Source organism: Pseudomonas sp. AL10 (assembly GCF_029960685.1).
Classification (GTDB): Bacteria; Pseudomonadota; Gammaproteobacteria; order Pseudomonadales; family Pseudomonadaceae; genus Aquipseudomonas; species Aquipseudomonas lactis.
Map to the genome: position 1 here is coordinate 110,631 of NZ_JASBQZ010000004.1, position 56,882 is coordinate 167,512.

The window sequence follows — 56,882 nt, forward strand, 5'->3', positions numbered from 1 at the left end:
CTTGGTCATGTCCAGCGGCAGGAAGCGCGCCAGCAGGCCAACATCCTGATCGAACGAGGTCAGGCCCTTCATATAGTAGGCGTAGTCCACGTTCGGGTGCTGCGGGTGCAGGCGGATGAAACGCTCGGCAGCGGACTTGGCAGCTTCCGGCTCGGCGTTCTTGTAGTTGGCGTAGATCAGCTCAAGCTGGGCCTGGTCGGCATAGCGGCCGAACGGGTAACGCGACTCCAATGCCTTCAGCTTCGCTGTGGCGCTGGTGAAGCTATTATTGTCCAAGTCTGTCTGAGCTTGCTGGTACAGCTCGACTTCGCTCAGGTTTTCGTCGACGACGTCCTTTGTTGACGAGCAAGCAGCAGTCATGGCGAGGATGGCGATCAGCAGCAGGTGTTTCACTTGCATGGCGGCTTGCGTCCCTATGACGGCCGCTGTCTTGGGCGGGGCCGTCCTGTTATGATGAGCGCCCCGTTGAAAGCCTCGGGGCAAAAGACGCCGTATTTAACCACAAGCGCGCAGCCGAAACCAAAGGCTACGCCACGCCTAGTCTGAGCATGTCCGATAAAATTGAACTTCGCGCAGAGGTGCCGTCCGAATTGGGCGGCCAACGCCTCGATCAAGTCGCCGCACAATTATTCGCTGAGCACTCGCGCTCGCGCCTTTCCGCCTGGATAAAAGACGGCCGCCTGACTGTGGATGGAGCGGTTATCCGCCCGCGAGACATAGTCCATGGCGGTGCGATTCTTGAGCTGACTGCCGAGCAGGAAGCCCAGGGAGAATGGGTCGCCCAGGACATCGAGCTGGATATCGTCTATGAAGACGACGACATCCTGGTCATCAACAAACCCGCAGGCCTGGTGGTTCACCCGGCCGCCGGGCACGCTGATGGCACCTTGCTCAATGCCCTGTTGCACCACGTGCCGGACATCATCAATGTGCCGCGCTGCGGCATCGTGCACCGTCTGGACAAGGACACCACCGGCCTTATGGTGGTAGCCAAGACCATTCAGGCGCAGACGCAACTGGTTACGCAATTGCAGAGCCGTAGCGTCAGCCGCATCTATGAGTGCATTGTGATCGGCGTTGTTGTGGCCGGTGGCAAGATCAACGCACCCATTGGTCGTCACGGCCAGCAGCGCCAGCGTATGGCGGTGATGGAGGGCGGCAAGCAAGCCGTCAGCCACTACCGTGTGCTGGAGCGTTTCCGTTCCCACACCCATGTGCGGGTCAAGCTGGAAACCGGGCGTACCCACCAGATTCGCGTGCACATGGCGCACATCAACTTCCCGTTGGTCGGCGACCCGGCCTACGGTGGCCGCTTCCGTATTCCGCCGGCGGCCAGCCAGACCATGGTTGAGTCGCTCAAGACGTTCCCGCGCCAGGCACTGCATGCACGTTTCCTGGAACTGGATCATCCGACGAGCGGTAAGCGCATGAGCTGGGAATCGCCACTGCCAGACGATCTGGTCTGGCTGTTGTCGCTGCTCAAGCAGGATCGCGAGGCGTTTGTCGGATGAGTGACTGGCTGATACCTGACTGGCCCGCGCCGGCTCGGGTAAAAGCCTGCGTCACCACCCGCGCGGGCGGCGTCAGTCTGGCGCCGTTCGACAGCCTCAACCTGGGCGATCATGTCGAGGACAGCCTTGAGGCCGTCCTTGAAAATCGCCGTCGCCTGAGTGACGCCCTCGATATCCAGCCTGCCTGGTTGCGCCAAGTCCACGGTACTCAGGTGGTTGAGGCCGATCCGGGCCGTACTGTCGAGGCTGACGGCAGTTGGACCAGTACCCCTGGTATCGCCTGCACGTCCATGACCGCCGATTGCCTGCCTGCGCTGTTCTGTAATCGGGCGGGCACCCGGGTTGCCGCAGCCCATGCCGGTTGGCGTGGCTTGGCAGCTGGGGTGCTGGAGGCCGCTTTCGAGAGCCTGGATAGCGCACCCGAAGACGTTATGGTCTGGCTCGGCCCTGCCATTGGCCCACAAGCCTTTGAGGTCGGCCCGGAAGTGCGTGAAGTGTTCATGCAGCAACTGCCGGTCACCGCTGAAGCCTTTGTTCCCAGCCGCAACCCTGGCAAGTACATGGCTGACATCTACCAGCTGGCGCGTCTGCGTCTGGCCGCTCGCGGTGTTAGCGCTGTGTATGGTGGCGGTTTGTGCACTGTGACCGACCCGCGTTTCTTTTCTTATCGCCGCAGCCCGCGCACGGGCCGATTCGCCTCCCTTATCTGGCTTGAACGCTAGACTGTCCTGACCTGTATCAACCGTCCGCCGCTTGAAACGCCCAGAATCCACCCCATCTATAAGGGTATCTGGCAGGTTTCTTCATTCAGGATGTGTTTGTTCATAGCTCCGGCCTGCTCAAAAGGAAGGTGACTAATGCGTATTGATCGTTTAACCAGCAAATTACAGTTGGCATTGTCCGACTCTCAATCTTTGGCAGTGGGCCTCGACCACCCGGCCATCGAACCTGCGCACTTGATGCAGGCACTCCTGGAACAGCAAGGTGGTTCTATCAAGCCCTTGCTGATGCAGGTGGGCTTTGACGTTAACAGCCTGCGCAAGGAGTTGAGTAAAGAGCTCGACCAGCTGCCGAAAATCCAGAATCCCACCGGCGACGTAAACATGTCCCAGGACTTGGCGCGCCTGCTCAACCAGGCCGACCGTCTGGCCCAGCAGAAAGGTGACCAGTTCATCTCCAGTGAATTGGTGTTGCTCGCCGCCATGGACGACAACAGCAAGCTCGGCAAGTTGTTGCTGGGCCAGGGCGTGAGCAAAAAGGCCCTGGAAAACGCCATCAACAACCTGCGTGGCGGCGAAGCGGTGAACGACCCCAACCACGAGGAGTCGCGCCAGGCCCTGGACAAATACACCGTCGACCTGACCAAGCGTGCCGAAGAGGGCAAGCTGGACCCGGTGATCGGCCGCGACGATGAAATTCGTCGCACCATTCAGGTGTTGCAACGTCGCACCAAGAATAACCCGGTGTTGATCGGTGAACCTGGCGTGGGTAAAACCGCGATTGCCGAGGGCCTGGCCCAGCGCATCATTAATGGCGAGGTACCAGACGGCCTCAAAGGCAAGCGCCTGCTGTCTCTGGACATGGGCTCGTTGATCGCCGGTGCCAAGTTCCGGGGTGAATTCGAAGAGCGCCTCAAATCCTTGCTTAACGAATTGTCGAAGCAGGAAGGGCAGATCATTCTGTTTATCGACGAATTGCACACCATGGTCGGCGCCGGTAAGGGCGAAGGCTCCATGGACGCCGGCAACATGCTCAAGCCCGCCTTGGCACGGGGTGAGTTGCATTGCGTCGGTGCGACCACGCTCAACGAATACCGTCAGTACATCGAAAAGGACGCAGCGCTTGAGCGTCGCTTCCAGAAAGTCCTGGTGGAAGAGCCGAGCGAAGAAGACACCATCGCGATCCTGCGTGGCCTGAAAGAGCGCTATGAGGTCCACCATAAAGTGGCGATCACCGACGGTGCGATCATTGCGGCGGCCAAATTGAGCCATCGCTATATCACCGATCGTCAGTTGCCGGACAAGGCGATCGACCTGATCGACGAAGCGGCCAGCCGTATCCGTATGGAGATCGACTCCAAGCCCGAAGTGCTGGATCGTCTGGATCGGCGCCTGATTCAACTGAAAGTCGAATCCCAGGCGCTGAAGAAAGAAGAAGACGAAGCGGCCAAGAAACGCCTGGAAAAACTCCAGGAAGAAATTGTCCGCCTGGAACGTGAGTATTCGGACCTCGAAGAAATCTGGACCTCGGAAAAAGCCGAAGTACAGGGTTCGGCGCAGATCCAGCAAAAAATCGAGCAGTCCCGCCAGGAACTGGAAGCCGCGCGCCGCAAAGGCGACCTGAACCGCATGGCCGAGTTGCAGTACGGGGTGATCCCGGACCTGGAACGCAGCCTGCAGATGGTCGACCAGCACGGCAAACCTGAAAACCAGTTGCTGCGCAGCAAGGTGACCGAGGAAGAAATTGCCGAAGTGGTCTCCAAGTGGACCGGTATTCCCGTGTCGAAGATGCTCGAAGGCGAGCGCGACAAGCTGTTGAAGATGGAAAGCCTGCTGCATCAGCGCGTCATCGGCCAGGAAGAGGCGGTGGTGGCGGTGTCCAACGCCGTACGGCGTTCGCGGGCGGGTTTGTCCGACCCGAACCGTCCAAGCGGCTCGTTCATGTTCCTCGGCCCGACCGGTGTAGGTAAGACCGAGTTGTGCAAGGCCCTGGCCGAGTTCCTCTTTGATACGGAAGAGGCCATGGTGCGGATCGATATGTCCGAATTCATGGAGAAACACTCGGTGGCTCGCCTGATCGGTGCACCACCAGGCTATGTGGGTTACGAAGAGGGCGGTTATCTGACCGAAGCCGTGCGGCGTAAGCCTTACTCGGTGATCCTGCTGGATGAGGTCGAGAAGGCGCACCCGGATGTGTTCAACATCTTGCTGCAGGTGCTGGAGGATGGTCGCTTGACGGACAGCCACGGGCGTACGGTGGACTTCCGTAATACGGTGATCGTGATGACCTCCAACCTGGGCTCGGCGCAGATCCAGGAATTGGTGGGTGATCGTGAAGCCCAGCGTGCGGCGGTGATGGACGCGTTGACCACGCACTTCCGTCCGGAATTCATCAACCGGGTCGATGAAGTGGTGATCTTCGAGCCTCTGGCGCGGGATCAGATCGCGGGCATCACCGAGATCCAGTTGGGCCGCCTGCGTAGCCGCCTGGCTGAGCGCGAGCTGGACCTGGAGCTGAGCGGCGAAGCGTTGGACAAGCTGATCGCGGTCGGTTACGACCCAGTGTATGGCGCACGGCCACTTAAACGTGCGATCCAGCGCTGGATCGAGAACCCACTGGCGCAGTTGATCCTGTCGGGCAGCTTTATGCCTGGCACTCGCGTCACGGCGACGGTGAAAGACGACGAAATCGTCTTCCATTAAGCCCTGCGCTTGGCGTAAACAGAGAAGGCCCCGCATCGCGGGGCCTTTTTTTTCGATAGGGCGTTGAACTGTAAGGCAAAGGCTTGTAAAGTGCGCCCCGCAGCAACGTCAGCCCACGGGTTTCTTCTCCCCAAGAAGAAATCAGAAAGAAGCGCAAATCATTGTCTTAAAAGCAATTTAAAGGGTTGACAGGGGTTTTTAAGATTGTAGAATAGCGCGCCTCAGAGACGCTAACGTAGCGATACGGACAGGGTCGAAGAGGAAGCAACACAGCAGTAACTTTGAAATATGTAGTTCCGTGATAGCTCAGTCGGTAGAGCAAATGACTGTTAATCATTGGGTCCCAGGTTCGAGTCCTGGTCACGGAGCCAATTTCAAACCGGGGTATAGCGCAGTCCGGTAGCGCGCCTGCTTTGGGAGCAGGATGTCGGGAGTTCGAATCCCCCTACCCCGACCATATTTGGGTCGTTAGCTCAGTTGGTAGAGCAGTTGGCTTTTAACCAATTGGTCGTAGGTTCGAATCCCACACGACCCACCATTTTTGAGACCAGTTAACGCTGGAATCGAATCTTAAGATCAGAGGCCAAAAGCGCTGATCGAAGAAGGCGACTGAAAGGTCGCCTTTTTATTACCGGGGTATAGCGCAGTCCGGTAGCGCGCCTGCTTTGGGAGCAGGATGTCGGGAGTTCGAATCCCCCTACCCCGACCATATTAAAAATCCTCGTATCGAAAGATACGGGGATTTTTTTTGCCTGCGTGAATCCTGAATTCACCGCAAAACAAATGTGGGAGCGGCGGTGCAACGATTCGACTTGCTCGCGAATGCGCTGTGTCAGTCAGTACATCTGTGACTGAACCACCGCATTCGCGAGCAAGCCCGCTCCAACATTTACCAGGCCTCTTTCGAGACCAGGTTGTTAATGCAATTTAAGGCGTGGCTCGGTGCCGCGGCCGATCTTGCTGCCCAGCATCAGCATCGCCGTGCGGAAGAACCCATACAGCGCCATCTGGTGCATGCGGTACAGCGACACGTAGAACATCCGCGCCAGCCAGCCTTCCAGCATCACACTGCCCGTCAAATTGCCCATCAGGTTACCCACCGCGGAAAAGCGCGACAGTGAGATCAGCGAGCCGTAGTCGGTGTACTTGTAGGTCGGCAGCTCCTTGCCTTCAATCCGCAGCTTGAGCGATTTGGCCAGCAATGACGCCTGTTGGTGAGCCGCTTGGGCCCGTGGCGGTACATTGCGGTCGGTGCCCGGCTGCGGGCAGGCGGCGCAATCACCAAAGGCGAAGATATTTTCGTCGCGGGTGGTTTGCAGGGTTTGCAGGACTTGCAGCTGGTTGATGCGGTTGGTTTCCAGGCCATCGATGTCCTTGAGGAAACCGGGGGCGCGGATACCGGCCGCCCAGACCTTGAGGCTGGCCGGGATCACTTGGCCGCTGCTGGTGATCAGGGCGTCGGCGGTTACTTCACTGACCGCCGAGTTGGTCAGTACTGTCACCCCTAGTTTCTCCAGGGTCTTATGCACTGGCCCCCCGATCCGCTCCGGCAGGGCAGGCAGTACACGCGGGCCGGCTTCGATCAGGGTGATGTGCATGTTTTCGGGCTTGATACGGTCCAGGCCATAAGCCGCCAGTTCATGGGCGGCGTTATGCAGCTCGGCGGCAAGCTCAACGCCGGTGGCACCGGCGCCGACGATGGCGACGCTGATCTGTTCAACGGCGTCGGTTTGGCCTGCATGGGCGCGCAGGTAGTGGTTGAGCAGTTGCTGGTGGAAGCGCTCGGCCTGCTTGCGGGTGTCGAGGAACAGGCAATGTTGCGCCGCGCCCTCGGTGCCGAAATCGTTGGTAGTGCTGCCTACCGCAATCACCAGGCTGTCGTAGCCCAGCACGCGGGCGGGCACCAGTTCGCGGCCTTCTTCGTCGAGGGTGGCGGCCAGCTGGATTTTCTTCTGTTCACGGTCAAGCCCGCTCATACGGCCCAGCTGGAACTCGAAGTGGTTCCATTTGGCTTGGGCGACGTAGTTGAGTTCGTCTTCCGAGGAATTCAGCGAGCCGGCAGCCACTTCGTGCAGCAAGGGCTTCCAGATGTGGGTCAGGTTGGTGTCGACCAGCGTGATGCTGGCCTTGCCACGCTTGCCCAGGGTCTTACCCAGGCGGGTAGCCAACTCCAGGCCGCCGGCACCGCCGCCGACGATAATAATACGATGGGTCATGGGGATATCTCGCAAGGCTAAAAGAAATCGGAGCAGTTACCCTCGCGAGCGCCAGGCGGCTCATAGCGTCAGGTAACTCAATAGGCGGCTCAGCGTACCGAGCCCGATCACCACTACCAGCACCACGCAGAGGAGCAGCCACGGCCGGAAAGGCTTGCGCTCGACTCTGTTCTGGGAGAGTTGCAGGTACTCTTCGACACGCTCTTGGTCATCGGGTTTCAGGCGGCTGGTCATAAAGGCCTCGTCAGGTAGACGTTGCAAAGGGGCGCCACGTTACAGCCAGGGGCATCACAGGCTGATGCCGACATCAAACACTATGCTGCGGCCCAGGTTGTTGCGCAAGAAGTCCGGCGCGTCGGGATGTGCGAACAGGACCCGTGCGAATGTCGGCCCCACCAGCGATAGCGAGCGCCAGCCCTGACGCAGGTATTCGGTCGGCGGCGGAAAATGGCTGTTGAGGTCCAGCACCTCGCGTTTGAGGCTGGTAAACGCGATGAGATCCAATTCCCCCAGGTCCATGCCGCGCTCTTTGTAGTTGTGAGCTTTTTTACGCAGTGTGGGGGCCAGGCGCAGCAGGAACTCATGGGCGGGGATACGCCGTGGCTTGGCTTCACGCCGTACCAGTTGGCTCAAGGAGAAAGCACTGCGCCTGCGCAGCAGCTCATCGCGCCACTCGTCGTTCAGGCGGCGGCCCTCGTCCAGCACAAAAAAGACCTCGAAGCTGGCGTCGCGAAACAACACGTCGGGCGGCTCCTGGCCCGCCGCGTGGAATTCTTCGACACGGTAGGGCACGTTCAAGCCTTGCAGCAGGCGCTGGCAGACCCAACGCTCACGCTCCCACTTGCGGGCATTGGACAGGAATGCGTTGGCTTGTTCGGCCGCTACGGTGAGCAGGCGCAAGTAATCTGAGTCATCCATAGTCGCAGCTTAGCGTTCAAATGATGACCACAGGAAGTCTTGCCTTAAAACGCGGGTGTAGAATGCTCACGTGAAACAGGCCAGGGACGAGGTGTGTGATGAGTTTTTTAGTAAAGGCAGAGCGTCCGTGATCAGTGCTGCGGTTCTGGCACCCCAGACCCTCGGTATCGGCTGGCTGGTGTATGCGCCCGTGGTGATGTGGGCGATCCTTCGCTCGCCCTGGGTGGAGCTGTTTGCCGACCGTCGGCGCCAGCACTTGCTCTTCGGTACGGTGTTCGCGCTATTCATGCTGTGGCTGGTGCGGCGGGATTTCGATACCGGTGTGTCCTACCACTTTATCGGCATGACCGCCGTGACTTTGCTGCTCGATTGGCCGCTGGCTATCGTCGGTGGCTTTGCCGCCCAGCTTGGCTTGATGCTGTTGGGGCGTCAGGACCTGGCTGCGCTTGGCGTCAATGGCCTGCTCCTGATTGTGCTGCCGGTGCTGGTCACCGAAGGGTGCGCGCTGTTGGTGGAGCGGGCGCAGCCGCGAAACCCCTTTGTGTATATCTTCTGTTCGGGCTTTTTTGCTGCCGCACTGTCGGCATTGCTGTGCCTGTTGGCCGGCCTGGGCCTGTTGTGGTTCGACGGCCTTTTTGCGATGCCTGAGTGGTTGGAAGATTTTGTCGGTTACCTGTGGCTGATCATCTTTCCCGAAGCCTTTATCAACGGCATGGTCATCAGCGCGCTGGTGGTGTTTTGCCCGGAATGGCTGGAGACGTTCAACCGTACCCGCTACCTCTCAGCGCCGTGGAAAGACGACGATTCGCGGCGTTGATCCAGGTCAAATGCAGGGCAGCGGCGCAGGTCCATGCTCGGCAAAATTTTCAGGAGCATGAATCATGAGTGTGTATGAATGGGCACGGCAGGAGTTGCGCAGAAGCCAGGATGCAGCGCAGGAAATCGGGTTTGACCCCGGTTTGACCTTGCGCGCCATGCTCAGCGCAGTGGTGCAGCAAAGCAAGGGTGTACGCAGCTTTGAAGACCTGGCCGACGAGTTGCAATACCTTGCAGAAAACCTCGACGACCAGCAGGAATATGCCTTTATGCGGCCTTAGTGGCGCGGCGGCAGGTCTTCGGAAAACAGTTCATCTTCGGCGTCAGGGGCCACGGGAATCTTGTGTTCTTCAGCGGCCCAGGCGCCCAGGTCGATAAGCTTGCAACGGTCCGAGCAGAACGGTCGGTTGAGGTTGGTCGCTTTCCATTCCACGGGTGCACCGCAGGTTGGGCAGTCGACGGTCAGGGGTTGGCTCATGATCGGCCTCCACGCAAAGTAAGGTAAAAGTGGTGCAGTCGCTCGACCTCGCCGTGCAGCCAGGCGAGGTCCTTATCGTTGACCAGCACGTCATCGGCATGGTTCAGGCGGTCTTCGCGGCTGGACTGGGCCTTGAGAATCGCCTGCACCTGTTGTTCGCTGATGCCGTCGCGCTGCAGGGTACGCTGAATCTGCAGCGATTGCGGCACGTCGATCACCAGGATGCGCTGGGTCATGCTGTACTGCCCGGACTCGATCAGCAGCGGTGACACCAGGATCGCGTAGGGCGACTGGGCGCGTGCCAGGTGGCTGCGAATTTCCTCGGCGATCAGCGGGTGCAGCAAGGCTTCCAGCCAAAGGCGCTCTTGTGGGACCTCAAAGATCAGTTTGCGCAGTGCGGCACGGTCCAGTCGGCCGTCGGCTTGCAGCACGCTGGCGCCGAAATGTTCGGCAATGCGCGCCAGCGCCGGGCGGCCAGGCTCGACCACCCAGCGCGCGGCGTGATCGGCGTCCACCAGGTCGATGCCCAGCTTGATAAAGTGCTCGGCCGCAGCGCTTTTGCCGCTGCCAATGCCGCCCGTGAGCCCAAGAATCCAGGGTGTTGCAACAGAAGTGGTCATCTGAAACCGACAGACTGCAAATAGAAGTCGGTTATTTGACCACCCCAGAGCAATGCAATCCAGCCGGCAATTGCCAGGCAGGGGCCAAACGGCATTGGCGCTGACACCTGGGCCTTACGCAAACGCAGCAAAATCAGCCCGGCAAACACGCCCAGCAGCGAGGCCATCAGCAGGGTCATCGGCAGAATCTGCCAGCCGCCCCAGGCTCCCAGCAAGGCCAATAATTTGAAGTCGCCATGGCCCATGCCGTCTTTGCCGGTGGCCAGCTTGAACAGCCAGAACAGGCACCACAAGCTCATGTAGCCGATAACCGCGCCCCATACTGCATCGGGCAATGGCGTCAGCAGGTCAGCGCTGTTGAGGATCAGCCCCAGCCATAGCAGCGGCAGCACCAGCACATCCGGCAGTAATTGGTGGTCCAGATCAATCAGGCTCATCCCCAGCAAGCCCCAACTCAGCAGCATCACCGCGCCGGCTTGCCAGCCGAAGCCGAAGTGCCAGGCGACAGCGGCGCAGATCAGCGCGCAGGCCAGTTCGGTGAGAGGGTAACGCAGGCCGATGGGCTCACGGCAGTGGGCACAATGCCCCCGGAGCAGCAGGTAGCTGAGCACCGGGATATTTTCCCAAGGCCGAATCGGTTGATTGCAGCGCGGGCAGCAAGAGTTCGGATGCATCAGGTTATAGGCCGGCCCACCGGGCTCGGCTGGCAAGTCGAGAATCTCATGGGCCTGGGCACGCCACTCCCGCTCGAGCATTTTGGGCAGGCGCCACGCCAACACATTGAGGAAGCTACCGACGATCAGGCCCAACACCAGCGCAAGGCCAACAAACGCCCAGGGATGTTCGTTCAGCAGCAAGCTCAAAACGCCGTCCCCAATTGGAACACCGGCAAGTACATGGCGACTACCAGCGCGCCGACAATCCCCCCCAATACCACCATGATCAGCGGCTCCATCAGGCTGGTGAGGTTGTCGACCAAGGTATCCACGTCTGACTCGTAGTGGTTCGCGACTTTTTCCAGCATGCGGTCCAGGGTGCCGGACTCCTCACCGATTGCGGTCATCTGGATCGCCATGCCTGGGAACAGGCCGCTGTTATGCATCGATTGATTCAACTGCATGCCTGTGGATACATCGTGGCGCATACGTTCGATTGCCTGTTTGAAAGGGCCATTGCCGACGGCGCCAGCCACCGAACCCAATGCCTGTACCAGAGGAACGCCCGCCGCAAAGGTAGTGGATAGCGTGCGGGCGTAGCGGGCGACCGCAGATTTGTGCAGCAGTTTGCCTGCCACGGGCACTTTCAACAAACCTGCTGCCCACCCATGGCGAAACCCCGGGTGAGTCCGGTAGGCGTGGCGCCCTGCAACCAGCGCCGCGCCCACACCCAGCCCCAGCATCCACCACGCCTGTTGCAGCAGTTCCGATAGCGCGATGACCCCCAGGGTAAACCCCGGCAATTGGCCGTTGACCCCGGCGAACAAGTTCTGGAATTGCGGCACCACATGGATCAACAGCACTGTGCTCACCCCTGTGGCAATTACCAGTACCGCGATAGGGTAGGTCATGGCTTTCTTGATCCTGGTTTTGAGCCGTTGGCTTTTTTCCAGATGAATCGCCACGCGTTCCAGTAGGGTTTCCAGGGCGCCGGCCATTTCGCCAGCCGCTACCAGATTGCAGTACAGCTCATCGAAGTAGCGGGGATATTGACGCAGGGCAGCGGCCAACGGGTGGCCGCTGGCAATATGCTGTTTCAACGCCTTCACCAGTTCGCGCAGCTGTTGGTTTTCGACGCCTTCGCTGATGATGTCGAAGGCTTGCAGCAGCGGAATGCCGGCCTTGAGCAAGGTGGCCAACTGGCGAGTGAACAGGGCGATATCCACGGGCGTTATGCGCGTCTTGAAGGTCGGCAGTGCACAAGACTTCTTGCGCACACGCTCGGGGCAGATCCCTTGCTGGCGCAGTTGTACCTTGATCAGCGCAAGGTTATGGCCGGCGATTGTTCCGGATACCCGGCGCCCTTTGCGGTTGATGCCCTCCCAGGCATAGATTGTCGACGTATCGTTCATGTGAGGTTGGCGCACCCAGGTCGTGAAGAATTTATAGCTTAGTCAGGTGGCGGAGTCGGGCAGGCTGGTGCTGGGCGATAAAATGTCAGATTGTGCGTCTTGCAGGCGAACGGCTGCGAGGGGATGAGTACACTGGCGCCGTTGCACACTACGGGGCGCAGGACGCGCCTTGTCATGGTTCTATTCTGGAGAGTGAAAGAGATGCGTCAAAAAGGTTTTACCTTGATCGAGTTACTGATCGTCGTGGCAATCATCGGCATTTTGGCCACCATCGGTCTGCCCATGTACACCAAGCACCAGGCCAAGGCCAAGTTCACTGCGGGGTTGGCGGAAATCAGCGCGTTAAAGGCCGGCTATGAAGACGTCATCAACCAGGGCACTGTGCCGACCCTGGCGCTCATCGGGGGCTCCAGCCCTACCGCCAACTGCACCATCGATGTGACAGGCGATGTGGCCTCGGGCGCAGGTACTATCCGTTGTGAAATCCTCGATGCGCCCGCGCCCGTGCTCGGCAAGACCATCACCTTGACCCGCAGCGCCACCACCGGATGGAGCTGTGCCACCACGGTAGACCTGCAGTACGCTACCAAGGGTTGTGGCGCCAACGGGGCGTGACAGTCGCCGGGCGGTGAGCGAGCAAGTTGCTGCATGCCCAATGCAGTGCTAGCTTTAGCCCACCGCCCGTGTAGCTCAGCCGGTAGAGCAGCGCACTCGTAACGCGAAGGTCGCAGGTTCGATTCCTGTCTCGGGCACCACAGGCACCACTGTTTCAACGGCAATGTTTTCAGATGATCCCAGAATGGTTCTGAAGGCCAGGTGAGCCGGGCATTTGCGCCCGCTCTTTTGTATCTGCGCAACCTTGAAGACCCAGATGCATTCCCATTCCTCGATCTAAGAGAACAACATGACCACGACTGAAATGACCCAGGACGCTCGGCACGAACAAGCGCTCAAGCACTACCTTGAGGACACGCCGCAGCTAAAAGAAGAGATCAAGGACCTGAGTGCCGACGATCAGCGCGACCAGATTCAGTGGGCATTCGAGGACGAGGCCGAGAGCCAGAACCTCCAGCCTTGGGAGCTGACCCTCAAGTACACCACGACCCCTGAAGAGTTCGAAGCTGCACGGTTGGCCTTGCACAAAGAGGCGGCCGAGGTGCTGGGTGTCGATTGGGACGAGTACTGCGAGATGAATAACCTCGTAGTTTAAAAGCAGCCTGTAGGAGCGAGCTTGCTCGCGAAAAACGCTAGCGATAACCCGTACCTCTGGAGGGCACGCGGTGGTCTTGAGTTTTTCGCGAGCAAGCTCGCTCCTACAATTACGGCATCTTTCAGATACTGAGGCGCATCGACAGGTCCACCGCCTTCACATCCTTGGTCATCGCGCCGATGGAGATGTAGTCCACGCCGGTTTCAGCGATAGGCAGCAAGGTGGTTTCATTGATCCCGCCGCTGGCTTCCAGCTTGGCTTTGCCGGCGTTCAGGCGCACGGCTTCGCGCATGTCTTCCAGGCTCAGTTCATCCAGCATGATGATGTCGGCACCCGCCGCCAGGGCTTCGCGCAACTCTTCCAGGCTTTCCACTTCGATTTCCACCGGCTTGCCCGGGGCGATCTTGTGGGCGGCTGTAATCGCTTGGGCAATACCACCGCAGGCGGCGATGTGGTTTTCCTTGATCAGGAACGCGTCATACAGCCCGATACGGTGGTTGTGGCAACCGCCGCAGGTCACCGCGTACTTCTGCGCCAAACGCAGACCTGGGAGTGTCTTGCGGGTGTCCAGCAGTTTGACCTGGGTGCTCGCGACAAAGTCCGCCAGGAACTGCGCTCGGGTGGCTACACCTGACAGCATCTGCAAAAAATTCAGCGCACTGCGTTCACCCGTGAGCAGCGAGCGTGCCGGGCCTTCAAGGTGGAACAGCGCCTGGTTGGGGCTGACACGTTCACCGTCAGCTACCTGCCAATGCACGGCGACCCGTGGGTCCAGTTGACGAAACACTGCATCCACCCAGGCCGTACCGGCAATCACGGCCGCTTCACGGGTAATGATCGTGGCCTTGGCCAGCCGTTCGGCCGGGATCAACTGCGCGGTGATGTCACCACTGCCGATGTCTTCCAGCAGTGCGCGGCGCACGTTGGCTTCGATTTCGGCGGTGAGGTCGGCAAGACGGAGGTTCGGCATAACAGGCTCCACAAACAAAGTGCCTCGATTATAGGGCCAGCGTGCGTTCTAACCCAGGCTCGCCACTCATTTACCGCACAAAGTCAGAGTGTGCTGGCGCAACTGCCCTTGTTTGCAAGATAATCTCGCGCCTTGCAATTGGCGTCATAGCTTTGACGTCTTGGTGGTAACCGGGATATTTGCAGTGCCTGCCGGGCCTGCTCCCGGTCTGTCCACCTCTCAAAACCGCCGTTTCAGGAGGCCAGGATGCACAATGACGGGAAGGTGGTGCCTATCAACAGGGCACAGGCCACGCCATCGCCGCTCGCGCGCCTGCCGGTGGTGTTGCTGCAGGTGCGTGACAAGGCTGCGCAACAGCTGCAACAGGGTTTGCAGGAACTGTTCGATAACGCCGACGACACCCTGTTTGAAATGGCCGAAAAGGCCCGTAGCACCGTCGACCATCATATTTTTTTCGAGGCCATGCGCGACCTGCGCCTCAAGCGCAAGAACTTCGAACGCGTGTTCATGGAGCAGTTGTTCGTGGCGTTCGCCAACCTGGGCCAGGCCCGGTGCAGCGGGGCACACCTGGTGCCGCTGGTGTCTTATGAGGCGGTACCCGGCACCAGCGCCGATGACGTGGAAAAAGCTGTGGCCCTGGAGGCGATGCTCGGTCGGGTGCGCCACCGTGATGGCTTGGCGCTGGGGCAATTGAACGCGCGCTTGAGTGAACTGTTCGGCAGGCGCCTGGATGATCCGGAAAACCCCTTGGCCCCGACGCGGCTGTGCGAGTTTTTCTTGCAGGCAGGGCGCAGCCTGGGGGTGGAGATCCGCGTCAAGCTGGTCATGCTCAAGCTGTTTGAGAAGTACGTGCTCAGTGACGCCGACCTGTTGTATGGCGAGGCCAACCAATTACTCATCGCCACTGGCGTATTGCCGGAACTCAAGGCGCTCCCGTCCCGCCGAGCCGGCGGGCGTGCGGCCCGGGAGCATCAGGATTGCACTGGCCAAGCGATGGCCGACCCGCCGCTGGATAAAAGCGGCCAGCAAGCGTTCAGCGCCTTGCAGACGTTGCTGGTAGCCGTGCGTGGCAGCGTGGCCCCCACCCTTGAAGCCAGCGCCGAGCCGCAACCCATTGCCACCCGCGATCTGCTGCGGCTGCTGTCGCATTTGCAGCAATATGTACCGGAGCCGGAGTGCGAGGACGATTTCGACCTGCGCAGCCAGCTTGAACAGTTGCTCACCCGGGTCAGTGTCAAAAGTGGCAAGTCGCGGGTGTTGGAAGAAGCAGACGAAGATGTGATCAATCTGGTGGCCATGCTGTTCGAGTTCATGCTCGATGACCGCAGTGTGCCGGACGCTTTCAAGGGGCTGATCGCCCGCTTGCAGATCCCGCTGCTGAAAGTGGCGGTGCTGGACAAGAGCCTGCTCAGTTGCACGCAGCATCCGGCGCGGCGCTTGCTCAATGACATCGCGAGCGCCGTCATCGGCTGGAGCCCGCCCCATGACCAGCCACGGGACAATCTCTATCTGTGTATCGAGCAACTCGTACAGCGGTTGCTGAATGAGTACGTCGAAGACCCGGCGATTTTCTCCCAGTTGCTCACCACGTTCAGCACATCTACAGCCCAAGAGCGCACGCGCAGTGAACGCCTTGAGCGCCATACCCGTGACGCCGAGCAAGAGCGCCTGCATATCGAGGTGGCGCGTCAACGTGTGGCGCAGGTGCTCAATCGGCGGCTCGTGGGCAAAACCCTGCCGGCATCGGTTCTGCAATTTGTGCAGCAAGCCTGGAGCCAGGTGCTGTTAGTGGCCGTGCTCAAGCACGGTGAACAATCGCTGCAATGGCAGGCGGCGCTGCGTACCCTGGATGAATTGGTCTGGAGCGTGGGCCTGCGTGAAGACACCGAAGCAGGTCGGCGTTTGCTTGAGCAACTACCCGGGCTGCTCAAGGCATTGCGTGACGGGTTGGCCGGTGCGGCGTTCGATCCTTTCAGCACCCGCGAGTTTTTCCTGCGGTTGCAGGCCATGCATGTTCAGCCGCTCGACGGCGAGGTGCTGGTTGAAGTGCGTAAGCCTTTTATCCTTGGCTCTGGGCCGCCGACTGCCGACGAACCACTGCCCCCTGACGACCCCGACCGGCTCAAGGCACAGCAGTTGCGAGTCGGTGCCTGGGTAGCGTTGCAGCAACATGAAGCCGGTACCCTGCGTTGCAAGTTGACCGCAATCATGCCGCCCGACGATACCTATATTTTTGTCAGTCGAGGGGGCCTCAAGGTCCTGGAGAAAAGCGCGGGGCAGTTAGCCCTGGCGTTCAAGCAGGGCGTCCTGCACGCCTTGGATGATGGCCCGCTGTTCGAGCGTGCGCTGGCAGCCGTGGTGGGCAACCTGCGGCAACTCAATCGCGGCAAGTGATCGCAACCGCAGGGTGGAACGCGGCATACTGGTCACACCTCGTCTCACTCAAGGAGCCTGTATGCAGTTGGACCCCGCCAGCGGTTGGTGCCAGGGCATTCGTCATTGCCCTTCGCCCAACTTCAACGAGCGCCCTGAAGGCGAAATCTCGCTGTTGGTGGTGCATAACATCAGTTTGCCTCCGGCGCAGTTCAAGACCGGCAAGGTGCAGGAGTTTTTCCAGAACCGCCTGGATATCTCAGAGCATCCCTACTTTGAAGGGATAGCCAGCCTACGAGTGTCTGCGCATTTTCTGATTGAACGTGACGGCACTGTGACGCAATTTGTTTCGTGCCGCGACCGGGCCTGGCATGCCGGTGTTTCCGTTTTTGACGGGCGCGAGGTGTGCAACGATTTTTCCCTGGGGGTCGAGCTCGAAGGTACGGACGACCTGCCGTTCACCGATGCCCAGTATGCGGCGCTGATCGATCTGACCCGCCAGTTGCTCAAGGCTTACCCAAAGATCACCCACCAACGTATTTGTGGTCACAGCGACATCGCTCCGGGGCGCAAGACTGACCCGGGCCCCGCTTTTGATTGGACGCGCTTTCGCAGCGCCCTGCAGGATGGAGGACACGAACGATGAGTTTCCTGGTGTTGGTGCTGGCGGTATGGATCGAGAAGTTCTCGGCCTTGCGCCTGCGGTTGCAGCGTGACGGCGGATGGCTGCGTGAGCTGGCCAAGCTGGAATCGAGCCCGCGCATGGGCAAGCGGCCCTGGCTGATCCTGCTGGTGTTGGTGCTGTTGCCGGTGGCATTGCTGGCCTTGCTGTTGCTGGTCCTGGAGCCGGTGGCCTATGGCCTGTTGGCATTGCCGGTGCATTTGCTGGTGGTGATCTATAGCCTGGGCCGTGGCGACCTATTGGCAGGGCTGGGGCCGTTTCGCGATGCCTGGCGGCGCGGTGACCTGCAAGCGGCCGAGCATGTGGCCGAACGCGACCTCAAGCTTGGCGCCGACAGTGGCGAGCAACTGCTGGAGCGCGTCCAGGGCTACCTGCTGTGGCAGGCGTACCAAAGCTTTTTTGCGGTGATTTTCTGGTATTTCCTGCTGGGCCCGGTGGCCGCCCTGGCGTACCGCCTGTTGGCGCTGGCCAGCGAACACAGCCAGAACCCCCTGGTGGCCGAGCGCGCCACGCAATTGCGTCACGCGTTTGACTGGTTGCCGGTACGCCTGCTGGCGGCCAGCTTTGCCTTGGTGGGCAATTTCGTCGGGGTCAGCCGGGTGATGCTCCACGAATTGCTGAGTTGGGACATCAGCGCGGCACAGCTGGTGGAAAAAGTCGGCCTGGCCGCTGCGGAAATCCCGCCGCCAGTGGTGGGGGCCGATGGCATCAACAGCCTGGATCGCCTGTGGGAACTGCTGCTGCGCGCGGCGGTGCTGTGGTATGCCGGGTTTGCCATCTGGACGGTACTCCCCTGATGCCAATTTGTAGGAGCGAGCAAGCTCGCTCCTACATGGCGTTAGGGCCTCCAGACACGCCGTTAACCTTACGTTACAAAACTCCCTTTCGAATTGAGCTATACAGATAGAGCGCCAAATAGTGGCTATCTGCCGCCGCCCTGCGCCTCAATAAAAATAAAAGAAGGGGAGGTCACCTGTGAAGAGCTTGCTCTATCCCGCCGTCGCGCTGATGAACCGCCTGAGCTTCGGCATGAAGTTCAGCCTGATCAGTGTGCTGTTTCTGCTGCCGATGCTGGCGACCAACTATTACCTGGTGCGCGACTCGTGGCGTGAATACCAGGGCACCCGGGTCGAACTGCAAAGCCTCGACCTGCTCGGCAGCAGCCTGGCGTTGCGTCGCGAGCTGGAAACCCTCAACAACCAGGTACAGATCAACGCCACCCTCGGCCAGTCTGGCAAAGCGGCAGACCTGGAGACCCGGATCAGCGCCTTGCAAACCAGTGTAGTGGAGCGCTTGCAGGGCTTGCGCGCCATTGCGACCCAGCCCGAGCAAGTTGCCGTCTTCGACAGTAAACGCGACGAACTGATCGCTGCGTTCAAGGCCCAGCAGCAGGAAACCTCGCTGCTCAACAAGGCGGCGTTGATCGGCAAGTTACTCAACCAGGCCCAGATGTTCAGCCAGATCATCGCCAGCCAAGCCGGCTTGAGCCGTGATCCGCAAAGTGATCTGCGCCAGCTCAGCGACCTGGTCACCACCATCACTCCTCAAGTCACCCAGGCCTTGGGTGAAGGCCGTGCCATGGGCGCGTACTCCCTGGGGCAGGGCTTTATCAATTCGTCCTCCAGCACCCGTTTTGACGAACTGCTGCAGCAGTTGGAAAAACTCCACGGCGAATATGGCCTGAAGCTGCAGGACGCGTTGGGCACCAGCCAGGCCGCGCACGCCGCCCTCGACGTCTCGGCGCAAGCCAGCCAGGCGAGCCTTAAGCAAGGCAGTGAGTTTTTCGAAGAGCAGGTGGTGATGGCCGAGACCCTCGACGCGCCTTGGCAGGGCTTTTATGACGGCGTCAGCCAACTGATGGCCAAGACCTATCAATTGGATGACGCCACCCTGGCGTTCCTCGGGCAGCAGTTGCAGCAGCGCCTGGCGCAGAACCGTTTGCACATGGTGTTGCTGGTCACGGCCCTGGCGGCGGTGTTTGCGCTGATTTTCTATCTCTATGCCGGTTTCTTTGTCTCCACCCGCACCACCTTGCGCCGCCTGGGGGCGATGATGGACAAAGTGGCGGCGGGCGATATGACGGTCACCTTCGTTGCCCAGAGCCGTGACGAACTGGGCGACCTGGGCCAGGTGTTCAATGGCACTGTGGCCAAGATTCACGACCTGATCGAGCGTGTTGGGCATACGGTCAGCCAGGTGGAGTTGCAGGCCGGCCAGGTGCAGGCGGTGTCGGCGCAGAGTAACCAGGCGGTGTCCGGCCAGCGCAGCCAGATCGAGCAAGTGGCGACGGCGATGAACCAGATGTCCGCCACCGCCCAGGAGGTGGCGCGCAGCGCCGCGGCGGCGGTCAGCAGTGCCCAAAGTGTCAACGATGAAACCGTCAGCGGGCGTGCGCTGGTGCAATCCCAGCAAGGCGGTATTGCGCGCCTGGCGGCGGAGATCGACGAATCGGTGCGGGTGATCAACCAACTGGCGACCGACAGCCAGTCCATCAGCAGCGTCCTGGAGGTGATCAAGAGCATCGCCGAGCAGACCAACCTGCTGGCGCTAAACGCGGCCATCGAAGCGGCGCGCGCTGGTGACCAAGGGCGCGGGTTTGCGGTGGTGGCCGACGAGGTACGCACTCTGGCCCGGCGTACACAGCACTCCACCGAGGAAATCGAGCAGATGATCATCCGCTTGCACAGCGGTGTCGGTGCGGCGGTGAAGGCCATGGGCAGCAGCCATGAAATGGCGAATGGCACGGTAGGGCAGTCGGAAAAAGTCCAACAAGCCCTGGAAAATATCCTGGGGGCGGTTGGGATGATCGTCGATCAGAACCAGCAGATCGCCGCCGCCGTGGAGCAGCAAACGGCAGTCGCCCACGACATCGACCAGAACATCGTCGAAATCAACCGCGCCGGCGAGCATGCGGCGCAAGGTGCGCAGCACACGGAGGCGGCCAGTCGGCAACTGGCAACCCAGGTGGTTGAGTTGAAGCAATTGATTGGCGCGTTTCGGGTGTAGGGAGGTTCTGAAGGACTGAGCGGCGGGCCGTGTGGCTTATGTCCTGATTTACCGATGCGTGTTTTATCGGGGCGTGAATAGGTGAAAATTTATTTCATCCGTCACGGTCACGAGGGGACAAAACGATGGCCGCCGCAATCGGTATCAAAGGGCATTGCGCCCAATGCAACATGACGTTTGAGCTCAAGCCCTGGCAACTGAACGCCATTGCCATTGATGTACCGTTTGACTGTACGTATTGCCACTGCGGGTTGCACTTGGGGTGCGTCAAGCAGTTGCGCCAGTTCAGGGCCCTGGACCACTGGGCGCTGGTGCGGCCGAGCATGATCATGCTGACGTGCGCAACCTTGCTGATGGCCCTTGTCGCTGAATGGTTGGGGCTGCTCAGTGTGATCGGGCAACTGAACATTTCGCTGGTCGCCGTGCTGATCCATTTGCTGGTGGTGCGCTATGCCCGCCATCGACAGAGAATGACTTTGAAGTTGCAGGTGATCAGTCCGCTACCAGTTGAACAGCTTGCACGCATTGCGTGTGCTCGCCTCAGCCAGCAATAAAGGGCTGATACCCATGCGCTCGGCCAGAGCGGTGCAGATGTCTGGCAGGTGCTGCGGGCTATTGCGCTGGTTGGGGTACATGGCCGGGGCCATATCCGGCGCATCGGTTTCCAGCACCACGGCGTCGAGTGGCAACTGCGCCAGTACCCGGTGCATGCGCAACGCCTGGGGCCAGGTGGCAGCGCCGCCCAGGCCCAGTTTGAACCCGAGCTTGATGTACTCGCGGGCCTCTTCAGCGCTGCCGGCGAACGCATGGATGATGCCGCCTCTGGGCACGCGGATGCGCTTGAGGGTGGCAATCACGGCGGCGTGGCTGCGGCGAACGTGGAGCAAGGCCGGCAGTTGGAAATCCACCGCAAGTTTCAGTTGGGCTTCAAACAGCGGCTGCTGGCGCTCGTGGTCCAACTGTTCCAGAAAGTAATCCAGGCCAATTTCGCCCACGGCGCACAGTTGCCGGTGGCCATGCAGGCGCGTCAACCAGTCGCCCAGCTCCAGTAGGTCGGCGGGGCGATGCTCATCGAGATACACCGGGTGCAAGCCGAAGGCGGCGAACAGACCTTCGTCCTGTTGCACCAAGTCCCATAGCCGCTGCCAATTTTTCTGGTAAACCCCCAGCACCACCAGGCGCCGCACGCCAAGTTCACGACTGTGGGCGAGGACGTGCGAGCGATCGGGGTCGAAGTCCTCGAAGTCCAGGTGCGTGTGGGTGTCGATCAGCTCCACGCTCAGGCCTCGTGAATACGCTGCTTGAAAGTCCGGCCAATCGCATGCACCCCGGGTTGGTACTGTTCCTCTTCAATGGCGGCCAGGGCCAGGCGCAGGGCGGTTTCGGCAATCAACTGATGTTGCTGGGCCATGGCGTTGACCGGCAGCGGCAGGAAATCCAGCAACTGCGTATCGCCGAAGGTGCCCAGGCGCAGGGGCCGCGACTTGAGGGGGAAGTCATGCAGCGCGTCGAACACGCCTTGCAGCAGTACGTAGGAGGTGGTCACCAGCGCGTCCGGCAGATGCCCCAGGCGTTGCAGCAGTTGCTCCATCAGCTCTCGGCCGCAGTCACGACTGAAGGCTTCGCCCTGCTCGATGATCACGTCGCCCGTAAAGCCTTGCAGCGCATCACGGAAACCGGCGGTACGTGCCTGGCTGATGCTCAGCTCGGGCCGTGCGCCGATCAGCGCGATCTGCTTGGGCAACGGTTGCAGCAGGCTGCTGGTGAGTTGCTGGCAGGCCTGGTGGTCATCGCTGACCACGGAGCAGAACTGGTTCGGCTCCATCTCCCGGTCGATGGCAATCACCGGCAGCCCCTTGGCCTGAAGCTCGCGATAGCTGTCATCGCTGGCCGGCAGGCAACTGGCGACGAACAACGCATCGCAACGCCTGGCACGGAACAGTTGCAGCAGTTGGCGTTCGCTGTCCGCTTCATCATCGGAGCTGGCGATCAGCAACTGATAGCCTCGCGCCCGCGCACCTTGTTCCAGCAGTTTGGCGATGCGTGCGTAGCTGGGGTTTTCCAGGTCTGGCAGGATGAACCCCAAGGTGCGCGTATGCCGGCTGCGCAGCCCGGCGGCTTGAGGGTTGGGGGTAAAGCCATGGGCTTGGACCACGGCACGCACACGCTCAACGGTTGCGTTGCTGATGCGCTGCTGTTCGGCTTTGCCATTGATGACATAGCTGGCGGTGGTAACGGACACACCGGCCAGACGTGCGATATCACTGAGTTTCAAACCGGGATTTCCTTGTTTTTTGGAGCTCGCCCCGACATTTTGTCCAATCGTAACCGATTCCAGCATTCGACCCATGTCCCACAGCAAGCGCCGAGTGGCCCTTCAAGCTTGCACAATTAACGCGTAATCTGCCATAAATTCTAGATTAAACGTTTCAGCAGGCGTATTTTTACGATGTTCGCCGCTGAGTGACCACTGCCAATTGACCGCTCAGTCAGTTAATTTTGAACATATTTACCTACAACAATACCTAGTGCGCCTGTCGCACTAACTAGGAGAACGGCATGCTTGAGCTCACTGTAGAGCAGATATCCATGGGCCAGGTGGCTGTGGATAAATCTGCTGCCTTGCACCTGCTCGCTGACAAATTAGTGGCCGATGGCCTGGTTGCCGAAGGTTATCTCAGTGGCTTGCAAGCCCGTGAAGCCCAAGGCTCGACCTTTCTCGGACAAGGCATCGCCATTCCCCATGGCACGCCAGAAACCCGCGACCAGGTATTTTCCACCGGTGTGCGCCTGCTGCAGTTCCCCGAAGGGGTGGACTGGGGCGATGGCCAAATCGTTTACTTGGCGATTGGCATCGCGGCTAAATCCGATGAACACCTGCGCCTGCTGCAACTGCTCACCCGTGCCCTCGGTGAAACCGACCTGGGCCAGGCCTTGCGCCGTGCCGGCAGTGCCGAAGCCCTGTTGAAACTGTTGCAAGGCGCGCCCCAGGAACTGGCGCTGGATGCGCAGATGATCAGCCTGGGGGTGTCGGCCGACGATTTTGAAGAGTTGGTGTGGCGCGGTGCGCGCCTGCTGCGCCAGGCCGACTGCGTGAGCAATGGCTTTGCAGCTGTATTGCAGCAGGTCGACGCGCTGCCCCTGGGCGATGGCCTGTGGTGGTTGCACAGCGAGCAGACGGTCAAGCGTCCGGGCCTGGCCTTTGTGACGCCGGACAAACCCATGCGTTACCTCGGCCAGCCCCTGCACGGCCTGTTCTGCCTGGCGAGCCTCGGTGAAGCGCACCAGACCCTGCTTGAACGCCTGTGTGCCTTGCTGATTGAAGGGCGCGGCCAGGAGTTGGGGCGCGCCACCAGCAGCCGCGCGGTGCTGGAAGTGCTGGGCGGTGAACTGCCGCCGGACTGGCCCAGCGCCCGCATTACCCTGGCCAACGCCCACGGGTTGCATGCACGCCCGGCCAAGATCCTGGCGCAATTGGCGAAAAGTTTTGACGGCGATATCCGCGTACGCATCGTCGATGGCGCGGTGGGTGCCGTGTCGGTCAAAAGCCTGAGCAAGTTGCTCAGCCTCGGCGCACGTCGTGGCCAGGTGCTGGAGTTTGTGGCCGAGCCGACGGTGGCCGGCGATGCACTGCCCGCCCTCTTGGCCGCCGTGCAAGAGGGCCTTGGCGAAGAGGTCGAGCCCTTGCCCACGGTGAGTGCACAGCCAGCGCAGGTCGACATCGAACCTGTGCTCAGCGTGCCGCTGAGCGGCAGCCAACTCCAGGCTATCGCCGCCGCGCCGGGTATCGCCATCGGCCCGGCCCATATCCAGGTGCCGCAGGTGTTCGACTACCCCTTGCGTGGAGAGTCCGCCGCCGCCGAACGCCAGCGCCTGCACACGGCCTTGAGCGACGTGCGCACGGATATCCAGGGCTTGATCGAGCGTAGCCAGGCCAAGGCCATCCGCGAGATTTTCATCACCCACCAGGAAATGCTCGACGACCCGGAACTGACCGACGAAGTCGACACCCGCCTCAAGCAAGGCGAAAGCGCCGAAGCCGCCTGGATGAGCGTGATCGAAGCCGCCGCCAAGCAGCAGGAAGCCTTGCAGGATGCCTTGCTGGCCGAGCGTGCTGCGGACTTGCGTGACATCGGCCGCCGCGTGCTGGCCCAGTTGTGCGGCGTCCAAAGCGTGCAGGAACCGATCGAGCCCTACATCCTGGTGATGGAAGAAGTCGGCCCTTCGGACGTGGCGCGCCTGGACCCGGCCCGTGTTGCCGGCATTCTCACCGCCCGGGGCGGCGCCACCGCTCACAGCGCCATTGTCGCCCGCGCCCTGGGCATTCCGGCCTTGGTCGGCGCTGGCGCTGCGGTGTTATTGCTCAACGCAGGCACGCCGCTGTTGCTCGATGGCCAGCGCGGTCGCCTGCATGTCGACCCCGACGCCGCCACCCTGCAACGGGCCACCGTGGAGCGCGACAGCCGCGAACAGCGCTTGCAAGCCGCTTCGGCCCAACGCCATGAACCGGCGCTGACCCGCGACGGGCACGCCGTGGAAGTGTTCGCCAACATTGGTGAAAGCGCCGGGGTGGCCAGTGCAGTGGAGCAGGGCGCCGAAGGCATTGGCCTGCTGCGCACCGAACTGATTTTCATGGCCCACCCCCAGGCGCCGGACGAGGCCACCCAGGAAGCCGAATACCGCCGCGTACTCGACGGCCTCAACGGTCGCCCGTTGGTGGTGCGCACCCTGGATGTGGGCGGGGACAAGCCATTGCCCTACTGGCCGATCGCCGAAGAAGAAAACCCCTTCCTCGGTGTGCGCGGCATTCGCCTGACGCTGCAACGCCCGCAGATCATGGAAGCGCAACTGCGCGCACTGCTGCGTGCAGCGGATAACCGCCCGCTGCGCATCATGTTCCCCATGGTCGGCAGCGTGGATGAGTGGCGCGCCGCCCGGGACATGACCGAGCGCCTGCGCCTGGAGATCCCGGTGGCGGACCTGCAACTGGGGATCATGATCGAAGTCCCGTCAGCCGCCTTGCTGGCGCCGGTGCTCGCCAAGGAAGTCGACTTCTTCAGCGTCGGCACCAACGACCTGACCCAGTACACCCTGGCCATCGACCGCGGCCACCCGACCCTGTCGGCCCAGGCCGATGGCCTGCACCCGGCAGTTTTGCAACTGATCGACATCACCGTGCGCGCCGCCCATGCCCATGGCAAGTGGGTTGGCGTGTGCGGCGAGTTGGCGGCGGACCCGCTGGCGGTGCCGGTGCTGGTCGGCCTGGGTGTGGATGAGTTGAGCGTGTCGGCCCGCAGTATTCCTGAGGTGAAGGCGCGGGTGCGTGAATTCAGTCTGAGCGAGGCCCAGGGCCTGGCGCAACAAGCACTGGCGGTGGGTTCGCCCGCGCAAGTGCGTGCCCTAGTGGAGGCCGTGTAGATGGCGAATATTCTGACCCTGACGCTGAACCCGGCGTTGGACCTCACGGTACGCCTGGCGCACCTGCAACCCGGTGAGGTCAATCGCAGTGAAGCGATGCTCACCCACGCGGCGGGCAAGGGCGTGAATGTGGCGCAGGTGCTGGCCGACCTGGGCCATTACGTCAGCGTGGGCGGGTTTCTCGGCAGTGCCAACCCCCAGGCGTTCAATGCGCTGATCAAGCGCCGTGGGTTTGGCGATGCCTTCATCCGGGTTCCCGGCGAAACCCGTAGCAACATCAAGATTGCCGAACAGGATGGGCGGGTCACCGACATCAATGCACCGGGGCCGCTGGTGACTGAAGAGGCGCTAAAAGCGCTGCTCAAGATGGTCGCGATCATTGGCCCGGAGTTCGATGCGGTCGTGGTGGCCGGTAGCTTGCCGCGCGGCGTCAGCCCGCAGTGGTTTAAAGGTTTGCTGGAGGCGTTGAAGGACCTGGGGTTGAAAGTCGCCCTGGACACCAGCGGCGAAGCGCTGCGCCTGGGGTTGGAGGTTGGCCCGTGGCTGGTCAAACCCAATACTGAAGAGTTGGCCGAAGCCTTGGGTAACGCCACCGATGCCATCAGCCGGCTGCATCAGCAAGGCGTCGAACATGTGGTGGTCTCCGACGGGGCCGCAGGCGTGACCTGGTACCGCCCGGGTGCGGCGCTGCATGCCACTCCGCCTAAGGTGGCAGTGGCCAGTACCGTGGGTGCCGGCGACTCGCTGCTGGCCGGGATGCTCCACGGTTTGCTCAGCGGCGATACGCCGGAGCACACCCTGCGCCGGGCCACGGCGATTGCCGCGATGGCGGTGACACAGATCGGTTTTGGCATCAGCGATGACGCGCAGTTGGCGCATCTCGAAAGCGGCGTCGATGTGCGCACGCTGACAGAACAATAAGAGGGTTTGTGATGAAGTTAGCCATTGTTACCGCCTGCCCGAACGGCATGGTCACCAGTGTGCTGTGCGCCCGCTTGTTGGACGCCGCCGCCCAGCGCATGGGCTTGCACACCAGTGTTGAAGTCGTCGATGTGCAGCGCCCGGAGCGCCAGTTGTCCCAGGCGACGATTGATGATGCCGAGTGGGTGCTGCTGGTCAGCAGTACCCCGGTGGAGATGCAGCGGTTTGTCGGCAAGCGCGTGTTCCAGAGCACGCCGGCCCAGGCGTTGGCAGATGTCGAAGGCGTATTGCGTCGGGGTGCTGAAGAGGCCCAGGTGTATGTCGCCAACGCTGCCCCGGTGGCGGCCAAGGCTGCGCCGCGTATCGTTGCGATTACCGCGTGCCCCACTGGCGTGGCCCACACGTTCATGGCCGCCGAGGCCTTGCAGCAGACGGCCCAGCGCCTGGGTTATGACTTGCAGGTCGAAACCCAAGGCTCGGTGGGCGCCCGCACGCCGTTAAGCCCCCAGGCGATTGCCGATGCCGATGTGGTATTGCTCGCGGCCGATATCGAAGTGGCCACCGAGCGTTTCGCCGGCAAGAAGATTTACCGCTGTGGCACCGGCATTGCTCTCAAGCAATCCGAAGCCATCCTCAACAAGGCCCTGGCCGAAGGCGCAGTGGAAAGCGCGGCCAGCGGTGCAGCGGCCAAGGCCGAGAAAACCGGGATCTACAAACACCTGCTCACCGGCGTGTCGTACATGTTGCCGATGGTGGTGGCGGGGGGCTTGCTGATCGCCTTGTCGTTTGTGTTCGGCATCCATGCCTTCGAACAGCCCGGCACCTTGGCGGCGGCGCTCAAATCCGTGGGTGACCAGGCGTTCCTGTTGATGGTGCCGCTGTTGGCGGGCTACATCGCCTACTCGATTGCCGACCGTCCTGGCCTGGCGCCTGGCATGATCGGCGGGCTGCTGGCGGGAACGCTGGGGGCTGGGTTTATCGGCGGCATCCTCGCCGGTTTCGTCGCTGGGTATTGCGTCAAGCTGATTAGCCGCGCGGTGCAACTGCCCCAGAGCCTGGAAGCGCTCAAGCCGATCCTGATCATCCCGTTATTGGCGAGCCTGTTTACTGGCTTGGTGATGATCTACCTGGTGGGCCCACCGGTCGCCCGCTTGCTCACGGGCCTGACGGATTTCCTCAGCACCATGGGCACCACCAACGCGGTGCTGCTGGGCATTCTGCTCGGCGGCATGATGTGCGTGGACTTGGGCGGGCCGATCAACAAGGCGGCCTATGCGTTCTCGGTTGGCCTGCTGGCCGCGTCGAGCGGCGCGCCGATGGCCGCGACCATGGCCGCCGGCATGGTGCCGCCGATTGGCATGGGCATCGCCACGTTACTGGCCCGACGCAAGTTCGCCCAGACCGAACGCGAGGCCGGCAAGGCGGCAATGATTTTGGGGCTGTGCTTTATCTCCGAAGGCGCGATTCCCTTCGCCGCCAAAGACCCGCTGCGGGTCATTCCGGCCAGTATTGCCGGTGGTGCGTTGACCGGTGCGCTGTCGATGTACTTCGGCTGCAAACTCGCCGCACCCCATGGCGGGTTGTTTGTGCTGGTGATTCCGAATGCGATGAACCATGCGTTGTTGTACTTGTTGGCGATTGTCGCGGGCAGTGTGTTGACCGGGCTGGTGTATGCCGTGCTCAAGCGACCGGAAGCGGCCGAGCTGGCCGTGACTGCCTGACACTGGCAAAAAATGTGGGAGCTGGCTTGCCTGCGATAGCATCGACTGGGTTTGCCTGATACACCGAGGTGTTTGCATCGCAGGCAAGCCAGCTCCCACAGGTGAATTTGATCGTTCTCCCGATTGGTGTCACATCCGCTTCATCCCATCATGCTTAAGTGGCCCTTTTGATACTCAAGAGGGCATCCTGCATGAGCCACTTCGATCTCGGCCGCCGCCGTGTGATGCAAGCCGTAGGCGCTGGCCTGCTGTTGCCGGGCCTGGCGCCGGCGGTGATCGCTTCGGTGAAGGACCGGCCGCAACTCACGGACGGCGTGCAATCGGGCGACCTGCAGGGCGATCGCGCGATGATCTGGAGCCGCAGCGACCGCCCGGCGAAGATGGTGGTGGAGTGGGACACCCGCAGCGTGTTCAGCAACCCGCGCCGATTCGTCTCGCCCCTGGCCGACAGCCGCACCGACTTTACCGCCCGTGTCGAACTCACCGGGCTGCCGGTTGACCAGGCGATTTTCTACCGCGTGCATTTCGAAGACGCCCAGACCGGCATTGCCAGTGAACCCTGGTTCGGCCACTTGCGCAGCGTGCCGCAACAGCGGCGCGATATCCGTTTTGTGTGGAGCGGCGACACCGTCGGCCAAGGCTTCGGCATCAACCCGGACATCGGTGGCATGCGCATCTACGAAGCCATGCGCCTGCGCTTGCCGGACTTTTTTATCCACAGCGGCGACACCATCTACGCCGACGGCCCAGTCCCCGCGCAGCTCACCACTGAAGGCGGGCGCATCTGGCGCAACATCACCACTGAAGCCAAAAGCAAAGTCGCGGAAACCCTCGATGAATATCGCGGCAATTACCGCTACAACCTGCTGGATGAAAACGTGCGCCGCTTCAATGCCGAGGTGCCGCAGATCTGGCAATGGGACGATCACGAGGTGATCAACAACTGGTCATCGAGCAAGCAGTTGGATGAGCGCTACCAGACCCGCGACATCAACACCCTGGTGGGCCGTGCCCGCCAGGCCTGGCTGGAATATTCACCCATGCGCCGACAGAGCGCCGACGCTGGCGGGCGCATTTATCGCAAGCTCAGTTATGGGCCGCTGCTGGATGTGTTTGTGTTGGATATGCGCAGCTATCGTGGGCCGAATGACGACAACCTGGGCGCTGAAAAACCCTTCCTCGGCCGTGAACAGTTGGACTGGCTCAAGCGCGGGCTCAAGGCGTCGCAAGCGCAGTGGAAGGTGGTCGCCGCCGACATGCCTATTGGCCTGGGCGTGCCCGACGGTGAAGTCAGCCCCGGCGTGGCGCGTTGGGAAGCGATCGCCAATGGCGACCCTGGCCCGGCGCAAGGGCGTGAGCTGGAGGTCGCCGAACTGCTGGGGTTCCTGCATGAGCACAAGGTGCGCAACCACGTGTGGCTGACGGCCGATGTGCATTACTGCGCGGCGCATCACTATCACCCTGACCGCGCGGCGTTCCAGGATTTCGAGCCGTTCTGGGAGTTTGTGGCGGGGCCGCTGAATGCGGGAAGTTTCGGGCCCAACCCACTGGATAAAACCTTTGGTCCGCACGTGGTATTCCAGAAGGCGCCACCGGCACAGAACACCTCGCCGTTTGCGGGCTTTCAGTTTTTTGGTGAAGTGCAGATTGATGGGCAGACGGCGGAGTTGACGGTGATGCTGCGCGATCTCGATGGCGTCTCGGTGTTCGAGCAAAAGCTGCAACCGGCCTGATCGTTCCCACGCTCTGCGTGGGAACGCATCCTGTGACGCTCCGCGTCACGCCGTCAAGAGCGGACGCGGAGCGTCCAGGGCGGCATTCCCACGCGGAGCGTGGGAACGGTCAAATATCAATAGACATCCCTGCGATAGCGACCCTGTTCGATCAGGCGCTCCAGCGCCTCATTGCCCAAGATGTCTGCCAGTGCCTGATCCACCCCCGTCGCCATCCCTTGCAAGCTGCCACACACATAAATCGCTGCGCCGTCCGCCAGCCATTTGCGCAGCACATCCGCTGACTCGTGCAGGCGATCCTGTACGTAGACCTTCTCCTCTTGATCACGGGAAAACGCCAGGTCCAGCAGGGCCAGGTCTCCACTGGCGAGCCAGCCTTGCAGTTCGTCCTGGCACAGGTAGTCGTGGGCGATATTGCGTTCACCAAACAGCAGCCAGTTGCGCTGCTGGCCATCGGCAATACGCGCCTTGAGCAAGCTGCGCAGACCCGCCAGGCCGGTGCCGTTGCCCAGCAAAATCAGCGGCACAGGCGCGTCGGGCAGATGGAAGCCGCTGTTGCGCCGCAGGCGCAGGCTGATGGCCGAGCCGAGGGCGGCGTGTTCAGTCAGCCAGCCGGAGCCAAGCCCCAGGCTGCCGTCGGGGTGGCGTTCCTGGCGCACGATCAGCTCCAGCACACCGTCGCTGGCAATCGAGGCGATGGAGTATTCGCGCATGCCCAGGGGGACCAGCGCATCCACCAATGCCTGGGCGTGCAGGCCGACCAGGTGCGTGCGGTTGTCCGGCAGTTGGCGCGTGGCCAGGGCCTGATCAAGGGTGTGGGCCACGCCGTCGATCACCACACCGTCGCTGCCGACCAAGCCCAGTCCGGCCAGGAAGTGTTCGATGGCCCAGGGGCAATTGCGCGGCAGGACTTCCACCAGGTCGCCGGCCAGCCAGCTGTGCGCAGACGTGGGTGTGAGGCCCAGCAGGTAGACGGGCGAGCCGACACTGTCGGGGTTGAGCAGAGTGCGTTGGCTCAGGGTCCAGTTTTCGTACTGGGCCGTCTGCCAGGCCGCCGCCGGTGCATGCCCGGTGAGCTGGCCCAATTGCTGTTGCCAGGCTTGCAACGCCAATGTGTCACCGCTGTCGACTTCAACCGGGGCAAACAGCGGGGTACCGCCCTGGTTGGTCAGCCAGAAATGCAGGCGCCGGGCAAAGCCGCAAAAATGCTCGTACTGCCGGTCACCCAGGGCCAGCACCGAGTAGTTCAAGCCTTTGAGGGGCAGCGCCTGGCCTAGCACGCTGCGCTCGAAACCACGGGCGCTGTCGGGGGCTTCGCCGTCGCCAAAGGTACTGACCACGAACAGGGCGTTTTGCGATTGGCTGAGGTCGTCGCGGCTGACACTGCCCAGGGGCTGCACCTTCACCGCCAGGCCCGCAGCCTGTAATTGCCCGGCCGTTTGCCAGGCCAGTTGTTCGGCAAAGCCGCTCTGGCTGGCGAAGCCGATCAGCCAGGCCGGCGCATCGCTGTGGTTGGCTGCCAGACCCTTGCGCGCATCGCGTACCTGGCGCTTTTTGCGGCGACGGTCGAGGTACAGCAGCCAGCCGGTGATGAAAAACAGCGGCATGAGCAATGAGCTGACGGTGAGGACGATCCGCCCGACCAGGCCAAAATAGCTGCCGGTGTGCAGCGCATACACACTGGTCAGCAACTGCGCCTTGAGGCTTTTGCTGGCGTAGCGCTCGTGGGATTTGACCTCGCCGGTGGCCGGGTCCAGGTTGATCTGGTTCAGCGCGCGGTCATGGGGCGATGAAGAGAGCAGGTAATACACGGTGGCCGGTTGCCCGGCGACCGCAGGCATCCGAATGTTGTAGGCGCTCAAGTCGGGGCCGGCGTTGCTGTAGATGCTGCTCCAGATCGCATCGTAGTTGGCCACTGGAGCGGGGCCTGCAGGGGCTGGGCCGCGCTTGCGCATGCGCTCGTTCTGCGGCGAGTCGGACAGCAGTTGGGTCACGCCACGGTTGTACCAGTCGTAGGACCAATACAGCCCGGTCAGCGCCGCCAACAGGTAAAACAGCAGGCACCAGGTGCCGAACACCGAGTGCAGGTCCCAATTGAAGCTGCGGCCCTTTTTGCGCCAGTCCAGGGTCAGCCAGACACGCCAGCTTTTCACCTGGCGCGGCCAGCGCAGGTACAGGCCGGAGAGGCAGAAGAACAAGAGGATCAGGGTGCAGGCGCCGGTGATATTGCGCCCGGTATCGCCGATGGCGAGGAAGCGGTGCAGTTGCAGGATAAAGCCGAACAGATCCTGGCCGACCGCGTCGCCCATGTAATCGCCGGTGTACGGGTCAAAGTAGCGCATCTGGCCACGGCGCTCGCCCGGTGGTGGCGTGAAGGACACGCGACCGGCGTTGCCGCTTTCACTTTCTACCCACAGCATGGCCACGGTCTTGCCTTCGGCCGCTTCCAGCTTGCGTACCAGCTCGGCGGGCGGCAGTACACCGGCCTCGCGTTTTTGCACGCTCAACACGGTGGGGTTGAGCGCCCGCAGGATCTCGTCCTGGAACGAGTACGCGGCCCCGGTGACCCCCATCAAGGCCAGCACCAGCCCGGCCGTGATGCCGAAGAACCAATGCAACTGGAACAGGGTTTTCTTCAACACGTCGGAGCGCCTCGCTTAGCTGGATATCTGATCACGGCGCGCATTATGCCGTGAGTTGCCGGGAAACACGCAAAAGCCCCACGCATTCGATGTGTGGGGCTTGTGGCTGAACCTTGACCGCTTTTAGAAGTGGAAGCTGGTGGTCAACAACGCCGTACGACCGGCCGCCTGGTTGGCGAAGTGCGTGGAGAAAGCCTTGTCGTAGTAGGTCTTGTCGGTCAGGTTCTGCACGTTCAATTGCAGGTCGACGTTCTTGGTCAGCTTGTAGCTGGCCATGGCGTCGTAGCGGGTGTAGGAGGGTACATACACCGTGTTGCCGACATCGCCGTAAACCTGATCGACATAGAAGGCGCCGCCGCCGATGGTCAGCTTGGGCGTGATGTCGTAGGTGGTCCACAGGCTGAACGAGTTCTTCGGCGTGTTGGGCATCTGGTTGCCTTTGCTGGAGCCCGCACTCACGACACCGTTACGCCCGTTGAGGCCGGATTTGACCAGTTCACTGTCCAGATAGCTGTAGCCCGCAAACACCTGCCATTGATCGGTGATTTTGCCGCTGGCGGACAACTCGATGCCATCGACCTGGGATTCACCGGCGTTCTGGTAGGTGAGTGCATCCACCAGGATGCGGGTGTTTTTCTTCTCGGTGCGGAAGATAGCAGCGGTCAGGGACAGGCGGTCGTGGAACAGGTCCCACTTGGTGCCCAGTTCGTAGTTGACGGTTTCTTCTGGCTGCAAGTCGCTGGTGGCGGCACCGGCAGACAGCGGGTTGCCGTCGGAACCTTCGCCTATCAGGCCACCGGCTGGCGTGGCCGATGTAGCGTACGAGGCGTAGATACTGCCGTTCTCTACCGGCTTCCAGACCAGGCCGGCCTGCCAGTTGAAGAATTGACTGTCGTCCTTGATTTTGCTGCGGGCTTTTACCGTCGCGCTCGGCACTGCGTTGGTGTTGGCCTCGGTATCGAAGGTGTCATAGCGCAGGCCGACATTCAGCAGCCATTTCGGATCGAGTTCGATGGTGTCGAACACATAGGCGGCGCGACTGGTGGCCTTGGTGTTGGTACCCATGTAGTTGCGCGCAATGCTGCCGTTCCAGGCGTCGTCGGGGTTCGGGTTGCTCAGCGAGGTGCACTGACCACCCAGGCTGCCTTTGGCCGGATTGCACACTGGGTTTCCGTTTGGCGAAACGGTATAGCCGCTGACACGGGTCTCCTCACCGGTAAATTCCAGGCCAGTGGAGTAAGTGTGCTTGAAGCCCAAGGCCTGGAAGCTGCCAAACAGATCGGTCTGGTTGGTGGTTGTGGTCGTGGTGGAGACACGGCTGTTGGCGCGACGCCAGACGGTGCCGTAGCGGTTGACGTTGAACTTGCTGTCATCCGGCTGAGTGAGCACATAGTCCTGGCCGGTGCTGCCGTGGCGCAGGGTGTTCTTGAGCGTCATGTTGTCGTTCAGGTCGTGCTCGATGGAGAACGTGCTGATGTCTGCGCGAGTCTTGCGAAAGTCACGGCTTTTCAAACCGTAGAAGTTGTTGCTGTCGCCGCCGTCGTTGGGTTTGTCATGCACGTGGGCCGTGGCGGTCGCTGAGCCATAGCCATACGGAATCCCCGAATCCGGCAGGTCATCACTTTCCATATGGTAGTAGCTGAGGTTGACACGGGTCGGTGTGCCCAGGCCAAAGGTCAACGACGGTGCCACGCCCCAGCGGTCGTAATTCACCGCATCGCGGCCAGCCACATTTTGTTCATGGCTCATCAGGTTCAGGCGGAAGGCCGCGCTGTCGTCCAGGAACTGGCGGTTCACGTCGAGCACGTAGCGGCGGGTCTGGTCGGAGCCGTAGGTAAAGCCGCCGTTGGTGAAGTCCCGCGCTTGTGGGGTCTTGCTCACCAGGTTGAGGCTGCCACCGGCCGAGCCACGACCGCCGAACGAAGAGTTCGGGCCTTTGCTGACTTCAATGGACTCGATGTCGAAGATCTCGCGGCTCTGACCGCCGGTATCGCGTACGCCATCGAGGTAGGTATCGCCCTGGGCATCGAAACCACGGATGAACGGGCGGTCGCCCTGAGGGTTGCCACCTTCACCGGCACCGAAGGTGATACCCGGTACGGTGCGCAAGGCATCCTGCAACGAGGTGGCGGCGGTGTCCTTGAGTACTTGTTGCGGCACCACGGTGACCGAACGCGGCGTGTCCACCAGCGGCGCGGTGTATTTCTGCGACGAGGCTTTTTCCACCTGGTAGGAGGTGTTGTCCTGATCCTGGCCGGTGATGTTGGTGGCGCCGAGGGAGATAGGGTTGCGCTCGCCTTTTGGCTCGGTATTTTCAGCCGCCTGCGCCAGGTGGGCGGCGGAGCCGGCACTCAGGGCAACGCCGATGGCCGAAGCCAGCATGCGTGGTGAACTGACCGGTATTTTTAGAATAGTGCGCGACATGACGTGTCCCTTCCCCAAGGTTGTGAGGTCGCGGAATATAGGGCCAACAAGACTTTGTATCAATTGCGAGATATTGCTATTCGCATCAAATTTACATTCTTTACACTTTTTCTTTACGGATTTTGTGTTCTCGTTCGTCCCCGCGTTTTACAGGGCGGATAAGAATCAATACCATTGACGCCTCTCTGATCGCAGGTATTGCCCCCATGTTGCTGCACATTCCCGGCCTGTTCTCTCGCGAGGAGGTGCTGCGCATTCGCCAGGCCCTGGAAGAGACCGAATGGGCTGACGGCAAAATCACCGCCGGGCACCAATCCGCCAAAGCCAAGCACAACCTGCAATTGCCCGAAGGCCACCCCCTGGCCAAGGAAATCGGCGCGGCGATGCTGGAACGGTTGTGGAGCAACCCGCTGTTCATGTCGGCCGCGCTGCCGCATAAAGTCTTCCCGCCACTGCTTAACTGCTACACCGCAGGCGGCAGTTTCGACTTTCATATCGACAATGCGGTGCGCCAACCCAAAGGCAGCCATGAGCGCGTGCGCACCGACCTTTCGTCCACGCTATTCTTCAGCGACCCCGACGACTACGACGGTGGGGAACTGGAGATCCAGGACACCTTCGGCCTGCAGCGGGTCAAGCTACCCGCCGGCGACATGGTGCTGTACCCCGGCTCCAGCCTGCACAAGGTCAACGCGGTGACCCGTGGCGCGCGCTATGCCTCGTTCTTCTGGACCCAAAGCCTGGTGCGCGAAGACAGCCAGCGCACCTTGCTGTTCGAGATGGACGGCGCCATTCAGCAACTGACCCGCGACGTGCCCGACCACCCCGCGTTGATCCAGCTCACCGGCACCTACCACAACCTGTTGCGCCGCTGGGTCGAGGTCTGAGCATGGGCTTTTTATTGCGCCGCGAAGAAGTGCTCAACGTCGAGCAATTACAAAGCATGCTCGATGATTCCCCGGTGCGCGCCGCCCAGGCCATCCTGATCGCCGCCAAGGCAGGGGTGGTCGATGCCCAGGCCCTGCTCGGGCAAATATTGCTGGAAGGGCGCGGCATTGCCCGCGATGAAGCCTTGGCACTGCGCTGGTTCCAGATTGCCGCGCAGGGCGGTCACCTGATGGCGCGCAATATGATCGGGCGTTGCCGGGAGCATGGCTGGGGCTGCGCTGTCGATGAGGCCGCCGCAGCACGGGAATATCGCCTGGCGGCACACGCCGGGTTGGATTGGGGCCAGTACAACTACGCCAACCTGTTGGCTACCGGTCGCGGCATGGAGCAAGACCAGGCCCAAGCGCTGACGCTTTATCGCCAGGCCGCAGGGCAGGGCCACGCCAAGTCGATGAACCTGCTGGGGCGTTATCTGGAAGACGGCCAGTATTGCCCCAGGGATCTAGAGACAGCCGTAGAATGGTACCGACGCTCCGCCGAAGCCGGGGATTTTCGGGGGCAGTTCAGCTATGCAGCGGTGCTGGCGGACAGAGGGCAGATCGACGCTGCGCTGGAATGGCTGCGCAAGGCTTTGGCGGCTGGGAATTTCAAATTCCTGCGAACGGCGCACAAGGCGCTGGCACAGGCCAATGACCCGCAGATTCGCGCCATGGCCGAGGCTTATCAAGGGCACGCGGACCAATTGGAGAAAACGCTGTAGGAACCCGTTTCTACACATTCACGTGTTCCGGTTTGTCGATGAACGGCAAGGATCGAAGGTTGAAGCTCTGGCTTAAGTCACTATGATTAAGCTTGAATCATTTTTAATCGCCTGCTTGTCATTTATCCGCAGAGAGAGTTTTCATGGGTGCCGAAACCAAAGTAATGACAGCTCATATTCCCACTGCCCTTGCTCAGAAAGTCGACCAGATTGCCGCGCGAATGGATCGCTCACGCGGATGGGTGGTGAAACAGGCCCTCGCTGATTGGGTCGATCAAGAAGAAGAGCGCAGCCGGCTGACGCTTGAGGCTATGGCAGATGTAGATGCGGGGCGCGTGATCGATCACCAGGCAGTGCAGGCCTGGGCAGATAGCCTGAGCACCGATTCGCCGCTACCGGTACCGCGCTGATGGAGCTGAGGTGGACAAGTAAAGCCTTATCCGACCTGGCTCGATTATATGACTTCCTCTCTGTTGTAAACCGCGAAGCTGCCGTCCGCATCGTGCAGTCACTGTCTCAAGCGCCTGACACGCTGCTCGATAATCCGCGCATCGGTGAGAGAATTGAAGAGTTTTCACCGCGCGACGTAAGAAGACTTTTAGTCGGCCATTACGAAATGCGCTACGAAATTCAACAGTCGACACTCTATATTCTACGGTTATGGCACGTTCGCGAAGATCGCTGAGGGCGCGTACCACAGACAGAAAAAAGCCCATGAAACGTCATGGGCTTTTTAGTTATAACCGTCTTATTACACGTAAAACGACTTCAACGGCGGGAACCCATTGAATTCCACCGCGCTGTAGCTGGTGGTGTAGGCACCGGTCGACAACCAGTACAGTCGATCACCAATGGCCAGGTTCAATGGCAGGCCGTACTTGTAGTTTTCGTACATGATATCGGCGCTGTCGCAGGTCGGGCCGGCGATGACCACTTCTTCCATCTCGCCTTTCTTCTCGGTCCAGATCGGGAACTTGATGGCTTCGTCCATGGTTTCGATCAGGCCGGAGAACTTGCCCACATCCGTGTACACCCAACGCTCGACGGCGGTACGGGACTTGCGCGCCACCAGTACCACTTCGCTGACCAGGATGCCGGCGTTGGCGATCAGCGAACGGCCAGGTTCCAGGATGATTTCCGGCAGGTCGTCACCGAAGTCTTCCTTGAGGAAACGGATGATTTCTTCAGCGTAGGTTTCCAGGCTGTTGGTACGGGTGATGTAGTTGGCCGGGAAGCCGCCGCCCATGTTGATCAGCTTCAGCTCGATGCCGTCTTCTTCTTTCAGGCGTTCGAAGATCACCTTGACCTTGGCGATGGCCGCGTCCCACACGCTGATGTCGCGCTGTTGCGAGCCAACGTGGAACGAGATGCCGTACGGCACCAGGCCCAGGTCGCGGGCGAGGATCAGCAGGTCCATGGCCATGTCGGTCTGGCAACCGAATTTGCGCGACAACGGCCAGTCAGCAGTGGTGGAGCCTTCGGTGAGGATACGCACATACACTTTCGAACCCGGCGCGGCCTTGGCGATGTTGCGCAGGTCGGCTTCGGAGTCGGTGGAGAACAGGCGCACGCCCTTCTCATAGAAGTAGCGAATATCCTTGGATTTCTTGATGGTGTTGCCGTAGCTGATACGGTCGGCGCTGACGCCGCGGTCCATGACCTTGTCCAGCTCGTAGATCGAGGCGATGTCGAAGCTCGAACCCTTGTCTTTCAACAGGTCGATGATCTCCACGGCCGGGTTGGCCTTGACGGCGTAATACACCTTGGCGAATTCGAAACCGGCGCGCAGGTCATCGTAGGCCTGGCTGATCATCGCGGTGTCGATCACCACGAATGGGGTTTCTTGTTTGTCGGCGAACGCCTTCATTTTGTCAAAGGTGGCGCGCGCGAAATAATCTTCGACGTTGATCGACATGCTGGGGAACTCCTAAGGGCAAACTGTATTGATCAATGGGTGCAAATGAACGTCCTCCGTATCCCCACTTTGGTTCGCCTACTTCCCAAGGCATGTCGCCGAAAGCAAAAAGGCCACGGGGTAAGCTGCCCTTGGCCTTGCTGTCTCGTCGTCAGTACTTGAGCCGGATGGATCGTTTCCAGCATGGACGTTCGGCGCGAACTTTAGGGCTTGGCGGGCGTGGGATCAACTAAAAATGTCGCGTTTTTGCACGCGTTCGTCGCGCGGCCGCGTGCAGCTACTTATGTAACCGACCGGTGTGACGGATTGATGTTCCCCGGATGGGGCTAATCAGATGGATTTGCGGTGTATTCATCGCAGGCAAGCCAGCTCCCACATTTGAACTGCATTCTTATGCTGGAATGCATTCCCCTGTGGGAGCTGGCTCGCCTGCGATAGCGATCTATCAGGCCAAAGCAGTTTCGGCAGGGGAGACAATGCTGGTCTTGCCCCCACGGGACTTACCGGAACTCAGGTACTCGGCAATCGACTCCTGGGTCACCTCACCCAAGAACACCCGCTCTGCATCCATCACCGGCAACCACGAACGGTTGAACTCGTACATGCGCGACAGCAGGATGCGCAAATGCTCGTCATAGGCCGCCGTGGCATTGAACTCGCGCAGGTACTGGCCGCAGGTGCCGGCCTGGCGGTGCAGGTCGCGACGGCGAACATAGCCCAGCGCTTTGTTTTCGGCGCAGGTGACCACCACGTAACGGCGGTCATGCTCGTCCATCAGTTCCAGGGCATCGGCCACCGGGGTTTCCGGGCTCACCGACGGGGCGTTGTCCGCCGCGTCTTCGGCTTTTACCAGCAGCAGGCGCTTGAGGGTGCTGTCCTGGCCCACGAAGTTGCTGACGAACTCGTCGGCCGGGTGCGCCAGCAGCGTATCCGGGTGGTCGATCTGCAGCAGTTTGCCGGCGCGGAAGATGGCGATCTTGTCACCCAGCTTGATGGCTTCGTCGATGTCGTGGCTGACCATGATCACGGTCTTGTTCAGCGCGCGCTGCATCTCGAAGAACTCGTTCTGGATCATCTCGCGGTTGATCGGGTCGACCGCGCCGAACGGCTCATCCATCAGCAGCAGCGGTGCGTCGGCCGCCAGGGCGCGGATCACGCCGATGCGCTGTTGCTGCCCGCCCGACAATTCACGCGGGTAGCGGTGCAGGTACTGCTTGGGCTCCAGCTTGATCATGCTCATCAACTCGCGGGCGCGGTCGTGGCATTTCTGCTTGTCCCAGCCGAGCAGCTTGGGCACCACCACGATGTTCTCTTCGATGGTCATGTTGGGGAACAGGCCGATCTGCTGGATCACGTAGCCGATGTTGCGGCGCAGGGTTACTTCATCGAGGTCGGTGGTGTCTTCGCCGTTGATCAAAATTTTGCCCGAGGTGGGCTTGATCAGGCGGTTGATCATCTTCAGCGTGGTGCTCTTACCGCAGCCCGAGGGCCCCAGGAATACGCAAATCTCGCCTTCGTTGACGGTCAGGCTTACATCGTTGACGGCAGTGACAGTCTTGCCGTTGCTTTGAAAAGTCTTGGACAGGTTTTGAAGTTCGATCATTTGAGCAATCCTTTTGGAGTCAGCGAGCGTTGCAGCCATTGCAGAAGCAGGTCGGCGAAGATGGCCAGAAGACTGACCAGCACGGCGCCGACGATCAGCATCGACATGTCACTGCGGCTGATAGAAGCCAGAATCAGTACACCCAGGCCACCGGCGCCGATGGTGGCAGCGATGGTCATCACACCGATGTTCATCACCACGGCGGTGCGCACACCGGCGAGGATCACCGGCACCGCAATCGGCAGTTCGACCATGCGCAGGCGCTGGCCGAAGGTCATGCCGATACCGCGTGCGGCTTCGCGAATGCCTGGCTCTACGCCGGTCAGCGCGAGGTAGGTGTTACGCATGATCGGCAGCAGGGAGTAGAGGAACACGGCGGTGATCGCCGGCATCGGCCCCAGGCCCTGGCCGAACTTGGAGTAGAACGGCAGCAGCAGGCCGAACAGTGCAATGGAGGGCACGGTCAGTAGCACCGTAGCGCTGGCTTGCAGCGGGCCGGCCAAGGTTGGGAAACGTGTCATCAGAATGCCCAGGGGCACACCGATAAAGATCGCCAGGATCACGGCGATGCCGACCAGGGTGATGTGCTGCCAGGTCAAGTGCAGCACTTGGGCCCAATCAAGATGGGAAAAGGCGTTCAAAAATTCCATGTCTTCTCCTTTTTAGTTGATTGGATGTTGGCGCAGGAAATCGGCGGCAACGGCGGACGGGCTTTCATGGTCGACGTCGACCCGTGCATTGAGCTGACGCATGGTTTCATCGTCGAACAGATTGGCCAAAGGCTTGAGCTCGGCAGCCAGTTGCGGGTGCTTGTCGAGGTATTCCTGGCGGATCACCGGGGCTGCGGTGTAGTCGGGGAAGTAGTGTTTGTCGTCTTCCAGCAGCTTCAATTTAAAGGCGTTGAGGCGCCCGTCGGTGGTGTAGACCAAACCGGCGAACACCTGGCCGTTACGCAGCGCGGTGTAGACCAGGCCGGCGTCCATCTGCCGGGTGTTCTTGCGCGTCAGGTTCATGTCGTACAGCTTGACCATGCCGGCCAGGCCATCGGAGCGGTTGGCGAACTCGGTGTCCAGGGCGACCAGGCGATGCTCTTTGGTCTCCTGGGCCATGGCTTGGGTGAGGTCGCTGATGCTGTTGATCTCGGGATGTTCTTGCGCGACTTTCTCCGGCAGTGCCAGGGCATAGGTGTTGCTAAAGCGCGACGGCGATAGCCAGACCAGGCCTTTTTTCGCGTCGAGTTCTTTGACCCGTGCGTAGGACTGTTCGCTGTCGAGCTTCTCGTCGATATGGTTGTAGGCCACCAGTGACACACCGGTGTATTCCCAGATCAGGTCCAGTTGCCCGCTTTCCTGGGCACTGCGCGCCAGGTTGCTGCCCAGGCCACCGGTCACACGGGCGTCGTAGCCCTTGGTGCGCAGGTACTGGGAGGTGATTTCGGCGAGCAGGGTCTGCTCGGTGAACACCCGGGCGCCGATGCGGATCACGGGTTTTTCGGCGGCTTGTGCAATACCTGCAAGCAGCAGGACGCAGCCTAATATCAAGCTCAGTTTTTTCATGTGAATTCCTTTACCGGGCTTAAGACGGGCGCAACCCGCGTTCCAGCCAGAGGCGGCTGGCCATGGTTACCAGGCCGTCAAGCAGCAATGCCAGCAGCGCGGTACACGCGGCGCCGAGCAACAGTTGCGGCTGATTGTTCAGGGCAATGCCGGGGAAGATCAGGCTGCCCAGGCTGTTGGCGCCAATCAGGAAGGCCAGCGGCGCGGTGCCGACGTTGATCGCCAGGGCCACGCGCACACCGCCAATGATGATCGGCACGGCGTTGGGCAGCTCCACGCGAAACAGCACCTGGCGCGGGGTCATACCGATGCCGGTGGCGGCTTCCTTAAGGGAGCCCTGAACGTTTTTCAGGCCTTCGTAGGTGTTGCGCACGATGGGCAGGAGCGAGGCGAGGAACAGCGCGAAGATGGCCGGGCCGCTGCCGATGCCGAGGACGCCGAGGGCGATGGCCAGTACGGCCAGGGGAGGGACGGTGTTGCCGATGTTGAAGATCTGCATGAAACGTTCTGCGCGCCCGACCATATTGGGTCGGCTGAGCAGGATACCGGCGGGGATGCCCACAATCAGGGCTGCCAGCATGGAGACTAGGACGAGAATCAGATGAGCTTGCAGGTAAAACAACAAATCGTCGCGGTACAGTTCGATCGTGTTGATGCCGATCCAGTGGACCAGCAGGGCCAGGAGAGCGACGACAACCACTGCTCCTATCAGCCCTTTGCCATAGCGAATAGCCACAGGCGGACTCCTTTTTTTCTTCTGTCGGCGAACACATTTCCGAGCGGCAGGGCCATGACTGGCTGCCTTGGAATGGGTTCGCGAAAAGCAACTCGCCGATACTGGCAATGCAGTATGCGATCGAGCCATGAGCGCAGCCTCGTCAGGCTAACTTGCTGATTTTTCAGCCCCTGTTCCGAGTGCGATAGCAGGGGAGTGGACGTCTCTACCTTTTAAAAGGTTCCACACTTGGGCGCATTTAGCCACCCCCAATGGGCTCAACGGTGGTCCGTACCCTCGCGTTTGCGCTATACTCGCCGCCCTTTTTTGACTCACCTGCCAGGCGATTTCCCATGACCCACCAGGCCGCCGAAGTCGCGAAACGCCGCACTTTCGCCATTATTTCCCACCCCGATGCCGGTAAGACCACCATCACCGAAAAGCTGTTGCTGATGGGCAAGGCAATCGCGGTGGCCGGCACGGTGAAGTCGCGCAAATCCGACCGCCATGCCACCTCCGACTGGATGGAAATGGAAAAGCAACGGGGTATTTCCATTACCACGTCGGTCATGCAGTTCCCCTATCGCGAGCACATGATCAACCTGCTCGACACCCCGGGGCACGAAGACTTCTCCGAAGATACCTACCGCACCCTCACCGCGGTGGACTCGGCGCTGATGGTCCTCGACGGCGGTAAAGGCGTCGAGCCACGTACCATCGCGCTGATGGACGTGTGCCGTCTGCGTGACACGCCGATTGTCAGCTTCATCAACAAACTCGACCGCGACATCCGCGACCCCATCGAGCTGCTGGATGAAATCGAAGCCGTCCTGAAGATCAAGGCCGCGCCGATCACCTGGCCGATTGGTTGCTACCGCGACTTCAAGGGCGTGTACCACCTGGCCGACGACTACATCATTGTCTACACCGCTGGCCACGGTCATGAGCGCACCGAAACCAAGATCATCGAGAAGCTCGACTCCGATGAAGCCCGTGCCCACCTGGGCGACGAGTACGACCGTTTTGTCGACCAGCTGGAGCTGGTGCAGGGCGCCTGCCATGAGTTCAACCAGCAGGAGTTCCTCGACGGCCAACTGACGCCGGTGTTCTTCGGTACCGCGCTGGGCAACTTCGGTGTCGACCACGTGCTCGACGCCGTCGTGGACTGGGCGCCAAAACCGCTGGCCCGCGTTGCCAACGAGCGCACCGTGGAACCGGTCGAAGAGAAATTCACGGGCTTTGTGTTCAAGATCCAGGCGAACATGGACCCCAAACACCGCGACCGTATCGCCTTCATGCGTATCTGCTCCGGCAAATACGAAAAAGGCATGAAGATGCGCCACGTGCGCACTGGCAAGGACGTGCGCATTGGCGACGCCCTGACGTTCTTCTCCTCCGAGCGTGAGCAGTTGGAAGAGGCGTTTGCCGGCGACATCATCGGCCTGCACAACCATGGCACCATCCAGATCGGCGACACCTTCACCGAAGGCGAAGCGCTGGGCTTTACCGGTATCCCGCACTTTGCCCCGGAACTGTTCCGCCGCGTGCGCCTGCGTGACCCGCTCAAGTCCAAGCAACTGCGCCAAGGCTTGCAGCAATTGGCCGAGGAGGGCGCCACCCAGGTGTTCTTCCCCGAGCGCAGCAACGACATCATCCTCGGCGCCGTGGGCGTGCTGCAGTTCGATGTGGTCGCCAGCCGCTTGAAAGAGGAATACAAGGTGGAGTGCTCCTACGAGCCGATCACCGTGTATTCGGCGCGCTGGATTGATTGCAGCGATAAGAAGAAGTTGGAAGAGTTCTCCAATAAAGCCGTGGAAAACCTGGCAATCGACGGCGGTGGTCACCTGACCTACCTGGCGCCGACGCGGGTGAACCTGGCGTTGATGGAAGAGCGTTGGCCGGATGTGAAGTTCCGTGCGACCCGCGAACACCATTAAGGTCTGAGCGGTTAAGAGAATGTGGGAGGGGGCTTGCCCCCGATAGCGGTGTGTCAGCCAATGTATTGGGTTCTGATACTCCGCAATCGGGGGCAAGCCCCCTCCCACATTTTGATCTCCAAAAGGCTGGAGATTGGCGGTAAACCGGCATCGCGACTAGCTTAAACGCTGGTGGCAGTTAATGACTGCCGTGCGGGGCCCATTTACTGACTGGACGGAATCGACCATGAGTATTGTTCAACGCGTCGTGCTGTTGATGAAAGTGCTGGTGCTGTTGTCGTTGGGGATGTCGACGGCCTGGGCGCATAACCCGGTGCAGGGCGCAGCGAGGGTGACGAGTAGCCAGAGCTCGGACTTGCAACTGGCCAAGTCCGAAGCAGAGCCAGGCGATAAAGGCCAGGGTGGCAGCGAAGACGATGACGACTCGACCACCGACGAGCCTGACAGCGACGACGCAGACGAAGGCGATAGCCAGACGTAGGTTCGCCAAGGGAAAGCGTTTCAAACAATCGATGCCTTGGATGGGACCTCCAAGGCATTTTTATTGGCCGCCCTTTTTCCTCAGAACGATGTGGTCACCGACGCGAAGTAAGCCCGCCCCGGCTCATTGTAAGTCTGCGCGCCCGCATCCTCGGCGTTGCCTTTGCGCGACAAGCGCTTGTCTAGCAGGTTGTTGATGCCCACCCGCACGCTCAGGTTCTTACTGAATTCGTAACCACTGCTCAGGCCCATCAGCCCGTACGGGTCGACGTCCTGCTGGGCGCTGCGATCGTAACTGCTGGCGCTGCGTGAGTTGAGCGTCGGCGCCTCCTGCTTGCCGTAGTAGGTGCCGCTGACCTGGAAGGACAGCTTGTCAGTGGCTTGCCAGTCCAGCGTGGTGTTGACGGTGTACTTGGGGATGATGCTCAAGGGCTCGCCGGTGTCCTTGTCCTTGGAGTCGATCATGTAGGTCAGGTTGGTATTCAAGTCCAGGTCATCGCGCAGGCTGATGAACAGGTTGCCTTCAACGCCCTGCACCAAGGCGGGCCCGCTGTTTTCCCACTCCAGCACGCGGCGACCGTTGCCCAGGCGGAAAGCCGCCTCGTTACTGGCGTTGATCTTGTTCTTGTAGTCATTACGAAAGTACGTCGCACTGGTGCGCCAGTTGCCTTTGTCGAAAGCCAGGCCAATCTCCTTGTTGACGCTGATTTCCGGCTTCAGATCGCGGTTGCCCACCAGGTAGCAACCGCCCATGTTGGCTTCGCTGGCGTTGCAGCCATTGCCACGGCTGTAGAGCAAATAGTTCGGGTTGGACTGGTACAGGTTGGGGGTCTTGTAGGCGCGGGCAATGCCGCCCTTGATGCTCAGTTCGTCGGTCAACTGGTGCGAAGCGTTGAAGCTGGGGCTCCAGTTGCCGCCGTATTCCTCATGGTCGTCGAAGCGCAAGCCAGGCGTGATCACGGTCTTGCTGCCCAGCTCGATGTTGTCCTCGGCAAACAAGGCGTAGCTTGAGGCGGTGGTCTTGGTGCTGTTGCGGCTGACGCCCGGGATGGCGGGGACGCCGCCGGTGCCTGGGTCGTAAGTTTGCGGGCGCAGCGAGCCTGGGTCGTTCATCGACTCGTAGAGGTATTCGCTGCCCAGGGTCAGCACCTGCTCGGCACCGACGCTCAGGGGCAGGTTGACCTCGGCGGTGGCCCGCGTGTTGCGCAAGCGCGACTCGAAACGGCCTGCACTGGCGGAGGGCGCACCTTCGCCAGAACCGGCCAGGCCTTCATTGAGGCGTTCGTTGCGGGTCAGGTCGTGGGTCAGCGAGGCCAGGGTCGAACCCCAGTCGAATTCGCCGCGATGGGTGGCAGAAAAGCTGCTGCGTTGAATCACACTGGTTTCCTTGCCCACCAGGCTTTCCACGAACGTGCCACCGCCGTTGAGCATGGTATCGCCGGCGAAAATATTGCCCTGGCGGCTGTAGCTGGCTTCCAGGTCGAGGGTTTGCTCGGGGGTGAACTGCCAGCTCAGCAAGCCATTCACGTCTTTGTTGCGCACACCTTCGCGGCCGGCTACCAACGAGTCCGGCGTCGCTTGCGCTGCACGGTTGATGTCGGCGTCATCGGCGTCGGTCTTGTTCAGGCCGCCATAGACGCGGAACGCCAGGGTGTCAGTCAATGGGCCGCTGAGGTTGAAGTTGGTGCGCTTGCTCGCGCCTTCGGCATCGTTTTCGGGGAAGGCGGTGTAGGCGGTCAGCGAGCCGTGCAGTTGGTCGGTGGGGCGTTTGGTGATGATGTTGATGACACCGCCCATGGCACCGGAGCCATGACGGGCGGCGGCCGGGCCGCGCAGGATTTCAATGCGTTCGACTTCTTCGGCCGGTACCCAGTTGGTTTCGCCACGGGTATCACGGTCACCGCTCCAGCCGTAACGCACCGCGTTGCGCGAGGTGGATGGCTTGCCATCGATCAGAATCAGGGTGTTTTCCGGGCCCATGCCGCGCAGGTCGATCTGGCGGTTATTGCCACGACTGCCGCTGGAACTGTTGCCGGTCAGGTTCACACCCGGCTCGCGGCGGATGATCTCCGACAGGTCGTTGGTGGGCGGGCGTTTCTTGATGTCTTCGGCGGTGATGATCGACACGCCGGGCGCTTGCTTGAGTTCTTCGGCGGCGGTGCCCAGTACACGTGTCTCGCCCAGCACCAGGGCTTGGGGCGTGCCATCCACAGGCAGGTCTGTCGCTTGGATCGGCACTTTGTCGCGTTCTTTTTCCACACCCTGCGCCAGTAGCGCGGGGGACGAAAGGGTAGCGATAAACGCCAGCGAGAGATGGCTGAGCCTGAATTGAGACGACATGTCCACAAAGTCCTTTAGGAGGGGCGATTGAACGAGAGGCGTCTGAATTTTTTCGTGTATCCAGCGCTCTCCGTGCGCCGTAATGGTATTGATTCTCAAACAGAAGTAAATTGCATTTACAATCTATACACTTTTCAAAACGGTCTGGCTCAATGTTTTCAGGGCTTTTGGCATAGATTCAAACGGTATGTTTTTTGTTACAACCGCGCAAAAAAAGCCCCTCCGGCCAGACTGATGCGCAATCTGGCGGGAAGGGCGATGGAACTCATGCAACGAGATCATCCCCACGCTCTGCGTGGGGACGGATCCTGTGACGCTCCGCGTCACTCTTGCGCAAGGCTTGAGCTGGCGGACGCAGAGCGTCGCCGACGGCGTTCCCACGCAGAGCGTGGGAACGATCCCACACAGGGCAGGTTGGGTTGCTTCAGGCCACGAATTGCTCCGCGTAGTGGCATGCCACCTGCCGGTTATCCAACGGACGCAACAGCGGCTCCTCACTGCTGCAACGCGCCGTCGCATATGGGCAGCGCTTGTGGAACGCGCAGCCAGGCGGCGGGTTCAGTGGGTTGGGCAGTTCGCCGACGATCTTGATCTTCGGCTTGCTTGGGTCGGGGTGGATGGTCGGGGTGGCCGACAGCAGCGCCTGGGTGTAAGGGTGCAGCGGGCGTGCGTAGATGTCTTCCTTGGGGCCCACTTCAACCGGGCGGCCGAGGTACATCACCATCACATCATCGGCAACGTGCTGCACCACCGCCAGGTTGTGGGAGATGAACACGTAGGCGGTGTTGAATTCCTGCTGCAAATCCATGAACAGGTTAAGCACCTGGGCCTGGATCGACACGTCCAACGCCGAGGTCGGTTCATCGGCCACCAGCACTTTGGGCTGCAGCATCATCGCCCGGGCCAACGCGATGCGCTGGCGCTGGCCGCCGGAGAACATGTGCGGGTAGCGCTGATAATGCTCAGGGCGCAGGCCCACTTGCTTCATCATCGCCTGCACTTTCTCGCGGCGCTCAGCGGCCGACAGGTTGGTGTTGATCAGCAACGGCTCCGCCAGTTGATCGCCGACTTTCTGGCGTGGGTTCAACGAGGCATAGGGGCTCTGGAACACCATCTGCACGTCTTTGCGCAATTGCTTGCGCTGGGCCTTGTCGGCGCCGGCCACTTCTTGCCCGGCGATTTTCAACGAGCCCGACGAGGGCTCTTCAATCAGCGTGAGGGCACGGGCCAGGGTGGATTTGCCACAGCCCGACTCGCCCACCACGGCGAGGGTCTTGCCGGCTTCCAGCTCAAAAGACACGCCATTAAGGGCACGCACGGTGGCGTGGCCTTTGAACAGGCCACGGGACACTTCGTAGTGACGGGTGAGGTCGCGGGCGGTAAGTACGACGGCCATTACGCCACCTCCTGGTTCAGCGGGTAGAAGCAGCGGGCAAGGCTGTTGCTTTTCGGGTCAAGGCCCGGCCGCTGGGCGCGGCAGGCGTCCTGCACATACGGGCAGCGCGGCGACAGCAGGCAACCCTGCGGACGGTCATAGCGGCCGGGTACGATGCCCGGCAGCGTGGCCAGGCGCGTAGCGCCGAGGCTGTGCTCGGGAATCGCCTTGAGCAGCGCTTCACTGTACGGGTGTGCCGGAATGTCGAACAGCTGCGGCACCTGGCCGACTTCCACGGCTTGGCCGGCGTACATTACGCACACGCGCTGGGCGGTTTCAGCCACGACCGCGAGGTCGTGAGTGATCAGCACCAGGCCCATGTTCTGCTCTTTTTGCAGGGCCAGCAGCAGTTCCATGATCTGCGCCTGGATGGTCACGTCCAGCGCGGTGGTCGGTTCATCGGCGATCAGCAGTTTGGGCTCGCCGGCAATCGCCATGGCAATTGCCACGCGCTGGCTCATACCGCCGGACAGTTGGTGCGGGTAGGCATCCATACGGCTGGCAGCGCCTGGGATCTCGACCTTTTCCAGCAGCTCGATGGCGCGTTTGCGCGCTTGTTTGCCGGACATTTTCAGATGCAGGCGCAGCACTTCTTCGATCTGGAAACCCACGGTGTAGCTGGGGTTCAACGCGGTCATCGGGTCCTGGAATACCATCGCCAGGTCTTTGCCGACAATCTGGCGGCGCTGGCGGTTGCTCAACTTGAGCATGTCCTTGCCGTCGAAGTTCAGCGCATCGGCGGTGACGATGCCGGGATGCTCGATCAGGCCCATCAGCGCCATCATGGTCACGGATTTACCCGAACCCGACTCGCCAACGATCGCCAGTACTTCGCCTTTGTCGACGGACAGGTCGAGGCCATCGACCACCGGCACGGCGGTCTTGTCGCCGAAGCGCACGTTGAGATTCTTGATTTCTAACAGTGACATGGGAATCTCCTCAGGCGGCGTTCTTGAGTTTCGGGTCCAGCGCATCGCGCAGGCCGTCACCCATCAAGTTGATTGCCAGCACGCTGAGCAAAATGGTCAAGCCAGGCAGGCTCACCACCCACCAGGCGCGTTCGATGTAGTCTCGGGCCGAAGCCAGCATGGTGCCCCACTCAGGGGTTGGCGGTTGTACGCCAAGGCCGAGGAAGCCCAGGGCCGCGGCATCGAGAATCGCCGAGGAAAAGCTCAAGGTCGCTTGTACGATCAGCGGCGCCATGCAGTTAGGCAGCACGGTGATGAACATCAGGCGTGGCAGGCCGGCACCGGCGAGGCGGGCGGCAGTCACGTAGTCGCGGTTCAGTTCGCCCATTACGGCCGCGCGGGTCAGACGCACATAGGACGGCAGCGACACGATGGCGATGGCGATCACGGTGTTGATCAGGCCAGGGCCGAGGATGGCGACAATCGCCACAGCCAGCAGCAGCGACGGCAGGGCCAGCATGATATCCATCAAGCGCATGATGGTCGGGCCAAGCAAGCGCGGGAAGAACCCGGCGAACAGGCCCAGCAGGATGCCCGGGATCAGCGACATCACCACCGATGACAAACCGATCAGCAACGACAGGCGCGAACCCTGGATCAGGCGCGAGAGCAAGTCACGGCCCAGTTCGTCGGTGCCGAGCAGGAACTGCATCTGCCCGCCTTCCAGCCACGCCGGCGGGGTCAGCAGGAAGTCGCGGTATTGCTCGCTGGGGTTATGCGGGGCAACCCACGGGGCGAAGATCGCGCAGAACACGATCAGCAACATGAACAGCAGGCCGGCGACCGCGCCTTTGTTCTTGGAGAAGGCTTGCCAGAATTCTTTGTACGGGGACGGGTACAGCAGGCTCTGATCGACTGCTGACACTTGAGTAGGTGTGGTCATGGTCATGATCTCAGCGCTGGTGACGGATGCGTGGGTTGGCGAAGCCGTAGAGGATATCCACCACGAAGTTCACCAGGATCACCAGGCAGGCGATCAGCAGAATGCCGTTTTGCACCACCGGGTAGTCCCGCGCGCCAATGGCTTCGATCAGCCATTTGCCGATGCCGGGCCACGAGAAGATGGTTTCGGTCAGTACCGCACCGGCCAGTAGCGTGCCGACTTGCAGGCCGACCACGGTGAGCACCGGGATCAGCGCGTTGCGCAGGCCGTGCACGAACACCACGCGCGCCGGCGACAGGCCCTTGGCCTTGGCGGTACGGATGTAGTCCTCACGCAGCACTTCGAGCATCGACGAACGGGTCATGCGCGCGATCACCGCCAGCGGGATGGTGCCGAGCACGATGGCTGGCAGGATCAGGTGGTGCAACGCATCCCAGAACGCGTCCGGCTCGTCGGCCAGCAGGGTGTCGATCAGCATGAAGCCGGTGCGTGGCTCGATGTCGTAGAGCAGGTCGATACGCCCGGACACCGGGGTCCAGCCCAGGCTCACCGAGAAGAACATGATCAGGATCAGGCCCCACCAGAAGATCGGCATCGAATATCCCGCCAGGGAGATGCCCATCACCCCGTGGTCGAACAGGGATCCTCGTTTGAGTGCCGCGATCACCCCGGCCAACAGGCCCAGAATACCGGCGAACAACAGCGCGGCCATGGACAGTTCCAGGGTCGCGGGGAAGAGGGCGGTGAACTCGGTCCACACGCTGGTGCGAGTGCGCAACGATTCGCCAAGGTCGCCCTGGGCGAGCTTGCCGACGTAATCCAGGTATTGCGCATACAGCGGCTTGTTAAGGCCAAGGCGCTCCATTGCCTGGGCGTGCATTTCGGGGTCAACCCGTCGCTCGCCCATCATGACTTCTACGGGGTCGCCTGGAATCATGCGAATCAACGCAAAGGTCAGCAACGTGATGCCGAAGAACGTGGGGATCAATAACCCCAGTCGGCGGGCAATAAAACTAAACATCTTGGTGTGTACCTCAATCAGCCGGTTAGGCAGGTCCGGCACCGTCAGTGTCGACGATGCCGAGCGTTTTTCTTATTTACTTCACCTGGGTGGTGGCGAAGTTATTGGTGGTCAGAGGGCTTTGGGTATAACCCTCGACGTTCTTGCGCATGGCGGTAAACATTTTCGGGTAAGCCATGGGAATCCACGGTTGGTCCTTCTCGAATACGGCCAAAGCTTGTTCATAGAGTGCGGCGCGTTCGGCGGGTTCAGCGTCGGCGCGGGCCTTGTCGATCAAGTCTTGAAACTCTTTGTTACACCAGCGGGCGTAGTTTTCGCCGTTTTTCGCTGCATCGCAACTCAGGTTTGGGGTGAGGAAGTTGTCCGGGTCGCCGTTATCCCCGGCCCAGCCGGCAGAAACCATGTCGTGCTCGCCGGCTTTGGCACGCTTGAGCATTTCGCCCCATTCCATGACCTTGATATTGACCTTCAGGCCGATCTGGGCCAGATCCGCCTGCATGCGCTGGGCGCCGAGCATCGGGTTAGGGTTGGTCGGGCCGCCGCCGTTGCGGGTGAACAGGGTGAACTCGGTGCCTTCCGGCACGCCGGCTTCCTTGAGCAGAGCGCGGGCCTTGTCCAGGTCGCGAACAGGGTTTTTCAGCTTGTCACTGAAGCCCAGCAGGGTCGGCGGGTACGGGCCGGTGGCATCGACGGCGTTGCCTTTGCCGTACAGCGATTCGTTGTAGCCCTTTTTATCGAAGGCAATATTGATCGCGTGACGTACCCGCGCATCGCTCATGTACTTGTGGGTGGTATTCATGGCGGTGTAGCTGGTGGTCATCGCCGCCAGTTCCGCTACTTTCAGGTTGGGATCAGCCTTGGCGCTGGGTACGTCATCGGGCTTGGGATACAGCGCGATCTGGCACTCGTTGGCCTTGAGCTTTTGCAAGCGCACATTGCTGTCGGTGGTGATTGCCAGAATCAGCGGATCGGCCGGCGGCTTGCCACGGAAGTACTCCGGGTTGGCCTTGAAGCGCACTTGGGCGTCTTTGGCGTAGCGGTTGAAGATGAACGGCCCGGTGCCGATTGGCTTGGCGTTCAGGTCATCGGTTTTGCCGGTTTTGAGCAGCTGGTCGGCATATTCGGCAGAGTGGATCGAGGAAAACGCCATGGCCAGGTCGGCCAGGAAGGGGGCTTCAGGACGGGTCAGGGTAAACACGACGGTGTGGTCGTCGGTCTTCTCTACGCTCTTGAGCAGTTCTTTAAAGCCCATGCTTTCGAAATACGGGTAACCCACAGCGGACTTTTTATGCCAAGGGTGATTCGGGTCCAGCTGGCGCTGGAAGCTCCAAAGCACATCATCGGCGTTCAAGTTGCGCGTGGGTTTGAAATAGTCGGTGGTGTGGAACTTGATGTCGTCACGCAGGTGGAAGGTGTAGGTCAGGCCATCGGCGCTGATTTCCGGCAGGTCTTTGGCCAGGGCGGGCACCACTTCTGTGGTGCCGGGCTTGAAGTCCACCAGGCGGTTGAACATGGTTTCAGCGGCGGCGTCAGCGGTCACGGCAGTGGTGTACAGGACCGGGTCGAAACCTTCCGGGCTGGCTTCGGTGCAGACCACCAGCGGTTTGGCCGAAACGCCGATCGCCACGCTCAACAGCGCAGCGGCCATGGCGGCTTGTAGTGGGAGCATTTTCATTCAGAGCCCTCTGCAATCGATGGAGCCAGAAAAGCGTAGGCGGCGGGCTCGTCCTGAGCTCGCCGCCTGCCTGGCACTAATTAAAGGATGTTGAACGGGATGGTGGTAACCAGACGGAACTCTTTGATGCTGCCGTCGGACTGGAACTCGCTGCCACGGTGCTCAACATAGGTTGCGCGCACGGTGGTGGCTTTGAGTGGGCCGCTCTGCAGCGCGTAAGAGGCGCCTACACCGTATTCCTGGTGCTTCTCGCCGTCCTGGGACTGGATGCCGTCGTAGGCAAACTTGGCCCGGCCGTTGTTGCCGGTGTAGTGGGTGCCGTCGATGCCCCAGCCGCGTGCCGAGTAGGCGTTGAACTTCAGGCCAGGTACGCCGTATTCAGCCATATTGATGGCATAGGCGATCTGGAAGGATTTCTCGTTCGGGCCGTTGAAGTCAGACGTCAGGGAGTTGGCCAGGTAGATACCGTTGGTTTCGTGCAGGTAGTCGAAGTACTCGTTACCGTTCACTTGTTGGTAGCCGAAGGTCAGGCTGTGTGCCTGGTGAGTCAGGCCCAGGGAGAGGGAGAAGGTATCGTTGTCGATTTCCCCCATCTCTTTTTTGCCTTCATCGACAGTCTTGTAGTAGTTGAAGCCGGTGGTCAGGCCCAACTGCTGCGCGTCGCCCAGCTCGTGGGTGGCGCCGAAGTAGTACTGGTTCCAGAAGTCCTTCACGTTAGCGGCGAAGAAGCTGGTCTTCAGGCTTTTCAGCGGCTGGTAGTTCACACCCAGGGTCGACACTTTGTCGGTTTCTGCGCCATTACCGTATTCGCTACGGAATTTCGACAGGCTCTGCTCGCTACGTGGCGAAACGCGGTCGAACACGCCGCCCTGGAACGACAGGTTGCTGAACTCTTCGCTGTTGAAGCTCACACCCTGGAAGCTGGAAGGCAGGGCACGGTTGCCGATGGTGTCGACGATGCCGCTGCTGAAGTTCTGGCGACCGGCGGTCAGTGTGGTGTTGGACACACGGAATTGCACGTTGGCCAGGCCCAGTTTGCTCCACTGGTCGACGGCGTCGCCGTTGGAGTCGGCCAGGGTACGGTTGGAGCCGCCTTTGATATCACGCTTGCTGCGGTCCAGCACCAGGGCGTTGTACACCGCCACTTCAGTCTTGACCCCAACGGTGCCCTGGGTGAAACCCGAGCTGGCGTTGAGGATGGTGCCTTGCACCCAGTTGGTACGGTTGCGATCGGTCAGGGTCTGGCCGTGTTTCTGGTACGAGAAGGTGCCCCCACGGTATTTGCTTTCATGGGAGTACCAGTTACGCGTGGTGCCGCCCAGGCTGAAATCTTCGATAAAGCCTTTGGCCTCGCTTTGGGCGCTGGTGCCGGCCAGGGTGGTAGGAACGAAGTCCTGGCTTTGCGTTTCAGCGTAGGCGGTGGCCGTGATGCTGCTGATGGCCAAGGCCAGAAGCGCTTTGCTGCTCAGTTTCATGGGTGAAGCTCCTTTGGTTCTCTTTTTTAATGCCGGTCTTTTTGGGTGATCCGGCTATTGGGTGTGGAACTCGTTCAAGCTATTGCAAACGTTTGGCGTAGGAAATTTCCCAACAAAAGCCTGCACGTTTGCCGAGGAGCCGATTTCGCTCCCCGCCATCCGGTTATTGTCTTATGGGTTGATGCTGACGCCCGAGAACACGTTGCGGCCGAAGGGGCTTACCTTGAAGCCTTCGACTTTGGCGCTTAACGGCTGGTTGACCGTCGAGTGGGCGATAGGCGTGATCGGCACCTGCTGCTTGAGCAGTTGCTGCGCCTGTTTGTACAGAACAGTCCTTTGTTCGCGGTCGGTCACGACCTTGGCTTGCTTGATCAGCTTGTCGTACGCCGGGTCGCACCACATGGAGTAGTTGTTCCCGCCGATGGCGTCGCAGCTGTAGAGGGTGCCGAGCCAGTTGTCCGGGTCACCATTGTCGCCGGTCCAGCCGATCAGGCTGACATCGTGCTCACCGTTCTTGGTGCGTTTGATGTACTCGCCCCACTCATAGCTGACGATCTTGACCTTGAGGCCGATCTTGGCCCAGTCGTTCTGCAGCATCTCGGCCATCAGCTTGGCGTTGGGGTTGTACGGGCGCTGTACCGGCATGGCCCACAAGGTGATCTCGGTGCCTTCCTTGACGCCGGCGGCCTTGAGCAACTCCTTGGCTTTTTCCGGGTTGTAGGCGGCATCCTTGATGCTGTCGTCGTAAGACCACTGCGTCGGCGGCATGGCGTTGACCGCCAGTTGCCCGGCGCCCTGGTACACAGCATTGAGGATGCTCTGCTTGTTCACCGCCATGTCCAGCGCCTGGCGTACTTCCAACTGATCGAACGGCTTGTGGCGCACGTTGTAGGAGATATAGCCGAGGTTAAAGCCCGGCTTGGTCAGCAGTTGCAGGTTCGGGTCGGCCTTGAGGGCTTCGACATCGGCGGGGCGTGGATGCAGGGTGACCTGGCATTCGCCGGCCTTAAGTTTTTGCACGCGCACCGACGCGTCGGTGTTGATGGCGAAGATCAACTGGTCCAGCTTGACGCGGCTCGGGTCCCAGTACTGTTTGTTGCCCACGTAGCGAATCTGCGAGTCTTTCTGGTAACGCTGGAACACGAACGGGCCGGTGCCGATCGGCTTCTGGTTGATGTCGCTGGGCCGGCCTTGCTTGAGCAGCTGCTCGGCGTATTCGGCCGAAAGGATTGCGGCAAAGCTCATGGCGATGTTCTGCACGAACGCGGCGTCGACCGTGTTCAGGGTCATCACCACGGTGTAGGGGCCTGTTTTCTCGACCTTGGCGATGTTCTTGTTCAGGCTCATCCCGTTGAAGTACGGAAACTCGGTGGGGTAGGCCTTACGGAACGGGTGCTCGGGGTCAAGCATGCGGTTGAAGGTGAACAGCACGTCGTCGGCGTTGAAGTCCCGCGTCGGCTTGAATTCCTTGTTGCTGTGGAACTTCACCCCTTCACGCAGGTGGAAGGTGTAGGTCAGGCCATCTGGGGAAATATCCCACTTGGTTGCCAGCCCAGGGACGACGTCGGTGGCGCCTTTTTCGAACTCCACCAAACGGTTATACAAAGGCTCCGCCGCATCGTTGTCGGTGGCGGTGGTGTATTGCGCAGTGTCAAACCCTGCCGGGCTGCCTTCGGAGCAGAACACCAGGCTCTTCTTCTCGGCGGCTTGGCCCATCGTGGCCACGGCCAGCAGGCTGGTGGCAAACAGAGCGGATACAGCGGTGGTATGGCGCATGACGTTCCCGGTCCTTGTTTGTAGTTATCAACAGCGAGCCTTCCTGCTGGCGTGCAGCCAGGCAGACCTCACTGATCCCACACACAGCAAGTGCCCTTCACCAGAATGATGCCGCTGCTGTCCTACGACCTTATGGGGCGTTGACCTTGCAGTAAATGCGTCAATTCTGACTGACCTTGTAGGCAACGGAGGCACGGGTCGCAGTTCATTGCTGTAAGACGGCAACGCTTGCAAACGTAGTCTGTTTCCTAAGGTCCAGGCGGATGGAATAACGGCGACGTTATGAAACGTCGCCGTTATTGATCC

Annotated in this window: 48 protein-coding genes and 5 tRNA genes (1 of these 53 only partly in view); 27 read left to right on the top strand and 26 right to left on the bottom strand. The window is 60.8% G+C overall.

The window, feature by feature from the left end; genetic code table 11:
- A protein-coding gene (locus tag QK296_RS06770) for an outer membrane protein assembly factor BamD (RefSeq protein ID WP_003188421.1) crosses the window boundary here: on the bottom strand, positions 1–399 show its 5' portion. The gene continues 627 nt to the left of window position 1, outside the view; 399 of the gene's 1,026 nt are visible here — the first part of the coding sequence; it begins with the start codon at positions 397–399; its stop codon lies off the left edge, out of view.
- 149 nt (positions 400–548) lie between these two features.
- Here QK296_RS06770 and rluD point away from each other — a divergent pair, with 149 nt between their 5' ends.
- From rluD to QK296_RS06805, 7 genes are all read left to right on the top strand, one after another.
- The gene (gene rluD / locus QK296_RS06775; RefSeq protein ID WP_003188422.1) at positions 549–1,511 is read left to right on the top strand and encodes a 23S rRNA pseudouridine(1911/1915/1917) synthase RluD; all 963 of its coding nucleotides are present in this window, start codon (positions 549–551) and stop codon (positions 1,509–1,511) included.
- The gene (gene pgeF / locus QK296_RS06780; RefSeq protein ID WP_282390723.1) at positions 1,508–2,233 is read left to right on the top strand and encodes a peptidoglycan editing factor PgeF; all 726 of its coding nucleotides are present in this window, start codon (positions 1,508–1,510) and stop codon (positions 2,231–2,233) included. Before rluD ends, pgeF begins: the two co-directional genes overlap by 4 nt.
- Before the next feature lie 135 nt (positions 2,234–2,368).
- On the top strand, positions 2,369–4,933 hold the full coding sequence (gene clpB, locus QK296_RS06785; RefSeq protein ID WP_003188426.1) for an ATP-dependent chaperone ClpB: 2,565 nt from the start codon (positions 2,369–2,371) through the stop codon (positions 4,931–4,933).
- Between the two features lie 295 nt (positions 4,934–5,228).
- Positions 5,229–5,304, top strand: a tRNA-Asn gene (locus tag QK296_RS06790).
- Between the two features lie 9 nt (positions 5,305–5,313).
- Positions 5,314–5,390: transfer RNA gene (locus QK296_RS06795), tRNA-Pro, on the top strand.
- Between the two features lie 5 nt (positions 5,391–5,395).
- Positions 5,396–5,471: transfer RNA gene (locus QK296_RS06800), tRNA-Lys, on the top strand.
- A gap of 94 nt (positions 5,472–5,565) precedes the next feature.
- Positions 5,566–5,642 (top strand) — tRNA-Pro (locus QK296_RS06805).
- A 208-nt stretch (positions 5,643–5,850) separates the two neighbouring features.
- Here QK296_RS06805 and QK296_RS06810 read toward each other — a convergent pair.
- The 3 genes from QK296_RS06810 to QK296_RS06820 are packed head-to-tail and all read right to left on the bottom strand — an operon-like array spanning position 5,851 to position 8,067.
- Positions 5,851–7,149: an NAD(P)/FAD-dependent oxidoreductase gene (locus QK296_RS06810; protein WP_014716868.1), complete on the bottom strand. Its 1,299-nt coding sequence runs from the start codon at positions 7,147–7,149 to the stop codon at positions 5,851–5,853.
- A 60-nt stretch (positions 7,150–7,209) separates the two neighbouring features.
- Positions 7,210–7,383 carry a DUF3094 family protein gene (locus QK296_RS06815; protein ID WP_003188429.1) on the bottom strand — a complete coding sequence of 58 codons (174 nt, stop codon included), beginning with the start codon at positions 7,381–7,383 and terminating at the stop codon, positions 7,210–7,212.
- Positions 7,384–7,437: 54 nt separating this feature from the next.
- A complete protein-coding gene (locus QK296_RS06820) occupies positions 7,438–8,067 on the bottom strand; it encodes a DUF1780 domain-containing protein (RefSeq protein WP_003188431.1) in 630 nt (209 codons plus the stop codon).
- 127 nt (positions 8,068–8,194) lie between these two features.
- Here QK296_RS06820 and QK296_RS06825 point away from each other — a divergent pair, with 127 nt between their 5' ends.
- Positions 8,195–8,884 (top strand): energy-coupling factor ABC transporter permease, encoded by a 690-nt coding sequence (locus QK296_RS06825; RefSeq protein WP_034134844.1) that lies wholly within the window; start codon positions 8,195–8,197, stop codon positions 8,882–8,884.
- Positions 8,885–8,948: 64 nt separating this feature from the next.
- On the top strand, positions 8,949–9,164 hold the full coding sequence (locus QK296_RS06830) for a hypothetical protein (protein ID WP_003171680.1): 216 nt from the start codon (positions 8,949–8,951) through the stop codon (positions 9,162–9,164).
- Here the strand turns inward: QK296_RS06830 and yacG are convergent.
- Genes yacG through QK296_RS06850 form a run of 4 tightly spaced genes read right to left on the bottom strand, consistent with a single transcriptional unit; the run spans position 9,161 to position 12,049 of the window.
- Positions 9,161–9,361: a DNA gyrase inhibitor YacG gene (gene yacG / locus QK296_RS06835; RefSeq protein ID WP_003188437.1), complete on the bottom strand. Its 201-nt coding sequence runs from the start codon at positions 9,359–9,361 to the stop codon at positions 9,161–9,163. The two genes, QK296_RS06830 and yacG, sit on opposite strands and share 4 nt — an antisense overlap.
- Positions 9,358–9,981: a dephospho-CoA kinase gene (coaE, locus tag QK296_RS06840; RefSeq protein WP_003188438.1), complete on the bottom strand. Its 624-nt coding sequence runs from the start codon at positions 9,979–9,981 to the stop codon at positions 9,358–9,360. The genes yacG and coaE overlap by 4 nt, the downstream gene beginning before the upstream one ends.
- Positions 9,978–10,844, bottom strand: a complete 867-nt coding sequence (locus tag QK296_RS06845) for an A24 family peptidase (protein ID WP_057710772.1) — start codon at positions 10,842–10,844, stop codon at positions 9,978–9,980. Before QK296_RS06845 ends, coaE begins: the two co-directional genes overlap by 4 nt.
- The gene (locus tag QK296_RS06850) at positions 10,841–12,049 is read right to left on the bottom strand and encodes a type II secretion system F family protein (protein ID WP_282390724.1); all 1,209 of its coding nucleotides are present in this window, start codon (positions 12,047–12,049) and stop codon (positions 10,841–10,843) included. The genes QK296_RS06845 and QK296_RS06850 overlap by 4 nt, the downstream gene beginning before the upstream one ends.
- Positions 12,050–12,250: 201 nt before the next feature.
- Between QK296_RS06850 and QK296_RS06855 the strand changes: the two genes are divergently transcribed.
- The 3 genes from QK296_RS06855 to QK296_RS06865 all read left to right on the top strand — a co-directional run bounded on the left by QK296_RS06855 (position 12,251) and on the right by QK296_RS06865 (position 13,259).
- On the top strand, positions 12,251–12,664 hold the full coding sequence (locus tag QK296_RS06855) for a pilin (protein WP_003188443.1): 414 nt from the start codon (positions 12,251–12,253) through the stop codon (positions 12,662–12,664).
- Between the two features lie 64 nt (positions 12,665–12,728).
- Positions 12,729–12,804: transfer RNA gene (locus QK296_RS06860), tRNA-Thr, on the top strand.
- A 149-nt stretch (positions 12,805–12,953) separates the two neighbouring features.
- Complete coding sequence (locus tag QK296_RS06865; protein WP_003188444.1) at positions 12,954–13,259, top strand: DUF6388 family protein; 306 nt, start codon at positions 12,954–12,956, stop codon at positions 13,257–13,259.
- Between the two features lie 121 nt (positions 13,260–13,380).
- Here QK296_RS06865 and nadC read toward each other — a convergent pair whose 3' ends face one another.
- The gene (nadC, locus tag QK296_RS06870; protein WP_003188446.1) at positions 13,381–14,229 is read right to left on the bottom strand and encodes a carboxylating nicotinate-nucleotide diphosphorylase; all 849 of its coding nucleotides are present in this window, start codon (positions 14,227–14,229) and stop codon (positions 13,381–13,383) included.
- A 246-nt stretch (positions 14,230–14,475) separates the two neighbouring features.
- Here nadC and QK296_RS06875 point away from each other — a divergent pair, with 246 nt between their 5' ends.
- From QK296_RS06875 to QK296_RS06895, 5 genes are all read left to right on the top strand, one after another.
- A complete protein-coding gene (locus QK296_RS06875) occupies positions 14,476–16,623 on the top strand; it encodes a DUF1631 domain-containing protein (RefSeq protein WP_057710776.1) in 2,148 nt (715 codons plus the stop codon).
- Between the two features lie 61 nt (positions 16,624–16,684).
- A complete protein-coding gene (gene ampD, locus QK296_RS06880; protein ID WP_003188448.1) occupies positions 16,685–17,248 on the top strand; it encodes a 1,6-anhydro-N-acetylmuramyl-L-alanine amidase AmpD in 564 nt (187 codons plus the stop codon).
- Positions 17,245–18,081 carry a regulatory signaling modulator protein AmpE gene (gene ampE, locus QK296_RS06885; RefSeq protein WP_003188449.1) on the top strand — a complete coding sequence of 279 codons (837 nt, stop codon included), beginning with the start codon at positions 17,245–17,247 and terminating at the stop codon, positions 18,079–18,081. The genes ampD and ampE overlap by 4 nt, the downstream gene beginning before the upstream one ends.
- Positions 18,082–18,259: 178 nt before the next feature.
- Positions 18,260–20,290, top strand: a complete 2,031-nt coding sequence (locus QK296_RS06890; protein WP_003188451.1) for a methyl-accepting chemotaxis protein — start codon at positions 18,260–18,262, stop codon at positions 20,288–20,290.
- Positions 20,291–20,415: 125 nt separating this feature from the next.
- Positions 20,416–20,844 (top strand): hypothetical protein, encoded by a 429-nt coding sequence (locus QK296_RS06895; protein WP_032900411.1) that lies wholly within the window; start codon positions 20,416–20,418, stop codon positions 20,842–20,844.
- On the opposite strand, the gene QK296_RS06900 is transcribed toward QK296_RS06895, so the two are convergent.
- Positions 20,791–21,567 carry a TatD family hydrolase gene (locus QK296_RS06900; RefSeq protein ID WP_003188453.1) on the bottom strand — a complete coding sequence of 259 codons (777 nt, stop codon included), beginning with the start codon at positions 21,565–21,567 and terminating at the stop codon, positions 20,791–20,793. The two genes, QK296_RS06895 and QK296_RS06900, sit on opposite strands and share 54 nt — an antisense overlap.
- A gap of 2 nt (positions 21,568–21,569) precedes the next feature.
- The gene (gene cra, locus QK296_RS06905; protein ID WP_003188455.1) at positions 21,570–22,565 is read right to left on the bottom strand and encodes a catabolite repressor/activator; all 996 of its coding nucleotides are present in this window, start codon (positions 22,563–22,565) and stop codon (positions 21,570–21,572) included.
- Between the two features lie 284 nt (positions 22,566–22,849).
- Here cra and ptsP point away from each other — a divergent pair, with 284 nt between their 5' ends.
- The 4 genes from ptsP (at position 22,850) to QK296_RS06925 (ending at position 30,083) form a co-directional block, all read left to right on the top strand.
- Positions 22,850–25,708, top strand: a complete 2,859-nt coding sequence (ptsP, locus tag QK296_RS06910; protein ID WP_282390725.1) for a phosphoenolpyruvate--protein phosphotransferase — start codon at positions 22,850–22,852, stop codon at positions 25,706–25,708.
- Positions 25,709–26,629 (top strand): 1-phosphofructokinase, encoded by a 921-nt coding sequence (gene pfkB, locus QK296_RS06915; protein ID WP_054896898.1) that lies wholly within the window; start codon positions 25,709–25,711, stop codon positions 26,627–26,629.
- Positions 26,630–26,640: 11 nt separating this feature from the next.
- Positions 26,641–28,350 (top strand): PTS fructose-like transporter subunit IIB, encoded by a 1,710-nt coding sequence (locus tag QK296_RS06920; protein ID WP_003188460.1) that lies wholly within the window; start codon positions 26,641–26,643, stop codon positions 28,348–28,350.
- Between the two features lie 191 nt (positions 28,351–28,541).
- Positions 28,542–30,083, top strand: coding sequence for an alkaline phosphatase D family protein (locus QK296_RS06925; RefSeq protein ID WP_282390726.1), 1,542 nt, complete (start codon positions 28,542–28,544; stop codon positions 30,081–30,083).
- Between the two features lie 116 nt (positions 30,084–30,199).
- Here the strand turns inward: QK296_RS06925 and QK296_RS06930 are convergent, their stop codons facing one another.
- Positions 30,200–32,725, bottom strand: coding sequence for a sulfite reductase flavoprotein subunit alpha (locus QK296_RS06930; RefSeq protein ID WP_282390727.1), 2,526 nt, complete (start codon positions 32,723–32,725; stop codon positions 30,200–30,202).
- A 123-nt stretch (positions 32,726–32,848) separates the two neighbouring features.
- Positions 32,849–35,149, bottom strand: coding sequence for a TonB-dependent siderophore receptor (locus QK296_RS06935; RefSeq protein WP_169900112.1), 2,301 nt, complete (start codon positions 35,147–35,149; stop codon positions 32,849–32,851).
- A 206-nt stretch (positions 35,150–35,355) separates the two neighbouring features.
- Here QK296_RS06935 and QK296_RS06940 point away from each other — a divergent pair, with 206 nt between their 5' ends.
- The 4 genes from QK296_RS06940 to QK296_RS06955 all read left to right on the top strand — a co-directional run bounded on the left by QK296_RS06940 (position 35,356) and on the right by QK296_RS06955 (position 37,482).
- Positions 35,356–36,036: a Fe2+-dependent dioxygenase gene (locus QK296_RS06940; protein ID WP_003188464.1), complete on the top strand. Its 681-nt coding sequence runs from the start codon at positions 35,356–35,358 to the stop codon at positions 36,034–36,036.
- A 2-nt stretch (positions 36,037–36,038) separates the two neighbouring features.
- Entirely contained in the window at positions 36,039–36,797 is a 759-nt protein-coding gene (locus QK296_RS06945) for a tetratricopeptide repeat protein (RefSeq protein WP_034134851.1), read from the top strand.
- Between the two features lie 143 nt (positions 36,798–36,940).
- Positions 36,941–37,207: a ribbon-helix-helix domain-containing protein gene (locus QK296_RS06950; protein WP_003188468.1), complete on the top strand. Its 267-nt coding sequence runs from the start codon at positions 36,941–36,943 to the stop codon at positions 37,205–37,207.
- The gene (locus QK296_RS06955; RefSeq protein ID WP_282390728.1) at positions 37,207–37,482 is read left to right on the top strand and encodes a type II toxin-antitoxin system RelE/ParE family toxin; all 276 of its coding nucleotides are present in this window, start codon (positions 37,207–37,209) and stop codon (positions 37,480–37,482) included. Before QK296_RS06950 ends, QK296_RS06955 begins: the two co-directional genes overlap by 1 nt.
- A 66-nt stretch (positions 37,483–37,548) precedes the next feature.
- Here the strand turns inward: QK296_RS06955 and QK296_RS06960 are convergent, their stop codons facing one another.
- The 5 genes from QK296_RS06960 to QK296_RS06980 all read right to left on the bottom strand — a co-directional run bounded on the left by QK296_RS06960 (position 37,549) and on the right by QK296_RS06980 (position 42,607).
- The gene (locus QK296_RS06960) at positions 37,549–38,712 is read right to left on the bottom strand and encodes a type III PLP-dependent enzyme (protein ID WP_003188470.1); all 1,164 of its coding nucleotides are present in this window, start codon (positions 38,710–38,712) and stop codon (positions 37,549–37,551) included.
- Positions 38,713–39,157: 445 nt separating this feature from the next.
- On the bottom strand, positions 39,158–40,315 hold the full coding sequence (locus tag QK296_RS06965) for an ABC transporter ATP-binding protein (RefSeq protein ID WP_003188471.1): 1,158 nt from the start codon (positions 40,313–40,315) through the stop codon (positions 39,158–39,160).
- On the bottom strand, positions 40,312–40,965 hold the full coding sequence (locus tag QK296_RS06970; protein ID WP_003188473.1) for an ABC transporter permease: 654 nt from the start codon (positions 40,963–40,965) through the stop codon (positions 40,312–40,314). Before QK296_RS06970 ends, QK296_RS06965 begins: the two co-directional genes overlap by 4 nt.
- A gap of 12 nt (positions 40,966–40,977) precedes the next feature.
- Complete coding sequence (locus QK296_RS06975; protein WP_003188474.1) at positions 40,978–41,871, bottom strand: glycine betaine ABC transporter substrate-binding protein; 894 nt, start codon at positions 41,869–41,871, stop codon at positions 40,978–40,980.
- Between the two features lie 19 nt (positions 41,872–41,890).
- Complete coding sequence (locus QK296_RS06980; protein ID WP_003188475.1) at positions 41,891–42,607, bottom strand: ABC transporter permease; 717 nt, start codon at positions 42,605–42,607, stop codon at positions 41,891–41,893.
- A gap of 332 nt (positions 42,608–42,939) precedes the next feature.
- Between QK296_RS06980 and QK296_RS06985 the strand changes: the two genes are divergently transcribed.
- Positions 42,940–44,523, top strand: coding sequence for a peptide chain release factor 3 (locus QK296_RS06985; protein ID WP_003188476.1), 1,584 nt, complete (start codon positions 42,940–42,942; stop codon positions 44,521–44,523).
- A 226-nt stretch (positions 44,524–44,749) separates the two neighbouring features.
- The gene (locus QK296_RS06990) at positions 44,750–45,004 is read left to right on the top strand and encodes a hypothetical protein (protein ID WP_057712015.1); all 255 of its coding nucleotides are present in this window, start codon (positions 44,750–44,752) and stop codon (positions 45,002–45,004) included.
- An 80-nt stretch (positions 45,005–45,084) separates the two neighbouring features.
- On the opposite strand, the gene QK296_RS06995 is transcribed toward QK296_RS06990, so the two are convergent.
- From QK296_RS06995 to QK296_RS07030, 8 genes are all read right to left on the bottom strand, one after another.
- Entirely contained in the window at positions 45,085–47,343 is a 2,259-nt protein-coding gene (locus tag QK296_RS06995) for a TonB-dependent siderophore receptor (RefSeq protein ID WP_282390729.1), read from the bottom strand.
- Between the two features lie 424 nt (positions 47,344–47,767).
- Complete coding sequence (locus tag QK296_RS07000) at positions 47,768–48,739, bottom strand: peptide ABC transporter ATP-binding protein (protein ID WP_003188483.1); 972 nt, start codon at positions 48,737–48,739, stop codon at positions 47,768–47,770.
- Entirely contained in the window at positions 48,739–49,707 is a 969-nt protein-coding gene (locus tag QK296_RS07005; RefSeq protein WP_034134855.1) for an ABC transporter ATP-binding protein, read from the bottom strand. The genes QK296_RS07000 and QK296_RS07005 overlap by 1 nt, the downstream gene beginning before the upstream one ends.
- Positions 49,708–49,717: 10 nt before the next feature.
- Complete coding sequence (locus tag QK296_RS07010; RefSeq protein WP_003188486.1) at positions 49,718–50,629, bottom strand: ABC transporter permease subunit; 912 nt, start codon at positions 50,627–50,629, stop codon at positions 49,718–49,720.
- Positions 50,630–50,639: 10 nt separating this feature from the next.
- Complete coding sequence (locus tag QK296_RS07015) at positions 50,640–51,650, bottom strand: ABC transporter permease subunit (RefSeq protein WP_003171721.1); 1,011 nt, start codon at positions 51,648–51,650, stop codon at positions 50,640–50,642.
- A gap of 76 nt (positions 51,651–51,726) precedes the next feature.
- Entirely contained in the window at positions 51,727–53,325 is a 1,599-nt protein-coding gene (locus tag QK296_RS07020) for an ABC transporter substrate-binding protein (protein WP_169855812.1), read from the bottom strand.
- A gap of 80 nt (positions 53,326–53,405) precedes the next feature.
- Positions 53,406–54,800, bottom strand: coding sequence for an OprD family outer membrane porin (locus QK296_RS07025; RefSeq protein WP_003188488.1), 1,395 nt, complete (start codon positions 54,798–54,800; stop codon positions 53,406–53,408).
- Between the two features lie 171 nt (positions 54,801–54,971).
- A complete protein-coding gene (locus tag QK296_RS07030) occupies positions 54,972–56,576 on the bottom strand; it encodes an ABC transporter substrate-binding protein (RefSeq protein WP_282390730.1) in 1,605 nt (534 codons plus the stop codon).
- Positions 56,577–56,882: the final 306 nt, after the last annotated feature.

What these genes read in the sequence shown, in the direction of transcription:
- QK296_RS06995 (WP_282390729.1), bottom strand. Translation starts at nt 47,343, where the DNA reads ATGTCGTCTCAATTCAGGCTCAGCCATCTCTCGCTGGCGTTTATCGCT.
- QK296_RS06940 (WP_003188464.1), top strand. Translation starts at nt 35,356, where the DNA reads ATGTTGCTGCACATTCCCGGCCTGTTCTCTCGCGAGGAGGTGCTGCGC.
- ptsP (WP_282390725.1), top strand. Translation starts at nt 22,850, where the DNA reads ATGCTTGAGCTCACTGTAGAGCAGATATCCATGGGCCAGGTGGCTGTG.
- QK296_RS06945 (WP_034134851.1), top strand. Translation starts at nt 36,039, where the DNA reads ATGGGCTTTTTATTGCGCCGCGAAGAAGTGCTCAACGTCGAGCAATTA.
- QK296_RS07000 (WP_003188483.1), bottom strand. Translation starts at nt 48,739, where the DNA reads ATGGCCGTCGTACTTACCGCCCGCGACCTCACCCGTCACTACGAAGTG.
- QK296_RS07020 (WP_169855812.1), bottom strand. Translation starts at nt 53,325, where the DNA reads ATGAAAATGCTCCCACTACAAGCCGCCATGGCCGCTGCGCTGTTGAGC.
- QK296_RS06850 (WP_282390724.1), bottom strand. Translation starts at nt 12,049, where the DNA reads ATGAACGATACGTCGACAATCTATGCCTGGGAGGGCATCAACCGCAAA.
- QK296_RS07025 (WP_003188488.1), bottom strand. Translation starts at nt 54,800, where the DNA reads ATGAAACTGAGCAGCAAAGCGCTTCTGGCCTTGGCCATCAGCAGCATC.
- QK296_RS06955 (WP_282390728.1), top strand. Translation starts at nt 37,207, where the DNA reads ATGGAGCTGAGGTGGACAAGTAAAGCCTTATCCGACCTGGCTCGATTA.
- QK296_RS06815 (WP_003188429.1), bottom strand. Translation starts at nt 7,383, where the DNA reads ATGACCAGCCGCCTGAAACCCGATGACCAAGAGCGTGTCGAAGAGTAC.
- QK296_RS07030 (WP_282390730.1), bottom strand. Translation starts at nt 56,576, where the DNA reads ATGCGCCATACCACCGCTGTATCCGCTCTGTTTGCCACCAGCCTGCTG.
- QK296_RS06950 (WP_003188468.1), top strand. Translation starts at nt 36,941, where the DNA reads ATGGGTGCCGAAACCAAAGTAATGACAGCTCATATTCCCACTGCCCTT.
- QK296_RS06830 (WP_003171680.1), top strand. Translation starts at nt 8,949, where the DNA reads ATGAGTGTGTATGAATGGGCACGGCAGGAGTTGCGCAGAAGCCAGGAT.
- nadC (WP_003188446.1), bottom strand. Translation starts at nt 14,229, where the DNA reads ATGCCGAACCTCCGTCTTGCCGACCTCACCGCCGAAATCGAAGCCAAC.
- QK296_RS06920 (WP_003188460.1), top strand. Translation starts at nt 26,641, where the DNA reads ATGAAGTTAGCCATTGTTACCGCCTGCCCGAACGGCATGGTCACCAGT.
- clpB (WP_003188426.1), top strand. Translation starts at nt 2,369, where the DNA reads ATGCGTATTGATCGTTTAACCAGCAAATTACAGTTGGCATTGTCCGAC.
- QK296_RS07010 (WP_003188486.1), bottom strand. Translation starts at nt 50,629, where the DNA reads ATGACCACACCTACTCAAGTGTCAGCAGTCGATCAGAGCCTGCTGTAC.
- QK296_RS06960 (WP_003188470.1), bottom strand. Translation starts at nt 38,712, where the DNA reads ATGTCGATCAACGTCGAAGATTATTTCGCGCGCGCCACCTTTGACAAA.
- ampD (WP_003188448.1), top strand. Translation starts at nt 16,685, where the DNA reads ATGCAGTTGGACCCCGCCAGCGGTTGGTGCCAGGGCATTCGTCATTGC.
- pgeF (WP_282390723.1), top strand. Translation starts at nt 1,508, where the DNA reads ATGAGTGACTGGCTGATACCTGACTGGCCCGCGCCGGCTCGGGTAAAA.
- QK296_RS07005 (WP_034134855.1), bottom strand. Translation starts at nt 49,707, where the DNA reads ATGTCACTGTTAGAAATCAAGAATCTCAACGTGCGCTTCGGCGACAAG.
- QK296_RS06965 (WP_003188471.1), bottom strand. Translation starts at nt 40,315, where the DNA reads ATGATCGAACTTCAAAACCTGTCCAAGACTTTTCAAAGCAACGGCAAG.
- QK296_RS07015 (WP_003171721.1), bottom strand. Translation starts at nt 51,650, where the DNA reads ATGTTTAGTTTTATTGCCCGCCGACTGGGGTTATTGATCCCCACGTTC.
- QK296_RS06810 (WP_014716868.1), bottom strand. Translation starts at nt 7,149, where the DNA reads ATGACCCATCGTATTATTATCGTCGGCGGCGGTGCCGGCGGCCTGGAG.
- QK296_RS06990 (WP_057712015.1), top strand. Translation starts at nt 44,750, where the DNA reads ATGAGTATTGTTCAACGCGTCGTGCTGTTGATGAAAGTGCTGGTGCTG.
- coaE (WP_003188438.1), bottom strand. Translation starts at nt 9,981, where the DNA reads ATGACCACTTCTGTTGCAACACCCTGGATTCTTGGGCTCACGGGCGGC.
- QK296_RS06895 (WP_032900411.1), top strand. Translation starts at nt 20,416, where the DNA reads ATGGCCGCCGCAATCGGTATCAAAGGGCATTGCGCCCAATGCAACATG.
- QK296_RS06875 (WP_057710776.1), top strand. Translation starts at nt 14,476, where the DNA reads ATGCACAATGACGGGAAGGTGGTGCCTATCAACAGGGCACAGGCCACG.
- yacG (WP_003188437.1), bottom strand. Translation starts at nt 9,361, where the DNA reads ATGAGCCAACCCCTGACCGTCGACTGCCCAACCTGCGGTGCACCCGTG.
- pfkB (WP_054896898.1), top strand. Translation starts at nt 25,709, where the DNA reads ATGGCGAATATTCTGACCCTGACGCTGAACCCGGCGTTGGACCTCACG.
- QK296_RS06855 (WP_003188443.1), top strand. Translation starts at nt 12,251, where the DNA reads ATGCGTCAAAAAGGTTTTACCTTGATCGAGTTACTGATCGTCGTGGCA.
- QK296_RS06970 (WP_003188473.1), bottom strand. Translation starts at nt 40,965, where the DNA reads ATGGAATTTTTGAACGCCTTTTCCCATCTTGATTGGGCCCAAGTGCTG.
- QK296_RS06985 (WP_003188476.1), top strand. Translation starts at nt 42,940, where the DNA reads ATGACCCACCAGGCCGCCGAAGTCGCGAAACGCCGCACTTTCGCCATT.
- rluD (WP_003188422.1), top strand. Translation starts at nt 549, where the DNA reads ATGTCCGATAAAATTGAACTTCGCGCAGAGGTGCCGTCCGAATTGGGC.
- ampE (WP_003188449.1), top strand. Translation starts at nt 17,245, where the DNA reads ATGAGTTTCCTGGTGTTGGTGCTGGCGGTATGGATCGAGAAGTTCTCG.
- QK296_RS06975 (WP_003188474.1), bottom strand. Translation starts at nt 41,871, where the DNA reads ATGAAAAAACTGAGCTTGATATTAGGCTGCGTCCTGCTGCTTGCAGGT.
- QK296_RS06865 (WP_003188444.1), top strand. Translation starts at nt 12,954, where the DNA reads ATGACCACGACTGAAATGACCCAGGACGCTCGGCACGAACAAGCGCTC.
- QK296_RS06820 (WP_003188431.1), bottom strand. Translation starts at nt 8,067, where the DNA reads ATGGATGACTCAGATTACTTGCGCCTGCTCACCGTAGCGGCCGAACAA.
- QK296_RS06925 (WP_282390726.1), top strand. Translation starts at nt 28,542, where the DNA reads ATGAGCCACTTCGATCTCGGCCGCCGCCGTGTGATGCAAGCCGTAGGC.
- QK296_RS06935 (WP_169900112.1), bottom strand. Translation starts at nt 35,149, where the DNA reads ATGTCGCGCACTATTCTAAAAATACCGGTCAGTTCACCACGCATGCTG.